The organism is Flavobacterium sp. AJR, from assembly GCF_002156885.1.
In the GTDB taxonomy this organism is placed as follows: Bacteria; Bacteroidota; Bacteroidia; order Flavobacteriales; family Flavobacteriaceae; genus Flavobacterium.
The window spans coordinates 57,672-112,535 of sequence record NZ_NCWQ01000055.1; the positions used below are offsets into that span (position 1 = coordinate 57,672).

39 protein-coding genes (1 of these 39 cut by a window edge) are annotated in these 54,864 nt (G+C 32.4%); 17 read left to right on the forward strand and 22 right to left on the reverse strand.

All coding sequences use genetic code 11. The annotated features are described in order from the left end of the window. Positions 1-111, forward strand: the 3' end of a protein-coding gene (locus B8T70_RS14955) for a hypothetical protein (protein ID WP_039115262.1). The gene continues 297 nt to the left of window position 1, outside the view; 111 of the gene's 408 nt are visible here — the last part of the coding sequence; the start codon falls outside the window, past its left edge; it ends in the stop codon at positions 109-111. A 496-nt stretch (positions 112-607) separates the two neighbouring features. Here B8T70_RS14955 and B8T70_RS14960 read toward each other — a convergent pair whose 3' ends face one another. The 14 genes from B8T70_RS14960 to B8T70_RS15025 form a co-directional block, all read right to left on the reverse strand. After that, positions 608-1,543 (reverse strand): DUF6252 family protein, encoded by a 936-nt coding sequence (locus B8T70_RS14960; RefSeq protein ID WP_039115264.1) that lies wholly within the window; start codon positions 1,541-1,543, stop codon positions 608-610. A gap of 203 nt (positions 1,544-1,746) precedes the next feature. Next, positions 1,747-2,868 (reverse strand): type II secretion system F family protein, encoded by a 1,122-nt coding sequence (locus B8T70_RS14965; RefSeq protein WP_086895357.1) that lies wholly within the window; start codon positions 2,866-2,868, stop codon positions 1,747-1,749. Then, a complete protein-coding gene (locus B8T70_RS14970) occupies positions 2,868-3,368 on the reverse strand; it encodes a hypothetical protein (RefSeq protein WP_039115267.1) in 501 nt (166 codons plus the stop codon). The genes B8T70_RS14965 and B8T70_RS14970 overlap by 1 nt, the downstream gene beginning before the upstream one ends. Further along, complete coding sequence (locus B8T70_RS14975; RefSeq protein ID WP_086895358.1) at positions 3,349-3,681, reverse strand: hypothetical protein; 333 nt, start codon at positions 3,679-3,681, stop codon at positions 3,349-3,351. Before B8T70_RS14975 ends, B8T70_RS14970 begins: the two co-directional genes overlap by 20 nt. Beyond that, positions 3,656-4,867, reverse strand: a complete 1,212-nt coding sequence (locus tag B8T70_RS14980) for a hypothetical protein (protein WP_086895359.1) — start codon at positions 4,865-4,867, stop codon at positions 3,656-3,658. The genes B8T70_RS14975 and B8T70_RS14980 overlap by 26 nt, the downstream gene beginning before the upstream one ends. A 4-nt stretch (positions 4,868-4,871) precedes the next feature. Then, positions 4,872-5,660 (reverse strand): toxin-antitoxin system YwqK family antitoxin, encoded by a 789-nt coding sequence (locus B8T70_RS14985; RefSeq protein ID WP_123912115.1) that lies wholly within the window; start codon positions 5,658-5,660, stop codon positions 4,872-4,874. A 39-nt stretch (positions 5,661-5,699) separates the two neighbouring features. Beyond that, a complete protein-coding gene (locus tag B8T70_RS14990) occupies positions 5,700-6,206 on the reverse strand; it encodes a hypothetical protein (protein WP_039115274.1) in 507 nt (168 codons plus the stop codon). Positions 6,207-6,209: 3 nt separating this feature from the next. Beyond that, complete coding sequence (locus tag B8T70_RS14995; RefSeq protein WP_039115275.1) at positions 6,210-7,163, reverse strand: hypothetical protein; 954 nt, start codon at positions 7,161-7,163, stop codon at positions 6,210-6,212. Further along, positions 7,147-7,671 (reverse strand): hypothetical protein, encoded by a 525-nt coding sequence (locus B8T70_RS15000; protein WP_086895361.1) that lies wholly within the window; start codon positions 7,669-7,671, stop codon positions 7,147-7,149. The genes B8T70_RS14995 and B8T70_RS15000 overlap by 17 nt, the downstream gene beginning before the upstream one ends. Further along, positions 7,664-8,851: a hypothetical protein gene (locus tag B8T70_RS15005; RefSeq protein WP_039115279.1), complete on the reverse strand. Its 1,188-nt coding sequence runs from the start codon at positions 8,849-8,851 to the stop codon at positions 7,664-7,666. Before B8T70_RS15005 ends, B8T70_RS15000 begins: the two co-directional genes overlap by 8 nt. After that, positions 8,851-10,758 carry a type II secretion system protein GspD gene (locus tag B8T70_RS15010; protein WP_039115280.1) on the reverse strand — a complete coding sequence of 636 codons (1,908 nt, stop codon included), beginning with the start codon at positions 10,756-10,758 and terminating at the stop codon, positions 8,851-8,853. The genes B8T70_RS15005 and B8T70_RS15010 overlap by 1 nt, the downstream gene beginning before the upstream one ends. Further along, the gene (locus tag B8T70_RS15015) at positions 10,759-12,168 is read right to left on the reverse strand and encodes a GspE/PulE family protein (protein ID WP_039115283.1); all 1,410 of its coding nucleotides are present in this window, start codon (positions 12,166-12,168) and stop codon (positions 10,759-10,761) included. Next, complete coding sequence (locus tag B8T70_RS23630; protein ID WP_123912116.1) at positions 12,165-12,641, reverse strand: hypothetical protein; 477 nt, start codon at positions 12,639-12,641, stop codon at positions 12,165-12,167. Before B8T70_RS23630 ends, B8T70_RS15015 begins: the two co-directional genes overlap by 4 nt. 6 nt (positions 12,642-12,647) lie before the next feature. After that, a complete protein-coding gene (locus tag B8T70_RS15025) occupies positions 12,648-13,082 on the reverse strand; it encodes a type IV pilin protein (RefSeq protein WP_039115286.1) in 435 nt (144 codons plus the stop codon). Between the two features lie 1,010 nt (positions 13,083-14,092). Here B8T70_RS15025 and B8T70_RS15030 point away from each other — a divergent pair. The 3 genes from B8T70_RS15030 (at position 14,093) to B8T70_RS15040 (ending at position 17,579) form a co-directional block, all read left to right on the forward strand. Further along, positions 14,093-14,710 (forward strand): murein L,D-transpeptidase catalytic domain-containing protein, encoded by a 618-nt coding sequence (locus tag B8T70_RS15030; protein WP_052259521.1) that lies wholly within the window; start codon positions 14,093-14,095, stop codon positions 14,708-14,710. Positions 14,711-15,720: 1,010 nt separating this feature from the next. Continuing rightward, positions 15,721-16,266 carry a hypothetical protein gene (locus B8T70_RS15035; RefSeq protein ID WP_123912117.1) on the forward strand — a complete coding sequence of 182 codons (546 nt, stop codon included), beginning with the start codon at positions 15,721-15,723 and terminating at the stop codon, positions 16,264-16,266. Positions 16,267-16,781: 515 nt separating this feature from the next. Further along, positions 16,782-17,579: a 1-acyl-sn-glycerol-3-phosphate acyltransferase gene (locus B8T70_RS15040; RefSeq protein ID WP_039113442.1), complete on the forward strand. Its 798-nt coding sequence runs from the start codon at positions 16,782-16,784 to the stop codon at positions 17,577-17,579. A gap of 253 nt (positions 17,580-17,832) precedes the next feature. On the opposite strand, the gene recA is transcribed toward B8T70_RS15040, so the two are convergent. The 6 genes from recA to B8T70_RS15070 all read right to left on the reverse strand — a co-directional run bounded on the left by recA (position 17,833) and on the right by B8T70_RS15070 (position 23,189). After that, entirely contained in the window at positions 17,833-18,840 is a 1,008-nt protein-coding gene (recA, locus tag B8T70_RS15045) for a recombinase RecA (RefSeq protein ID WP_039113820.1), read from the reverse strand. 161 nt (positions 18,841-19,001) lie between these two features. Then, positions 19,002-19,511, reverse strand: a complete 510-nt coding sequence (locus B8T70_RS15050) for an acyl-CoA thioesterase (protein WP_039118030.1) — start codon at positions 19,509-19,511, stop codon at positions 19,002-19,004. A 135-nt stretch (positions 19,512-19,646) separates the two neighbouring features. Then, positions 19,647-20,813, reverse strand: a complete 1,167-nt coding sequence (locus B8T70_RS15055) for a WG repeat-containing protein (protein WP_086895362.1) — start codon at positions 20,811-20,813, stop codon at positions 19,647-19,649. An 11-nt stretch (positions 20,814-20,824) separates the two neighbouring features. Beyond that, positions 20,825-21,487 carry a WG repeat-containing protein gene (locus B8T70_RS15060; RefSeq protein ID WP_052259437.1) on the reverse strand — a complete coding sequence of 221 codons (663 nt, stop codon included), beginning with the start codon at positions 21,485-21,487 and terminating at the stop codon, positions 20,825-20,827. Positions 21,488-21,652: 165 nt separating this feature from the next. Beyond that, positions 21,653-22,036 carry a DoxX family membrane protein gene (locus B8T70_RS15065; protein WP_039113447.1) on the reverse strand — a complete coding sequence of 128 codons (384 nt, stop codon included), beginning with the start codon at positions 22,034-22,036 and terminating at the stop codon, positions 21,653-21,655. A 4-nt stretch (positions 22,037-22,040) separates the two neighbouring features. After that, a complete protein-coding gene (locus B8T70_RS15070; RefSeq protein WP_039113448.1) occupies positions 22,041-23,189 on the reverse strand; it encodes a hypothetical protein in 1,149 nt (382 codons plus the stop codon). A gap of 512 nt (positions 23,190-23,701) precedes the next feature. Here B8T70_RS15070 and B8T70_RS15075 point away from each other — a divergent pair. Both B8T70_RS15075 and B8T70_RS15080 read left to right on the forward strand, forming a co-directional pair. Further along, entirely contained in the window at positions 23,702-24,151 is a 450-nt protein-coding gene (locus B8T70_RS15075; protein ID WP_035618624.1) for a hypothetical protein, read from the forward strand. Between the two features lie 174 nt (positions 24,152-24,325). Further along, positions 24,326-25,615 carry a hypothetical protein gene (locus B8T70_RS15080; RefSeq protein WP_039113823.1) on the forward strand — a complete coding sequence of 430 codons (1,290 nt, stop codon included), beginning with the start codon at positions 24,326-24,328 and terminating at the stop codon, positions 25,613-25,615. A gap of 174 nt (positions 25,616-25,789) precedes the next feature. Here the strand turns inward: B8T70_RS15080 and B8T70_RS23640 are convergent, their stop codons facing one another. Further along, the gene (locus tag B8T70_RS23640; RefSeq protein WP_123912118.1) at positions 25,790-26,134 is read right to left on the reverse strand and encodes a hypothetical protein; all 345 of its coding nucleotides are present in this window, start codon (positions 26,132-26,134) and stop codon (positions 25,790-25,792) included. On the opposite strand from B8T70_RS23640, the gene B8T70_RS15090 reads away from it, so the two are divergent. The 8 genes from B8T70_RS15090 to B8T70_RS15125 all read left to right on the forward strand — a co-directional run bounded on the left by B8T70_RS15090 (position 26,135) and on the right by B8T70_RS15125 (position 52,062). Continuing rightward, positions 26,135-27,595: a hypothetical protein gene (locus tag B8T70_RS15090; protein WP_039113450.1), complete on the forward strand. Its 1,461-nt coding sequence runs from the start codon at positions 26,135-26,137 to the stop codon at positions 27,593-27,595. A gap of 1 nt (position 27,596) precedes the next feature. Then, positions 27,597-31,652: a type IX secretion system membrane protein PorP/SprF gene (locus B8T70_RS15095; protein WP_086895363.1), complete on the forward strand. Its 4,056-nt coding sequence runs from the start codon at positions 27,597-27,599 to the stop codon at positions 31,650-31,652. 157 nt (positions 31,653-31,809) lie between these two features. Next, positions 31,810-46,224 carry a T9SS type B sorting domain-containing protein gene (locus B8T70_RS15100; protein ID WP_086895364.1) on the forward strand — a complete coding sequence of 4,805 codons (14,415 nt, stop codon included), beginning with the start codon at positions 31,810-31,812 and terminating at the stop codon, positions 46,222-46,224. 41 nt (positions 46,225-46,265) lie between these two features. Continuing rightward, complete coding sequence (locus B8T70_RS15105; RefSeq protein WP_039113825.1) at positions 46,266-47,240, forward strand: type IX secretion system membrane protein PorP/SprF; 975 nt, start codon at positions 46,266-46,268, stop codon at positions 47,238-47,240. A 167-nt stretch (positions 47,241-47,407) separates the two neighbouring features. Continuing rightward, positions 47,408-48,595: a phosphoglycerate kinase gene (gene pgk / locus B8T70_RS15110; RefSeq protein ID WP_086895365.1), complete on the forward strand. Its 1,188-nt coding sequence runs from the start codon at positions 47,408-47,410 to the stop codon at positions 48,593-48,595. 107 nt (positions 48,596-48,702) lie between these two features. Next, complete coding sequence (locus B8T70_RS15115; protein WP_039118446.1) at positions 48,703-50,544, forward strand: LysM peptidoglycan-binding domain-containing protein; 1,842 nt, start codon at positions 48,703-48,705, stop codon at positions 50,542-50,544. Positions 50,545-50,599: 55 nt separating this feature from the next. Further along, a complete protein-coding gene (locus B8T70_RS15120; protein WP_039113461.1) occupies positions 50,600-51,577 on the forward strand; it encodes a DUF4837 family protein in 978 nt (325 codons plus the stop codon). 38 nt (positions 51,578-51,615) lie between these two features. Beyond that, positions 51,616-52,062 (forward strand): GNAT family N-acetyltransferase, encoded by a 447-nt coding sequence (locus B8T70_RS15125; protein ID WP_086895366.1) that lies wholly within the window; start codon positions 51,616-51,618, stop codon positions 52,060-52,062. A gap of 269 nt (positions 52,063-52,331) precedes the next feature. Here the strand turns inward: B8T70_RS15125 and B8T70_RS15130 are convergent, their stop codons facing one another. Continuing rightward, on the reverse strand, positions 52,332-52,643 hold the full coding sequence (locus tag B8T70_RS15130; RefSeq protein ID WP_086895367.1) for a helix-turn-helix transcriptional regulator: 312 nt from the start codon (positions 52,641-52,643) through the stop codon (positions 52,332-52,334). A gap of 298 nt (positions 52,644-52,941) precedes the next feature. On the opposite strand from B8T70_RS15130, the gene B8T70_RS23900 reads away from it, so the two are divergent. Genes B8T70_RS23900 through B8T70_RS15140 form a run of 3 tightly spaced genes read left to right on the forward strand, consistent with a single transcriptional unit; the run spans position 52,942 to position 54,553 of the window. Further along, on the forward strand, positions 52,942-53,094 hold the full coding sequence (locus B8T70_RS23900; protein ID WP_165572098.1) for a hypothetical protein: 153 nt from the start codon (positions 52,942-52,944) through the stop codon (positions 53,092-53,094). 58 nt (positions 53,095-53,152) lie between these two features. Further along, entirely contained in the window at positions 53,153-53,623 is a 471-nt protein-coding gene (locus B8T70_RS15135; protein ID WP_086895368.1) for a hypothetical protein, read from the forward strand. 3 nt (positions 53,624-53,626) lie between these two features. Further along, a complete protein-coding gene (locus B8T70_RS15140; protein ID WP_086895369.1) occupies positions 53,627-54,553 on the forward strand; it encodes a S9 family peptidase in 927 nt (308 codons plus the stop codon). The last annotated feature ends 311 nt before the right edge of the window (positions 54,554-54,864 follow it).

Genomic DNA, 54,864 nt, shown 5'->3' on the forward strand with positions numbered 1-54,864 from the left:
AGACTAAATTTTTCAAAACAAATCACTGATACAACGGCTATTTTAAAAGCGGGATTTTCAAGAGAGGAAATAGAAACTGGTAATTTTACTATAGATGAACCTAAAAACTAAACCTTAAATAGCATCGATAATAAAAAAACCTAATACTAGATATGATTCTGGTATTAGGTTTTTTTATTATCGATTCTAATGTCGTTAAACGTTCTTGATTAATTTTTACATAAGGAAAATTTGTAAAAAACGTTTTGTGTTGTTTTTATAATTTTAATTAAATATCTTAATTTCTTTACTTGATTAGCTTTGGAGAGAATTTTAGATTTTTTTTTTTGAAAGTTTATTAACATTTGTTAATCTGCTTTTTAGTTCATTTTTGGGAAAATGAACTAAATTCAAGAAGAGGCTATTCCAAAAGAATAGCCTCTATTTTTATATAGATCTTTATTTTTTGATAATCTCGAAAAAGTAGAGTAGTAAGATTATAGCAATATTACCATGAGATTCTGCTATAGTCAATAAAAAAAGCTAACTGCAATTACGAAACGGGTTTCATTTATTGAATAAAAAAAATCCGCTTTTAGCGGATTTTAAATTATATTACAATAATTATTTAATACGTGACATTAAAGGTTCCTTCACTCGCTTCATGTGTTGTAGTTACAAAAAATGATTTAAAAGAAGCAGTAAATTTTCCGCTAATTTTCTTCTTGGCAGTATCATGACTTAAAATAGTAATGGTTCCATTCCCAAAAAAGCCTCCATTATTAGTGCTATCTTTTGTGTAATTAATATAATTATAATCAGACGTTTTGTAATTGCCGGCTTTAATAGTACTTGGGAAACTTATCGAAATGTTTTCCCCGACACCATTTTCCCCGTTAATAAATATTTTTCCTAAAGACGATTTTGCAATCACATTTGTTACATCAAAGGTGGCTCCATCTAATTTGGCAGTTAAAGTGTTATTGTTTGCAATTGGGGGTGCATTATCCTTAAAACTAATGTCATTAAAAGAACCTTTGGTAATGACTTTGGTTTCTGTTTTATTATTAGAAGTATATCTTAAACCTGTAAATTGAAAAGTTCCAGATATTTTTTTCGTTTTTTGATCAATAGCGGTGATAGTAATATTTGCTGTGTCCTTATAATCTGAAACACCAAACTCTTCTAATGCATCTTCTGGAGATTTCGCTATAAAACTGCTATACTCATTGGATGAAGGAATATAGGCGAATGCTAACATTGGAATTGAAGTGCTTGCATTTTTCCAAGTATAGGTTCCTACTTTATTTGATGGTATAGTCAATTGAACAAAATCTCCATTTGGAGACCTTAGTCCTGTAATAGAAACAAAATTATCATTTACAATTGCTTGTACAGCAGTAGAAACAAAAGTTTTTCCATCAATCTCAAATTGTAATTTTCCTGATTCGGCAGTTGGATCAGTCACATCGATTCCGTCATCAAACGATTTATCACTGCTACAGGAAGTAATTGATAATCCTAGCGCAATTGCTAATAAAAGACTAGTACTTAGTTTTTTCATTTTAATTATTTTTTTATTGTTTTATAACAACAAATGTACTTTTCAAATGGACCATTGCGGAGCAGAATATATTATATGAGTAGTAATAAAAGTTTTTATTTTACCGGGAGATTTGGAGCGATGTATCAAACTTTCAGTTTTAGTTTTTTATAATAAATCAGGATAAAAGAGTATTATATTTTCTGTGAATAAGAGAGAAAAAATTATTTATTTATAATTTTACTTAAATCGAACATTGGAGCATACATTGATACCATAATCACTCCGACAATAACACCAATAACTATAATAATCAGTGGTTCCAAAACAACACCTATCATTTTAGTCTGGTGGTTTATCTCTTCATTATATTGCTCGGTTAAGCGCTCAAACATTGTTTCCAACTGATTAACTTGCTCAGCCACTTCGACCATAGAAATCATTTTATTTTCGAAAACAGGGTGCTTCTTTAAAGTTTCATTCAAAGATCCGCCTCTTGTAATATCTTCCTTTATTTGTACAATAGCAATTTCTATGGGATAAAAGCCAATCATTTTTGCTGTCAAAGTCAATGAATTGATTAGTGTAGTCCTCGAGGTGATTAGCAAATTCATAGCTTGGCAAAAACGGGATAAGTAAATTTTGCGAATCAAGTTTCCAAAATAGGGAATCTTTAAAAGTATATGAGTAGTAAATGATCTATAGCTATTCTTATTTTTTAATAGCATATGAATTAGTACCATACTGACCAATACGCCAATTATAAATGAAAAAATAATTCCAGAATGATTGGATATTTTTATAATAATTTGAGTACTTTGAGGGAGTTCACTACCAAATTGCTTAAAAACAGAACTAAACATAGGAACTACTTTATTGAGCATAAAATAGAGAACCAGAAACGTAACCAACATAACGATAGTAGGGTAAGTCATTACTGATATTATTTGTCTTTTCATCTGGATCTTTCGGTTAAAATATTTTTGTAGTTCTACCAGGACTTCTTCTAGTTTTCTAGTTTCTTCACCTATCTGGATGCTATAATATTCGTAGGGTGAAAATTGATTACTTTCCCGCATTGATTCATAAATGCTTTTTCCTTCTATTACATTTTCTTTTATTTCAAGAATGATTTCTTTTTCGAATTTATTACTCGATTGGTTGCATACAATTTCCAATGCTTTTTTAAAATCTACACCAGATTTTAATAGCATACCTAATTCTCTATAAAAAATCTCCTTTTTTTTATCCGATAGTTTTTTTGAAAAACCAAAAGAAGGTGATTCTATCTTAAAATTTTCCTTCTTGTTTTTTGTGACTTTGTATGTACTTAAATCGAAACTCATTATTTTTTTATTGTTTGTAATAATTCATTTGAATATACCCTTTTGTAAAATCTTAAATCCAATGGTTTTTCATTGGATTTTATTTTTAATCTTAATTTCTGAAAAACAAATTCTCCCGAATTGCTTTGTACTGTATCCATGATTATGCTATTTAGCTTAATCTGGAACGTATCTATAAATGTTTTACTATTTCTTAAAATATAATCATCGGAAAATCGATAGCTAACTTTTTCTCCCGTATACCCTTTAAAATAAATTTCGCGCTCAATAATTATCATTTTCTCTTTTTCAAAAATATCTTTATTCAAGCTATACGTCAATCGGTTCAAATCATTGATTATTTCATTTTGATTTTTAAAATCTAACATCCGTCCTGTAATAATAGAGAAAATAACAAACAGTGCTCCTATAATGATGGCTGCTATTGCCATACCTACAATAGTTTCGATAATAGAAAAAGCAGGGACAGATCTTGGGCTATTACGGATTATTTTGTACATAGAAACTTTTTTCAAACTTAAGTTGCATACTATCTTTGTATTGTATCGAAATCTTTTTTAGATTGTCGTTTATGACTTCTTCTTCTATCAAGAGATTTTCGTTTGCTATCGAATCATTTTGGATTTGTTTCAAAAAGAAGATTTCATTTACTTTGTTTTGGTTACTGTAAAACATTGTTGAGGTTTTGGTTGTGAAAACTGAAGTAAAAATTAATACTGCAAAATATAAACAGATTGAAATAATCGTCAAAGCAATAACTGATTCTAATATAGAATTGGCGGGTAGCTTATAATACTTTTTTAATGATTCCATAAGTTGTTTTCGGGGTATTAAACAAGGGGATTGAAATAAAGTAATTAGGACGTTTAGTAGTATTTATCTCTACATCACTAATCATATTGTCATAAGTCGAAGAGTTTGTTTTAAAAAAAAAGCGATTGGTATAAACTGAACCATACACATTGCTTTTGAGCATTAATTTTCCGGTGCAGTACAAATCGCCAAATAACAATCCCTCTTGATCTATTTCTATACTGTTCTTATCATTCATCTCAAGAGAATTACCAAATAAAACAATTGCTCCAGCTATTAGGCACTCTTTCTTTATTTTTATCTTAGACTCATTCTCGCTATCATTATAAACACAGATTACTGATGGATAATTTAAGACTACTTTTTCTTCGAGTTCAATTCCTTTTGTTGCAAAAGCTTGCACTGTACCTGTAAAACCTGCTTCGAAAGTTATTTTGGGCGCAATTAAAATTACATCTTCTAATATGGCATTTTTTTTAACCCGAATAGAATCTTCTGATCGTAGAATAAAATTGCCTTTAAGAATAATATTTGCCAATGTTGCATTAACCTGTATTTCTTTTGTTGCATTAAAAAAAGAATTAAAATACAAGGAATCCAGAGGTTTATCAATATCATTTAATTTTGTTTTTTCGAATTTTGTCCCTTCAAATATTTTTTTAAAATCCGAATTTATAATTGGTAATTGCGGCTCAGAAATAGTATTTTTTCCTTCAGCAAGAAGTTGGTTCTTGCTATTGTTTATGTACGATGTTTCAATAAAGGTACTTGGCAGTTGACAGTTACCGACAAGTTTTATTTTGCCCGAATAGGTGAGCGATTTTGATAAATTGCTTAGATAAATTGCCGTTTTATCAGTACCACTTGCTCCAACAAAATAAACTGAAGCTACAGTATCTTTTGCTATATATGAATTAGCAAGAACTATTGAAAAAAGCCCATAAGGTTTTGTCTCATAACTGCCTTCGATACTTGAATTTTGTTCTTTTTCTACTTCTGTGGGAACCATTTTATTACCTAAAGCAAAATTTACAACAGATTGGTTTTGAATGTACAGTTCCTCTTGTAAATTATAATACAAATTGAGCTGATTGTATAAATTAGAAAAATACAACAATGCGCCACAAATTATAGAAACAATTAAGCAGATATAAAGGGCGTATAATAAACTATGGGCTTTAATCATCTGTTTATTGCTTTGGTTTCTTGGCAAATATTTTTTTGAAAAAAGTGAGTAATTTAGAATCCTCTTTTGGTTTATTTGAGTTAGCTTGATCTTCTTTTTGGGCAATTTTCTCTTTTTCTTTCTGTTCTTTTTTAGCGTTTTGTTTTTCCTTGGCTATAGCTTTATAAGTTGCTAACTTGCTAAGGTCATTACTATATGCTGCCTTTTTTAATTCTTTTTGAGATTCTTTATTTTGGTTGTATTCTTCTTTACGTTTAAAATTTTCTGATTTGGTTAGTTTTTCTTGTTTTACAACAACAATTCCTTTCTTATAAATCAGCGTATCTTTCTTTTCAAAATCAATCCATTTTTTTGATTTGAGATTGGAGCTGTAATTTCCGCTTTCTACCAAATTTCCAGTTTCGTTATAACGGAAATATTTTCCTGATAGCAAACCATTACTCCAGCTTTGTGTAGTTGCCAAAACACCATTAGAATACCAAGTTTTCCAAATACCAACCCGAAGACCGTTCTTGAACTTGCCTTGCTCTGCTAATTGATTATTATGAAACATTTTTATAAATCTATCGTTTAGCATATCACCGGCAATACCGCCTTGGGCTCCATGAATTTGTCCGCCCTTAAACCAATAATAGGTTTTATTTTTTTTGGGTTTTATTTTTTTATCAACAGTATAAAACTCATACCTAAAATCTTTATTCGAGATTCTTTTTAAGGTATATGGATCTGAAAAAGAAACCAATGCAAAGGCGATAAATAGGAGGAGAATAAGAAGGGATGGAGTTGTTTTCAATGTGACGTTTTTAAATATTTTATAGAATAAATTATAAGCCTATTTTAAGCGGATTATTTTGGTTTCTGAATTAAAAATAACTTGAATAGAATCTTTGTATTTCTTTTTAACCATCAAGCCATTCATAGGACTATTGAGTTTTAATCTACATAGCTTTGAATCTATTTTTAGCAGAACCAGTTCTTCATTTCTTCCCTTGGATTCAATATATCCGTAATAAGTAAGATCTGGCCAGGTAATATTTGGTTTAGGTTTTGGAACTATTGAGGCTCTATTTTTTTTTGTAGTCGGGAAACCTAAATTTTGCTTTTCATCAACAGTAGTACCACTCAGTAATTGTTTGTTAAGAAACGGGTCATGCTTTATTTTATCTAATTCAAAAGTGTCTTTGTTTACTTGATGAAAAACAAAATCGTTATTTGAGTTTTGCCTTTTAAGCACTGTTTCGTTAAAAAAAAAGGATCCATTAATGCTTTTATATATCACAGTTCCCCATAGTACTAAAACTATGAGAATAAGAATTATATTTATTTTCTTCTTTACCATATTTTAATTTAGAGAAAACTTGAAACTAGTGCTATTAATTCCAATATTTCCTGCGGTATCTATCGCTTTCACTCTCCAATAATATTGTGCGTTATTCGAAAAAGTTTCTTGAAATGTTGTTGATGAGCTATTTTTAGTTTCAATAATTGTTGTAAAATCGGCATCATTTGAAAATTCTATTACATAAGAAATAGGCGATTTTTCATTACCTGTGTCGGCAGCAATACTCCAAGAAAAATTAATCGTTGAGCTAGCCGTTAGGCTTGCGTTATCTTTAGGTTCAATATTTTTAGGTTGATTAGGAGGAGTCGTATCGATACTAAATTTTCGAGTCGAATATTGTTTCGTTTCAGTATCTAAATTTTGAGCTTTTACTCTCCATTGGTAATTTCCATCCACTAAATTAGGTACATCAATAGTTATAGATGTTTCTGTTAAATCATCTTTGCTATAGATTACCTGATTGGTTACTGTATTTAATAGTTTAATAGAATAACTTGTAGCATTGTCCAGCGATTCCCAACTTAAAGGAACATTAACAAAATTTATAAATTTATTATTCTCAGGACTTAGCAAAATCACTTGTTGATTGGTTAAATCATCAGGTATTATTGTTGAAAAAGGAGATGGGAAAGAATAGATTGACTCATACGCAAAATTTTCGGCTCTTACTCTCCAAATATAATTTCCAGATTTTAAAGGCAATGTGATATTTGTTCTGGTTGTTAATGAATCGAGCAATAATATTTGATTGGACTCGAATATTTGAATACGGTATGTATCTGCTCCTTTTATATTGTTCCATACAAAATTCACAACATTACTTTCTATTATAGTTTCACTTGCGGGAGAATTAATTTGGATTGTATCATCACTAATGTCTTTTTCAAGAATATCGTCGCATGAATACATTAGAATCACTAAGAGTAGTAGTATTGTTTTATTTATTGTTTTCATAATTTTGAAATGTCATTTTTAAATGTAGGACTTCAGTTTTGTTATTATTTTTTATGGTGTAAAATTTCATGCTAATTATTCTTGAAAGCGTATACTTTTTTTCAAAATCGTAAGCTAATTTCAGGAGTTGATTACTATTTCCTGTTACATCTAATTGATTGGTGATAACACGATAATCATCTTCTGGAAAATCATGAATAGGCTGTAAATCACTAATAGAGATTTCGGGCGAATTTTTTGCCGCAAAACTCACGATACCTTGTTGTACCATTTCTTTGGTGATTCCATCTTTGCCAATTATTTGATCCAAATAAGCAACATCTTTGGTCAAACCATCCGTGCTCATTGCTTTTTTATTGATATCGGCTGCTTTTTTTGATAGTGCCTTGTATTCTGTAATTACTTCAAATAAAGGATGAAATGATCTTTTGTAAGCTGTAATTGATATTATTAAAAAAAGAAATAGCAAGGCGTAAACTTTTTGTTTGTACGAATATTTTTCAAACATTTTTTAGCGTAATTTTTATTTCGAATATGGACTTATTTTTTTTGTCTTTTTTTAAACTTATAATTTCAAAACGTTGCAACCAATTCATTTTCTTCAACCCTTCTAGCCAATTATTAAATGTGACTTCCTCAAAAGTCTCCCCTTTAATTAAGATAGTCCTATTTTCAAATAATACTTTTTTATCTTCTTTGTACCCTTCTTTTATCGGAATGATATTTAATTCATTTAAGGAGATAGCAATGGGTATTGTTTTAATGATTTGATATGCATAAAAGGAAAGAAATTTAGAAGACAGCACTCCAGATTCTTTCAGAACTTTCAATTTTTTTTCTTTCTGTTTTTCTAAATCTAATATCAATTGATAGGACTGATCGGAATATACAGTTTGCAGGTTGAGTTCTGCATTTCTAGCTCCATAGTACCGAATCAAGGAATAACTCATTAATAGAGTGCTTAGAAATCCCACAAGTATTGTTATTCCAAAAAAATGAAATGCTTTTTTATAAATTAATCCTTCACTTTTTAAAGAAATGTCGATAGTTTTTGAAACTTCATCTGGCTTAACAAAATAATGTATGACAACTCCATATAACGGCAAAAAATCACTCAAAAGATTTTCGTTTCCAATTTTATATGATTTGCTTTTTAATATTTCATTTTGTTTAGTAAAACCTATTAGCCTTTCTTTTTGGAACTTTAAACATAAATCTGCCGAAATTAATTGTTCGTTTTCTACTACATTATATAACAGTGCGCCCAAAAAAGAACCTACATAAACATCCAAAACTTGAAATCCATTTTCTCGAAATTTGATAAGAGTTTCATCAACGATGTTTTTTCTGCAAAAACTTATAAAATTCGACTTTAGTCCCTTTAAATCAGTGTAGCATATTGCGTTAAAATCGATGTTTTTTTGCCAATTTATATCAGCTTCATTATCAAAATCAATTTCTTTATTTAAAACTCCTTTTCCATCAATGACGATTAAAAGAGGTTTCCTTTTATCTGTTTTTGTTGTTAATTCTTCAAAAGATTCAAATGTGTTTGTAGCAAGAATGGTAATCTTGTTTGCCTTTTTTTTAATGGAAAGCAAATTATAGATTTCACAATCGTCTTTTTTAATTACGCCAACAACATTTATATCGTTTAGCTTTATAAGTTTAGATAGTATCGCTAGCATTAATATATAACTGTAGGTTTAATAAAAATATGAAGTTTAGAGTCGTTTTTACCTTTCTTTCTGCTACTGAAAAACCATTTTAGGATTGGAACTCTTGACAATAAGGGAGTACCCGAACCAGAGTTTTCTTTTTTTAATTCATCTAAACCGCCTAATAAAATCATCTCACCGTTTTTGACCCTTACCAGTGATTCAAATTTTTGAGTGGCTTTTCCAGGAGGAGCATCTTCACCGGCTCTTGCCAGGAAAGAACTCTTTTCGACAGCAATGGTTAGCGTTACATTTTCATCAGTAGAGACATAAGGTTTTATGGCTACACTTAGATTTGCATCTGTTGATTTCCATGTTCCTGAGTTTAAAATGTCATTACCAATGCTATTGTTTATTAATCGATTGCTTTGTTCAAAGTAATAACTTGTTTCTCCAATAGACAGTTTTGCTTCATGTCCGCTTATGGTAGCTATTTTAGGGGTTGACTCTATTTTTAAAACAGAATTATTTTCTAATAGTTTTAGATTCAAATAAAAAGATTCGGTTACTTTTCCGATTTTAAATAGCCCAAAGCCATTAAAAGCGTTTATCAAACTGTTTACAGAAGATCCATTTAAAGTTACATCAGAACTGGGAAATAACACGCCACTTGTTTTGGTGGCGTTTATTTTGTCTAAACCTGCTTTTATTCCAGTTTGGATATCATATGATTTATTATACTGTACAATAATTACTTCAATTTGAACCATTGGCACTACTTTGTCAATTTGCTTGATATATACTTTTAATTCCTCTAGAATAGATCTTGAACCTGAAACAATTAACCCATTTAATTCAACAAATTCTTTTATTTCTAATTTCTCTGAGAATACTTTTGGGAGTGTATTGATTACCGACTCAATTGATCGATTTTCTAACTGAATCATCTCGGTAATCCTTAATCCTTCTGTGGCTTCTTCTCCAATTAAGTAAAAATGACCTTGCTTTTTATACGTATATTTTTTCCCTCTAAATATATGTTCCAGTAATTCATCAAATGTGATATTTGTGGCAGATAGTGTTGTTTTCTCATTTTCGGGTTTATTGTATAAAAAATAATTTATATGCAATTTTTCTGCAGCCTCAGTTAATAAATCTGATGCATCTGCGATATAGGCATTTATCTCTAGAAAGCCTTTTTTATTTATATTCACATCGTAGTAACCAGGAACGCCACTACTAACTCTCGCTTGTTTTGATTTTTGGCTACTATTTGTAATAGCATTCGCTGTAGGGGAAGTATTCTTTTCTAGATAATAAAATCCATTATCATCCTTAGTGACTAATAGATCATTTGATTTTGACATCATTTCTATGACCTGATCAAATGGGCGATTTAAAATATAAGAAGAAATTTTCAGGGTTTTTACATCTTGTGCTACTATTAAATTTTTGCCCGATTTATCGATAATTGCTTTTGCAATTGCAGGCAATGAGTCATTTTCTAGTTTTACAGATAAAAAATCATTCTGAGCATTATAAGTTACGTCTATAATCTTGGGTGTTTTTTTTTCGGGAATTACTACAGTTTTTCTTTTTTTGAAAACAATAATATTATTCATAAAAGTAACCTCCAAGTCATATTTCTGAGCAATATGAATAAAGACATCTTTTACCGTTACATCAAAGAAATTGTGAGCTATAGGTTGATTAAGTTCCACATCCACATCTACATTCAATTGATGCTCTTCGGCTATAGAAGAAATAAAATTATGCAATGTTAATCCAGAAACATCAATTTTAATAACTTGGTTTAATCCTTTTTTTTGCAAGGATAATTCATCAAATTTCCTATTTAATTCGCTTATGTCTTGTTGTGCTGCTATACTTGTTGTAAAAAATAACGCAGTTAGTATGTAAATAACCTGTTTGAGCATTTATATGTTTATTAAAATTGAATATATTTCTTCCAGAGAAGTTTCTCCCATTGCTAAAATCTTAAATGCTTTATCAGAAAGTGATTTGTAATTTTTATCCTTACTAAATAATTCTGTAATGGTATTATTTTTAATTGCCTCAATGATGTTATTATCAATGTTCAGAATCTCGTAAATAGCTTTTCTTCCTTTATAACCAGTATGGAAACAACTATTACAGCCCACTGGTTTGTAATAAGATAAAATGTCATAAGGGAATTTAAAATTCAATGGAAAATCTTTAGGGTTGCAACTGGCTTCTTTTTTGCAATTATCGCAAAGCTTCCTTACGAGTCGTTGTGCGACAGAAAGATTTAGGGTCTCGGCAATTAGATAGGAGGGAACCCCCATGTCGATTAGTCTGGAAATTGTTCCTATTGCCGAATTAGTATGGATAGTTGATAAAACCAAATGGCCTGTTAATGATGCTCGAATTGCCATAATAGCTGTTTCGGAATCACGGATTTCTCCTAGCATGATTACATCGGGGTCCTGACGTAAAAATGATTTTAATGCTGAAGAAAAGGTTAGTCCAATATCTTCTTTTAGTTGTACTTGATTGATTCCTCTTAATGTATATTCAATAGGGTCTTCGACTGTCACAATGTTTCTTCGAGTTTCATTAAGTAACTTTAATGTAGCATATAGCGTTGTTGTTTTTCCCGAACCTGTTGGTCCGCTTATAAGGATAATTCCATTAGGCTTTTTTACCGCTTCAAGATAATTTTCTAATTCTTCTTTTTGCAGGCCCAATACATTTAAATCAATATCTGAGGCATCTTGACCTAAGAGGCGCATTACTATTTTTTCGCCAAATAATGTAGGTAAAATAGAAATCCTGATATCAAACGAATCATTGGTAATCCTTCCATCTTGAGGAAGTCTTTTCTCTGTTATATTTAATTTGGCTTGAATTTTAATTTTATTAACGAGCTCCAGGTAGTTATCACTTTCTATTTTATAGCGTTCAATTAATTGCCCATCTATTCTAAAACGAATGCGAGAGGAATCTTCATAAACTTCAAAATGAATATCACTACATTTTAATGACTTTGCTTCAATTAATAAATTCTCAAGAAAGTCTCCCTTATCTAGATTTAGAGACTTATTAGAATTTAAAGCTCTTTCTTTTCGATAATAAATAGATAATGCCTTTTCAATTTCTATTGAATCTATGGGATGTAAAACAATACTTTTTCCTAAAAAAAGTTCTAATTCTTCTTTGATATCCACTCCATTATTGGAATTATCAACATATAATTCCAATGTATTTTCAAATATATATTTAGGTACTATACGGTATTGATTGGCAAGATCATTAGTTACAACATACAGAATTTCGGGAAGGATTGTGATATCTTGTATTATCATAACAAAGAGATTTTTTGAAAGAATAAAAAATATTCTTTTAAAAGGACAAGACATAATAACAATGCCGAAAAACCAGCTAAAGGAACTGTTTCTTCTTTAATATACTTCCTTAAGGCAAGTTGTAAAATAATAGCAAACAACATAGAAAGAACAAAGAACAAAATATAATTTTCAACTAGAAATAATGGGGTAATGGCGATATAAAACAATAAATCCCCCAATCCAAAATAGTGATGAAATGGATTTAGAATTTTTTTAGATTTTATAGCCATGTATACTACTAAGACACTAAGTGTAGTAAAAAAGAAACAGGAGTTCAAAAGGATTATTTTCCATAAAGCATGACTCCTTAGAGGACTTTTAAAAAATGATACAGAGAAAATCACTACAGGTAAAATAAGGTGTATTTTTCGGCACTTCCAATCTTGCGCAAAAACAGCACTTAGAGCAAACAACAAAACTATCAAAGCCATTTTAATTTATTCTTTCGTTATTTCGATTAGTATTTTTTTGCTGTTTATTTCCCAGGTATTAAAACTACCATCGCCATCCAAGTCAGAAGTAGCTGTGGCCCTAGCTAAAAAAGAATCGTTCGAAGCTTCCAATATCTCTATTTTATAAACAGCTTGGCCACCTTCATCAACTGTTTTTTCAGGTTCAAAACCAATTTCTTCTAAACTGCTGGAATATTTTGAATGTCTATAGAAGTAACTTTTCTCAAGCCCATAAACCTGATTTAGCATTGCTTGGGCCTCAATCGCTTTTGCTTGACCTATTACAGAGGTCTGGTTTGGCAACACCATAAGCAATAGTATGCCAATTATACATAACACAATTAAAATCTCAGTTAAAGAGTAAGCTTTAACAGTTGATTTTTTAATTACTTGATAGTACTTCTTACTCTTATTTGACATTTACATCTTATTTATTTGATAGCTAATTATATTAAAAACCATTTTTTTTTATTTTTAATAAGTCGTCTTGATTAAATCATTAACGATTGCAATTATAGGGTACATACACTCAAGAGTAGGTTAAAATAAATTGATAAATCACGATAATAAGGTATTTATTTGATTCTAATTATTTTATTTGAAGCAGCATGAAAGATGGTATATAGCCTCTGAAAGGAGAAGTATAAATTCGGAGGAGAGAAATGACGGGTCTTTTTTTGCTTTAATTATTTTAACACCAAAAGTTTTGAATCATTTAAGTTTTTTTAGGGAAGCTTTAGACTTTTTTGTATAGCATTCTAATTGAGGGGGATCTCCAATTATTTTTTGCAGGGATCTACTGGGGTAATTTTAAAAATCCTAATCATGGGAAGTTTCTCAGCGTTTTTCTCTGATGAATTGATATTGCGTCGGTGTTTTCATTACCACCAATTTTATTTGAGTTACAGATTAAGTCAATTTGAGTGCAGTGGTAGATACGACCTTTAGGATTCATCTCTTTTTGTTCCTTCAAAACGTTAAGTAAAATGTTTTTGCTGGTAGGGAAAATAGATATTAAAGTAGAGTATGAGTATTTGAAGTTAATATAGAAATATCTTTTGCTACATGAAATACATTGTCAACTGCCACACATGATGACAACAGAAATCCTAAATTAAAAAAGTATTACTTCTGAATTTTTTCATACTCTTAAAATTAGTTAGAGAGTATTGACTTTTATGACAAAGAAGGGAGTTGTTCTATCTATAAGTTAGTTAATCTGATGCAAAAAACAATAGGTTGTGTATGTAATGTATTGTTTGTCTTTTTATTATGTTATTGCAAAAGTCTTAATTTGTTATTTTATGGTTTTATTTTGTTTATTTAGACTGTTTACTATGACTAATTTTGCAAATGTAAATTTTAGTTTGCGATTGTCTAAATAGTATTCGTAAACCCAAATTTATTTTTTATGATAGAAAATATATTTTATGAAGGGATTTTATTTATTAGTTCATTTTTTGCTAAGTTTTGTTGTGAATGCAAATGTATTAACAAATGCAAATGAATACAGAAGAGATACCATACCTACAAATGCTGAAATGGTAAGGATTGAGAATCAGATAGAAGAGGTGAGGGAAATAATAAAGACTAATGTGCATTATAATGCAAAAATTGCCTTTTTTGTTGATATGCAAATAAAATCTGGTAAGTTTCGATTTTTTGTGTACGATTTAATTAAAGGTGAGGTTATAGATAAGGGGCTTGTCGCACATGGATCTGGATCTGAAACTAACATTAAAGGAAATTTAAAATTTAGTAACGAACCCAATTCACGATCTACCTCTTTGGGAAGGTATTCTATTGGTAAATCTTATAAGGGAATGTTCGGGAAAGCATATAAATTATCGGGTTTAGATGCTACGAATAATAATGCTGAGAAGAGAGCAATAGTTTTACATTCTTATTCTGCAGTTCCTTCTCAAGAGCAGGATTACTATATATCAAATAGTCAAGGTTGTCCAATGATTAATGAAGATTTCTTTAAGAGATTAGAAAAAATCATTGATTCTTCAAAATCAAAAATAATTTTAAATATCTATTATTGAAATATTTAGAATACGATTAAAGATACTTCTTATAGTTTAGTCGCATAAAGAGAATGATAGATAATTTGGTGAATACAGGATAGTAGCGAAAGTTTGTGGTTGGTGGTCTGTTGCATTCTTTTGGCAAGTGTTCCATCATCAAGCTGACTTTTCCCTCTCTTGATATTTTCCGTACATGTGTCCAATTCTTTGTGGCATGAATAGTGTTGCAATATTTGATGCTTAGCTCTATAGTTATGAGCTTGAATCCTAAAGTGTACCATTGCCTTGGTTTTTTTGCATTTTTTTAAATATTAAAATCGGGTGTACTTGTATCCACTTTTAGGTATGAACTCTACCTAAAAACAAATTCGTTTTTCAGGTATTTTTTTTACTAAAACGATTATGGTTTTGAATTAAATCTCTTTTCATATAAATGAAAAAACTGTGTCATTCTTGATTTATTTAAAAAAGTTTTTATATGTACGTGTCTTTTTGTGTTGTTATTATGATTTGTAGTAGTAGTCCTCTTAAGTGGTATCACAATAATTTTGCGTAATATTTATAATTTTTTTGAAAGGATAAACTTTTATATATGCTATTTTGGTTTGTATGTTTAACAAAACATGTGCGTTAGTTCATTACATTTTAATAATGATAAAAGTGTGCTTCTATCGGATTGTTTTAATTTATAAAGAATAAAACTGTTATAGATTAAAATTGCACTTTAATAAAAGACATGAAAGTCTAACAGAATAGTCAAGAAATTTTTTTCTGTTTCAAAAGGAGTTTCAAAACTTCACAATTATTTTCAGAAAACTTTTTGTTAAACAAAAGGAGAAATATGATTTATTTTAATGCAATAAATTATTTGGCGATAAAACTTAATGGCTTGTAAGAGAATCAATTTTACTTTGTATAAAAGCAATTGAATCCTCTGATATTGGAGCTTTAAAATTATATTCTAGCCAGAACTAAAGAAAAATTAATAAAAAACGGAATACTTTATTATAAAAAAAAATAACTAAATAATGAGAATCCTTGTCAGTATCTTTATAATGTTTTTTATTTCCTGTGAAAAAAAGAACAATGAACTTAGTTTTAAGGGACATGAATATATTTCAATGGCAGAAATCAAGAAGAAATCCCCGCCTTTAAGACTTCTTGATTCATTGAAAAAAAAATATATGGATACTGTCGATAGGGAGGATATACCTGTTAAAATTTTATCCGCAAAATTGCTTAAAAACGAATATTCAAATTTTAGAGATATCCATCTTGTTTTTAAAAACATATCTAAAAAGGATGTTCAAGCAGTTAAAATTCAGTGGTTTAGTGTTAATAGTCTTGAGGAGCCATCAAATTTGAGATATTTTTTTGTCCGTGGTGAAAGTTGCGGACTCAGTGTTAAACTATTAAAACGAAGTATGGTATCAAAAGTCACATTTGAAGAATTTTCAAGTGACGCTAATCGTGTTATAAAAGCAAGGGCATATGAGGTAATCTTTTCTGACGGAACGGTATGGTCACTTAAAAATCAGGAATATCTAGATGCTTATTTAATTAAAAGTTATTGAAAATATTTTTTAATATTATTCTGTATGGGTAAAGAGGTTCCGATATTTTTGTTTTAATCCTAGTAATATAAAGCTTGCGTTTTGTCATTTATTCTTTTAGGTTTTTATAATTTAAAAATTTGGTTCTGTCGCATCTGGGAATAACTTTTATCTTTAGAATTTTAAAGCGATCAAAAAATGAATACTAGAGGTCATTGTTATCCAAAATACATTTAATCTTTATAATCTGTGGCTAGAAACTTTGCGACAGGAACACGGATGAAACTGATTCGCTAAGGCGAAAACACGGATAAAAAACTGATTTTCAATCTATATTTTTAAAAAATCCTTTTTTTATCCGCGTCTTTACTTTTGTAAATCCGTTTTATCTGCGTTCTTTTCGTAACTTTTTTAAGCAAAAAATTTGTAAAATCCTTTGCGGACTTTGCGTAAAACTTTGCGCTCTTTGCGTTTAATTTCTTGGCATGTAAATTCTTTTTTGCAAAATTCATTTCTCTTTTATTACTTTTGAATCTATGAAAGGATTTAAAATTGTTTTTTGGGTTATTTGGCGTGTTTGGTTTTATGTTTTAATGGCCATCCCGATATTGGTAATGTTTCCGTTTTTAGTACTATCGATTCTTACCGAAAGTGGCTATCCCTATTTCTTTAAAATGGCAAGAATTTGGGCAAAATTTATCCTTTTCGGAATGGGGTTTTACTACAAAGTAGAGAAGGAGCAAGCTTTAGATCCTAATAAAAGCTACATGATTGTGGCTAATCATACCTCGATGACTGACATTATGCTAACGTTGGCTATTATTAAAAACCCTTTCGTTTTTGTTGGAAAAAAAGAACTTTCGAAGATTCCATTGTTTGGATTTTTCTACAAAAGAACTTGTATTCTAGTTGATAGAAAATCGTCTAAAAGTAAAATGGATGTTTTTAACCGAGCTCAAAAGCGTTTGAGTCAAGGTTTGAGCATTTGTATTTTTCCTGAAGGTGGAGTTCCAGATGATGAATCGATTGTTTTGGACGAGTTTAAAGATGGCGCTTTTCGTTTAGCAGTTGAGCACCATATTCCGATTGTTCCGATTACTTATGCGGATAATAAAAAGCGATTTTCGTATACATTTTTTAGCGGAAGCCCAGGAAAAATGAGAGTAAAAATTCACTCGTTTATAGAAACAGCAAATCTGAATCCAGAAGACAGAAAAGACCTTCGTGATCAGGTAAGACAGCTGATTTATAAGCAATTGTTAGTGTTTCGCAAAGACAAAATCTTTCAGGAAGATATTGTTTTGCAAAAACAAGAGTCAAGCGTTAATTCTTAAAAAGTAAATTTTGCCTTATCGATGAATGATTTTTTTCGAAATAAAATTCATTACAATTCTTAATTTTCTTTTTGTTATCCAGTGATTTTGGAATAACGTTTCCAGTTTCTTCTTCATCTTTTATGTTTTAAAAATTCATAACAATGAGCCTTTTTAAGGCTTAAAAACTACTATTCTTTGTATAGATGTGATTTATAGAAAAAGGTTGCGTAAAAAGCACAAAAAAACCCGAATTATATTCGGGTTTTATATTTTAGGCGCTTGCCAATTCTTTGATATGTGCTTTAATCTTAACTTCTAGCTCTTCTGCCAATTCAGGATTGTCTTTAATTAGCGATTTTACTGCGTCACGACCTTGTCCTAATTTTGTTTCACCGTAGCTAAACCATGAACCTGCTTTTTTAACGATTTCAAATTCAACAGCTAAATCTAAAATTTCTCCTGTTTTAGAAACTCCTTCTCCGTACATAATGTCGAATTCGGCAGTTTTAAAAGGTGGAGCAACTTTGTTTTTAACGATTTTTACTTTGGTCCTGTTACCAATTACGTTATCACCGTCTTTAATTTGAGATGAACGACGAATATCGATACGTACAGAAGCATAGAATTTTAATGCATTACCACCCGTTGTAGTTTCTGGATTTCCGAACATTACACCAATTTTCTCTCTCAATTGGTTAATGAAGAATACAGTACAATTTGTTTTGCTAATTGTTCCTGTAAGTTTACGAAGTGCCTGAGACATTAAACGTGCATGAAGACCCATTTTAGAATCTCCCATTTCTCCTTCAATCTCACTTTTTGGTGTTAAAGCAGCAACAGAGTCAATTACCACAATATCAATTGCTCCAGAACGAATTAAGTTCTCTGCAATCTCTAGTGCTTGTTCTCCATTGTCTGGTTGAGAAATAATTAGGTTCTCGATATCGATTCCTAATTTTTCAGCATAGTTTCTATCAAAAGCATGCTCAGCATCAATAAATGCAGCAATTCCACCCGCTTTTTGAGCTTCGGCAATAGCATGTAATGTTAATGTCGTTTTACCAGAAGATTCTGGTCCGTATATTTCGATAATTCTTCCTTTTGGGTAACCGTTTACTCCTAAGGCTAAATCTACTCCTAATGATCCTGATGAAATTGTTTCTACTTCAACAATGGCTTTATCGCCCATTTTCATCACGGTTCCTTTTCCGTAAGTCTTATCAAGTTTATCAAGCGTAAGTTGTAGCGCTTTTAATTTGGCTTCTTTCTCTGAACTCATCTTTTCTTTTTCTTTCATCTAAATTGTTATAACTCTTTTATATAAAATCAATAAAGGATTAACTTCTTGATTTGATTTGTATTGGCATGTAATCGACGTAAAAATACTTCTTTTTTTTGAAGTTGCAACGGGATTTATTTTCTCTTTAAGAGATTGTTTTTTTATAAAAATAACGCTCTAAGTTCTGTTGCTTCTTCTGGTTTTATTTTTCCAGCCAATAGTAAACTTAGTTGTTTACGACGTAATGCAGCTTCATAACGTTGTTTTTCAAGGTCAGTTTCAGGGTCAATTGGTGGTACTTCTACCGGTCTTCCTGTGTCATCTACTGCTACAAATGTGTAAATGGCTTCGTTAGCTTTTGTACGAAATCCCGATTCGCGATCTTCAACCCAAACGTCGATAAATATCTCCATAGAACTTTTAAAAGATCTGGACACTTTTGCTTCAATTGTTACAACAGCACCCAGGGGAATTGCTCTGTTAAAAGCCACGTGATTTACAGAAGCTGTAACTACAATTCGGCGTGAATGTCTTCGGGCAGCAATACTTGCAGCACGATCCATTCTGGCCAATAATTCGCCACCAAATAGATTGTTTAAGGGATTTGTTTCGCTTGGTAAAACTAAATCGGTTAATATTGTTAAAGATTCTGAAGGATGTTTAGGTTTCATTTAATTGTTATGTTGTTGATTTTTAATATTTTAATAATTAAAACATTAAAATGTATTATTTGGCTCAAATGTAATCAATAATTAGATTTCTTAGAATGTTAGTCTTCTTAGATTTTTGATAAATTATTTAAAGCTTTAATCTATTCGTTCTCCTTTGATGTTCAAATAAAATGTTTCGCCGTTAAGTTCTACTTCTGTTCTTTCTCCGCAATAGCATGTCATAGAATCGTATTTAAAAGGAATTATAGTTTGTCCTTTTTTATTGATTAATCCCCATTTATTATTAATACTTGCAGAAGTATATTCGCCATCAAAAGCAAAGATTGAATCATATTTTAAAGGAATAATTTCTTTACCTGTTACATCGATGTATCCTACTTTTTCTTTAAGAATAACTTGTGCAATATTCCCTTCCAGAGCGAATATTTTATCATATTTAGGAGGAACTACTTCTTTACCTTTTGCATTCATTAACCCCCATTTGTTGTTTGTAACTATTATTGCAAAACCATTCGTAAAATCAAAGGCATCATCGTATTTTAGAGATACAACTTCTTTTCCTGTTTGGTCAACAAATCCAGTTTTGTTGTTTAAAGTTACTAATGAAAAACCACCTTCAGACCCATAAACTTTATCATATTTTATAGGAGTTATTTCTTTTCCGTTTGTATCAATTAAACCTTGTTTTTCATTAATAACCACAATTGCTAAACCATTATGATAGGCAAAAATCTGATCGTATTTTGGTGCTACAATTTGTTTTCCAGCTTCATTTACGGTACCATATTTAGAACCTTGTTTTACAGCAAAAAAGCCTTCTTCGGGAGCTAAAACTTCGTCGTATGTTGGAACTAGTATTTCTTTGGCGTTTAAATCGATAAATCCATATTTATTATTAAGAACTGTAATGAAATAACCCGAGTCTGGAGCAAATATTCTATCATATTTAGGCGCTAAAATTTCTTTTCCTGTATTGTTTACAATACCCGATTTATTGTTTTTAACTACAATAAAAAGTCCTTCTTTTGGAGCAAATATATCATCATATTTAGGCGCTAGTATTTCTTTTCCTGTTCCATCAATAAAGCCCTGTTTTTTATTTTTAACGACGATAAAGAAACCTTCTTCTGGCGCAAACATCTTATCATATTTTGGAGCCAGGATATAGTTTCCTTCTTCATCTATTAATCCCCATTTATCTGTAACAGGATCTGAATAAGCTTCTTGTGCAATAGTTTTTCCTTGAGTTATTAATGCTAATAATAATAAGAATATGGTTTTGTTTAATTTTAGATGTTTCATAAAATGAGATTTCAATTTTTAGAAGTACGTTCTCCTTTTGAGTTAATATAAAATGTTTTTCCGTTTAGTTTTACTTCTGCGATACCCTTATTAAACGGCGTTACTCCGTCATATTTTAATGGGATAACTTCTTTGCCAGTTTGGTCGATAAATCCCCATTTTTTGTTAAGAAGTACTAACGTAAGACCGTCACTTAACCAACCAATATTATCATATTTTATGGGAGTTATTTCTTTTCCGGTTTTATCGATTAGTCCGTATTTGTTGTTAATGATTACATTGGCTTGACCTTTATTAAAAAAGCCTGTATCATCGTATTTTAGAGATGTTATTTCTTTGCCATTTTGGTCGATGAATCCCCATTTGTTATCAAGGGAAACTGATGAAAATCCTTCTTCAAAGGGGGTTACCATGGTGTATTTTAGGGGTGTTATTTCGTTTCCTTTTTCGTCTATAAATCCCCATTTATAATCTAGTACTATTGGTGCGAAACCTTCATCAAATGAATAAATAGCATCATATTTTGGTGAACAAATAACAATTCCTTTTTCGTTTTTTAGTCCGTACTTATCTTGTATAGAATCTATAAATACTTCTTGGCCAAATGATTTTCCTTGAAATGAGAATATCAAAAAAAGATAAAAAATGTGTTTGCTCAATTTTAAATGATTCATAAATTTTAAATTTCAGGTATTTGTTTCTCGACTAGAAATTCTGATAATCATCTAGTTAGTTAGAAACAAATAGTTGTTCACCAGATGTTATATCAAGTAACATTTGGCTTAAAAAAATGGTTAAAACAGGGAAGTTTGTTTTATAAATCTATTGAACTATTTTTCTTAGTTTAACCAATAAACGCCAATAACAGCAGGAATGAAATAAATTGCAATTGTTCTTGCACCATCATAATCCTTTGCCAATCGTTGTCCAAAAAGTAACATTATTAGTGTAATACAAGAAAAAATTGCGCCGTAGAATCCAAATTCTCTTCCGCTGTTTAAGAATAATTGTATTGAACCAACGATACATAAAATTCCTGAAATTAATTCTAAAACCAAAATATTAAATAAGGCAAGTGGTACTTGGTTCTTAAGTTGTGTTTGGGAAAAATGTCCCTTTAGCCAACTTACATTATCTTTCCAATAAAATATTTTGTCGTAAGCAGATTGAATAAATGTAACAGCTAAAAATACTAAAATTAGTATGGAGGCAATATTGTTCATCTTTTTATTTTTTATGAATTAAACGTGTTAGTTTTATGGATAAATCGGTTAAAATAATTTTTGCATTTCCGTTACGCTCAATATGATACATCGCATCAGAAAGCTCTTTGAATATATCGTTTATGTTGTTTCCATTTACAAATGGAGCAAAATTCTCTAGTTTAAACTTCTCTACTTTTGGTTCCATATATACCAAACTCGGTGCTTGATAATTAAGCAAAAGTGCCTGACGAAACATCTCTATACAAAATTCTAAAAATTTCTTCTGGCTTTCTCTTCCTAATCCTGCAATTTGCTCGCTCCAAACTATTAAATCCTGAATAGCTGCTGCATTTCCTTTGGCTTTAAATGCGGCACGAACCCAAGTAACAAACCATTGTTCAAATGGATATTCATCATCATCATTTCTTAGTAAATGCAAGGCTTTGTTGAAATTTCCTTGTGCTTGATGTGCTATTTTTAATGCGGCATTGGTTTCTATATTTTGTTTAGCAACTAATGCATCGGCAATTATTTTTTCGCTTAATCCATTAAAATGAAGTACTTGACAACGTGATCGTATAGTCTGAATAATTGATTCTTCGTTTTCTGATATTAAAATAAACATCGTTTTATCAGATGGTTCTTCTAATAATTTCAAAAGCTTGTTGGATGCAGCGATATTCATTTTATCTGCCATCCATATAATCATGATTTTATAACCACCTTCATAAGATTTTAATGAAAGTGATTTTAAAACTTCCTGAGCATCTTCTACCCGAATTTCTCCTTGTTTGTTTTGTACGCCAAGAATTTTATACCAATCAAATAATCCACCATAAGGAGTTTCCTGAATGAAATTACGCCAATCCTGAATAAAATCTAAACTCTTGGGTTTAGTTTTTACATCTTCGGTTGTTACGGTTGGATATATAAAATGTAAGTCGGGATGGGATATAGACTGAAACTTTAAGTTACAGGAAGCATTCCCATTTTCATTATCTGATCCAGAATTGCCACACAATATATATTGTGCGTATGCGATAGCCGCGGGTAAAGTTCCGGAGCCCTCTGGACCTATAAATAATTGTGCATGAGGGATCCTACCCGAAGAAGCACTTTTTATTAAGTGGTTTTTAATGTAATCTTGTCCTAAAATTTCAGAAAATAGCATGAAGCAAAGATAGTAGAAAATGATTTAGTCAAAAATTTTCAGAAATAAAGTTTGATGTCAATCTTGGCTCGATAGTGTTCTTAAATTTAAAATCTAAAAAGACAGGAATGATCCATTTAATAGTTTTAAACATTGTTTTGGTATTTTTAGTTAATTTCTTTTTAAGGAAAATAAAAAATTAACAAAAAATCCCAGATTGGGTGTTTTATCAAATATATATTAACATTTTCTTGTTAATATCATTTTGGCTTAATTGAAAAAGGTAAGGTTTTTTTTAGTAATTAAAATATTAACATGTTGATAATTAGTCTACTAAAATAGCCTTATCTCCTACAAAACTGTTTTTTTTAAACTGTCAAAAAAAATCGACAAAGAAGCGTATTTTGTCGTTTAATAGCCTTTTTTTGTCCTATTTTGGCTCTTTTTGTTTAAAAAAAAGGATAATAAAAATTGCAAGTTAACTTTATTTATATATTTTTGTTTTTATAATTGAATTTTTAAAATCAGAATTTATGAAAGGGAAAATTATTTTTTTAAGCATCTTTTTAATGTTGTCAACTGAGGTGGTATCATCTCAAGCTAAAAATGCTCCCCAAAGCATTATTAGTACAACTGCACTGATTAGGAAATACCATGATCAGAAAGAATTAAAAGGTATGCAAAAAGGTGAATTGTTAGAATTATACATCGAGCGTATCAAAGTATTGGTAAAAACTTTACCTTATATTGCTTTGGCTACTAAACCAGGAGTTACGATGGCTGATCTAGGTATCCCGATGGATAGTGAAAACAAGAAAATCCAAGATGCTCAAGTAGCGTCGACTAATTCATTCCTAGATGTAACAGTAGAATTTCAGAGAAAAATGATGCCTTACTCTGATAAAGATAATTTAGTTGCAGCAATTTTGTTTTATGAAAATACACTTAAAACGTTGCACCTTTTCAATGAAAATAACGAATAATTTGAATCTATTTATGTCTTAAATCTCATTAATTAGAACGTATAATGAGATACAGGATATTTATACAACTCGTTTTCGGCGTTTTCTTTGATTTATCAGGAAAACTCCGAAATGAGTTTTTTTAATTTCATTAACTCAAATATCACTTTAGTGTTAATATTAAAACCTACTACCATGAAAAAATCATTACAAATTATTTGGATTGCCCTTTTTGCTGTGTGCAGCGTAAATGCACAACAAGAGAAAGGTATAATGGGTTATAGCAACTGGTTAAACAACTGGACAGAATTTAAACCCAACAAAGTTGATTATGGTGAAGCTAATCAGATTTTGGCTGGAAAAATATCAGTAAATACAAAATTATTAAAGAAGAATATTTACGTTCTTCAAGGTAATGTTTATGTAACAAACAATGCCGTACTTACAATAGAGCCAGGAACATTAATCATTGGTGATTATGATTCTAAAGGAACTCTTGTTATTACTAAAGGTTCTTCGATTATAGCTGATGGTTTAGAAACGGACCCAATCGTTTTTACTTCAAACAAAGCTGTTAAGAAAGCTGGTGACTGGGGTGGAATTGTAATTTTAGGTGATGCTCCGATTAATAAATTTGGAAACATCTCATCTGTAAATTATGATCTTGATCCTTCATTAACTACTTATGGTGGTGATAATACTACTGCAAATTCAGGTATTTTAAGATATGTTAGAATCGAATTTGCTGGTAAAAAAGTTAAAGGTTCTGGAAATTTCAACTCACTAACTTTGGCTGGTGTTGGTAGCAAAACAATTTTAGAAAACGTTATGGCTAGCTTCTCTGGAGGTGACTCATTTGATATGATTGGTGGAGATTTAAACATTAACAAATTTGTTTCTTATAAGTCTATCAACAACGATTTTAAATTTACTCAAGGAACTCAATGTAAAATATATAACTCTCTTGCAGTTAGATCTTCTTATTTAACTAGTAATAAAGAAGGTTCTCGTTGTATGGAAGTTGCTTCTTACGATAAGAAAGAAGAGACTGATTTTACTAAGAAACAAACGTTGGTTACTGCAGCAAATATTACGATGCTGAATGATAGTGATAACATTAGTGCAGATATTCAATCTGGATTAGTAAAAGAAGCTATTTATGTAGGTAGTAATGCAGCTATCGAGCTTAAAAGAAGTGTTATCTCTGGATTTAACCCAGCGGTTGTATTAGATAGTAAAATTGAGATCAACGATGCTAATTTGAAAAAAATTAAAATTGAAGAAATGTATTTCAATTTATGTAAAGGAAATATTTTCTCAGAATTTAATTCTAACAATGAAGACTTAGAGAACTGGTACGGAAACAGTATCTTCTTTAACGTTTATTCTCAAAGTAATAATAACGAAACTTTTATAGATATCTCTAATCCAAAAAGACCGGACTACAGACTTAATATTGGTAAAATTACAGCTTCAAACAAATAGTTTACCTACTTGTTTGTTTGATTCTTAATTTTTTAAATACAATTTAGTCGTAGAGACATTTTATGTCTTTTAATTGGAAACATATATCTAAAAAAGAATGATCGCCCCACATAGTAAAAAAATACCATATCTGTTGTTATTTGGGCTCCTTATAACAACTAATCATACATTCGCTCAAGAGGCTACTACTGGAAAATCTGATTTTCCTGATACCTCGATTTGCGTTAATTCTATTGAAAAAACTGCTAAAGAGAATCTTTGCTCTTCACCAGTTTTAGAATTAAATACTACAACTGAGTTTATAGTAGAGTTGTCCGCCCCCATAGGTAGCTTTGCTATAAACTCAAGCGTAGTAAATAGTTTTAATGACATAGAAACCGACTGTTCGCAACCCAAGTTTACGCTACAAAACAACAATCCAGTTGAAGTGTTAGATGTAAACTGTAAGTACGATTTTTCTGAAACATTTATTGATAGCTTATTGTTTTTTGATAAAGATGTAATTAAAGAGCGTATCATATGATGAAAGAATTACCTACTATTCTTCGCAGAAGTTTTCTTTTTTTAATTGTTATCTTTTTTGCCAATACAAATTTATCAGCACAAATAATTATAGGGCAACCTACATTTAGTTTTAGCCCAGTTTGTGCTAGCCCTGGATTTAATGGCTATGATATAAATTTTAACTTTTCGCCTGTTACAGGATTGTTAGCAACCAATCAGTTTATAGTTGAGTTATCCGCCCCAGACGGAAGCTTTACTACAAACTCATCGGTAGTTTACACCTCTGCAGTTGGAGAAATTGTATCATCGCCAGGAAAAATAAGAATAGCATTTCCAACGAATACTGCCGGAGAACATTATAGACTTAGAGTAAAAGCCACGGCGCCAGTAACTACTGGTCAGCCTTCGGTTGAATTTCCTGCGTACTATAAAGTTCATAATGCTCAATATACATTAAACAATTTTATCCCAACAGCGACATATTGTGCTGGTGGGAATTTTGTTTTATCTATTGACAACCCAGGTGGACCATTAAATGATTCTCCTTTAAAACACACAAACTTAACTTACAATTGGTATAAAGACAATGGTCTTGTCTTACCCGAAACTTTAGTTGCAGAGGCAAGTGGCGGTAGTTATACTGTTACACAGCCAGGTATTTATTATGCCAGAACCAATTATGGGGCTTGTATATTAAGCGCAAATTCTTACTCGAATAAAGTTACTGTTACCGAATCTACAACTGATGCAAGTACTACAATTACATCAAGCCTTGGAAATCCATTTTGTCCAAACGGAGGAACCACTACTTTAAGTGTCTCTGGAGGAATAAACTTTGAATGGTTTAAAGAAGGAGTTAAAATCGAGGGAGCAAATAATAAAACTTACGAGACCAATGTTAGCGGATTATATTCTGTTAAGATTGATTTTGGAGGTTGTACTGGTAACGGATCTATCAACTTGCAAAGTGAAGGTTCTTTTACAGGAAGTATTAATGTTCCCAATAGCAACGTGATTAATGTAGAAACAGGAGAAACATTAGATGTTACTGTTACTAGCGATGCTGTAGATCCTTCTTACAAATGGTTTTTAAATGGTGTAGTCATCCCAGATGCTATTACCAATAATTATTCGGTTAAAGAATTGGGTAATTATAAAGTAACTGTTACACAAACTACAGGTTGTACAGGAACCAAAGAATTTGGTTTTCAGGTATCGGATTCAAATCTTAAAAATATTCCAAATATAGTAAGCCTAAGTAGCGCATTTAATACTTGGGACATTCCTGCTGATTATAAAAATGCAGATACAAATGTTATGATAGTTAGTTCACAAGGAGAGGTGATGTTTAATGGTGTGGATTACGATCCTTCAAAATGGGAAATAAAAAGTTTTAAAAATATAAATCCGGTTTATTATTACATAATCACAAAAGGTAGTGATGAAAAAAAAGGATCTATAACTGTAATTAAATAATATGAAGAAAATATTACTATTCGTTACTTTTCTTTACGGCTCAACACATGTACTCTATTCTCAAGACAATGTCAAAGGGGATGGAGTTGTTTCGTTTTCAATACCAATCAGAAATTCATTAAAATTTAATAGATATATTATTAACCCAGCGTTCAGTTTTGTTCGCGAACAAAATTCCTATGCGAGTTTTTATAACAAGCGTCAGTGGGTACAATTTGATAATGCACCACAAACTTATTTATTTAGTTATTCAGGAAGATTTAGAGAAAATGAAGGTATAGGTGTTGGTTTATTCCAACAAAATTATGGTCTTATGACTACTTTTGGAATCATAGGAAACTTTGCTCACAACGTAGTATTACAAGAAGACAGTAATCTTACTTTTGGTGCAAATGTTGGTTTTTACAAAAGCGGATTAGATCAGGGGAAAATCATCTCAAACGATATGAATCTTAATATCGATGACATTCCTTCAAATTCACTAATTACGATTAACCCAGGTGTTAACTACGGTAACGCATTTTTAGACGTTGGTTTATCTGTAAATAATTTATTGCTATATAATTTTGCCACTTCAGAGATGGTAAAAGACGATCCAGAGCAAGCTGTGGAAGTTCACCTTATGTACACAGGTTATATTGATGCTTATGGTTTTTTTGACAGAAGTAAATTTTCAGGTCTTTTAAAATCTGAATTCAAGAAAGACAAAACTGTCATTTCTGGATTGGCAATGATTGCTATTCCTAAAGGATTTTGGGCACAAGCAGGTTACAACACTTTATACGGAATGTCAGCAGGTTTTGGTGTAAATATCACACCAAAAATTGCTATTGAATATAACTACGAAAAAGGGACTGGTAATTTCTCCAATTTTGGAGCTTCTCATGAATTTGTTATTGCTTATAAATTTAAAAGCAAAAACTACTATTATGGAGATGACGAAGAAGAAGGAGCACTTATTGAACCTACTGTGGTCAAAAAAGTGGCACCAGCCAAAACAACTACAACTCCTGTCGTAAAAACAGATGGAGCTACAAAAGCTAAACTTGCCGCTGATGCAAAAGCCAAAGCTGATGCAGCTGCAATACAGGCAAGATTAGAAGCACAAGCAAAAATTAAAGCTGATGCTGAAGCAAAAATTAAATTGGCAGCTGATAATAAAGCTAAAGCCGATGCTGAAGCTCAAGCCAGAATAGAAGCAGCAAAATTAGAAGCAGCTAAGTCTAAAGCAGATGCTGAAGCACTTAAAACGAAAGCTCTTTCATCTGATGGAAAAACTAAAGTTGATGCCGATGCTAAAGCAAAACTAGCTGCAGATAACAAAGCTAAAGCCGATGCTGCTGCATTACAAGCAAAACTAGCTGCAGATAATAAAGCCAAAGCCGATGCTGCTGCATTACAAGCAAAACTAGCTGCAGATAATAAAGCCAAAGCTGATGCCGCTGCATTACAAGCAAAATTAGCTGCAGATAATAAAGCCAAAGCTGATGCTGCCGCTCTACAAGCAAAACTAGCTGCAGATAATAAAGCTAAAGCTGATGCTGCCGCACTACAAGCAAAACTAGCCGCAGATAATAAAGCCAAAGCTGATGCTGCTGCATTACAAGCAAAACTCGCTGCAGATAATAAAGCCAAAGCCGATGCTGCTGCATTACAAGCAAAACTTGCTGCGGATGCAAAAGCTAAAGCAGATGCCGATGCACTACAAGCAAAATTAGCTGCAGATGCAAAAGTAAAAGCTGATGCCGATGCATTACAAGCAAAACTAGCAGCAGATAATAAAGCCAAAGCCGATGCAGCTGCACTACAAGCGAAACTTGCTGCAGATGCAAAAGCTAAAGCAGACGCTGCTGCATTACAAGCAAAACTTGCTGCAGATGCAAAAGCCAAAGCAGACGCTGATGCATTACAAGCAAAATTAGAAGCAGATAATAAAGCTAAAGCCGATGCTGCTGCATTACAAGCGAAACTTGCTGCGGATGCAAAAGCCAAAGCAGACGCTGATGCATTACAAGCAAAATTAGAAGCAGATAATAAAGCCAAAGCAGACGCTGCTGCATTACAAGCAAAACTAGCAGCAGATGCAAAAGCCAAAGCAGACGCTGATGCACTTGCATTACAAGCGAAACTTGCTGCAGATGCAAAAGCCAAAGTCGATGCTGCTGCACTACAAGCAAAACTTGAAGCCGATGCTAAAGTTAAAGCAGATGCCGATGCACTACAAGCAAAACTAGCTGCAGATAATAAAGCTAAAGCCGATGCTGCTGCATTACAAGCAAAACTTGAAGCAGATGCTAAAGTTAAAGCAGATGCCGATGCACTTCAAGCAAAATTAGATGCTGATGCAAAAGCTAAAGCCGACGCCGCTGCATTACAAGCAAAACTAGCAGCTGATACTAAAGTAAAAGTTGATGCTACTGCACTACAATCAAAATTAGATGCTGATGCTAAAGCAAAAGCAGATGCCGACGCTAAGCTTGCAGCTGATGCAAAAGCTAAAGCCGATGCTGCTGAAGCACTTAAAATAAAATTAGCAGCCGATGCAAAAGCTAAAGCTGATGCCGATGCAATCCAGGCAAAACTTGATGCTGATGCTAAAATAAAAGCAGATGCTAAGGCGAAAACCGAAGCTGCCGAATTAAAAGCAATTATAGATGCCGATGCCAAAGCTAAAGCCGAGTCTGATGCATTACAAGCAAAAATAGCTGCAGAAGCAAAATTAAAAGCTAAAGCAGATGCAATTGCACTTCAGGCAAAATTAGCTGCTGATGCAAAAGCCAAAGCCGATGCAATAGCATTATTAGCAAAAGAAGCTGCCAGCGCAAAAGGGAAAGCTGATGCAGAAGCAAAAGCCAAACTAGCAGCTGATGCAAAAGCCAAAGCCGATGCTGCAGCATTACAAGCAAAAGAAGCTGCTGATGCCAAACTTAAAGCGAAAGCTGATGCAGATGCTCAATTAGCTGCTGATGCAAAAGCCAAAGCTGACGCAATAGCATTACAAGCAAAATTAGCTGCAGATGCTAAAACGAAAGCTGATGCTGATGCCAAAGCAAAATTAGATGCAGATGCTAAAGCCAAAGCTGATGCTGACGCACTTCAGGCAAGACAAGCTCAGGATGCTGAACTAAAAGCGAGACAAGATGCAGATGCTCTTGCAGCATCAAACGCAGCTGCGAATGCGGCTAAAGATGAGACTGCTAAATCAATTGATAATTTAACTAGTGTGTTTGATAGTTCATATAAAACACAAACAGATTTATTGAACCAATTGACAGCTACAGTTGCTAAAAAACAAAAAGACCTTGATGACCTTAGAGAAGAAAATGATTTAAGTGAAAAAGGAATATATAAAGAACCGAAACCATTTAAGAGCGTAGCGTCTGAAAATAGCGAGTTAGAGGCATTAAAATTACAAATAGCTCAAGTTAACAGCGAACAAAAAAATGCGTTAACCAGATTGACGAATTTGTATAATGAGCGACTTAAAAAAGTGCCGAATAAAAACGATGCACTTAACAAAAGTTACTTAGCCAAAATTGAAGCTTTAAAAGCAGAACAATTAAGAGCAGAAAAATCGAATGCAGATTTGATTGCTAGTTTAGAGAAAATTAAACTAGAAACTGAGATAGAGAAAAGACGTAGAATTAAGCGTGCGGCATTCGAGAATGATCAAGGTCGTTACCAACAAGATGTTGCTACTTTAAAGCGTATAAAAGAAACGACAAGACCAAGTAGTAAACCATTAAAGGCAAATGATTTTGATTATGGCGATGAACAATCGAACATGCAAATCATCAAGAATGTTAAAAATGCAGAAAGTGGTTATTATTTGATTATTGCTGTACATAGTAGCTCAGATAAAAGAGATGAATTTTTGACCAAAGCAGTTTCTGCAGGACAATCAGATATTAATTTCTTTTACAATGTAAGTGCTAGTAAATATTACATCTATTACGATAAGTATGATAACTTACAAGAGGCTAGTAAAGCATTAGAATCAAAAGGTAATAAACCATACAACGGAAAAATGTCTATTGTAAAAGTAGAAAACGAATAAAACGATTATTGTATAAAATTATAAGAAAAAGTATGCAAGGGAGCTTCTAGTTTTTTAGAAGAGCATGCTACTGAATAAATATTTAGAGTGCCATTTGTCTTGTTTTCCTGGACCCCCCATTTAGGAAAGCATTGCAAATGATTAAATAGAAAATACCATGAAAAAACCTACTATTGTAAAAATTGCTTTATTTGCTTTGATCTTCTTACAGAGCATTATTTCCTATTCTCAAAAATTAAAAGAGTTTGAAATTCGTTACAATAATAAAAATTTAAGAGGGGATATCCTCTTGATTGGAAATAGCGTCCTGAATAGGGATACTAGAGATCGGTGGGGTCGTGGCGACGGCCCAAATAAACCTTTTGACGACAGAGATCAGAATAGCAGTTTCGATATGAATTATGTCGATATTGATGGAGATCCAGGTACTTTTAATTCAAGCAGCGCAAAATTAACCTTGCCTAATCCAGCTTGTTCTAAAATTGTATATGTTGGACTGTACTGGAGCGCAGTTACCAGAGACAGAACTAATAACCCAAAACCAATAGATAAGGTAAAGTTTAAAATGCCTGGGGGAAGCTATGTTGATATAGACGGTACCGTTATTTATAGTGCAAACAATAATGTAATTGGTACTAGTTACCCTTATGCATGTTATGCAGATGTAACCGATTATTTTACCAAAGCAACACCTCTGCCAAACCCAGAGGGGTTTTATACAGTAGCCAATATTTCTACAGCACAAGGTACAAATAGACCTGCTGATGCTGATAGGGGTGGTACGGGGTTATCTGCGGGATGGTCTCTTTTCTTTGTATACGAAAATGCTACTTTACCTGAAAAAGCAATTACATCATTTGATGGATTTAGTGCTATTGATGAAAAGAATAATTTAAATATAGAAGTTTCTGGATTTACTACAATCAAAGTGGGTCAAGTAAAGGCAAAATTTGCGTTTTCGGCTATAGAAGGAGATTTAAATATTGGAGGTGATTATTTATCGATTAATGGATATAAATCTACACCTCAGGAGAGACCACAGGAAAAGTTTGGTCGTGTGATAAAAGATAATTTCTTTAACAGTTCGGTTACTTCAATGGGGACTATCTTAAAGGATAGAGATCTTAATAGTATTAATACATTAGGATTTGATGCAGGTGTGTTTGAAGTAAAAAATGAACCTACTGAAGAATTCCCAGGAGGTAAAGTAATTAAAAATGGTGATACATCGGCAGTTATAAGCTTGGGGAGTGATCAGGATCTCTATTTTTATTATTTTAATGCTTTTGCTGTCGAAATCATTGCACCAAGGATTGTACTTCTTAAAAAGGTTTTTGCAAAAGATGATAACGGTAAGTATTATGATGCGGGAGGTAAGGACATCGGTATCGATAAAGAATTAAAATATGAAATAAGTTTTCAAAACAAAGGGAATGATAACGCTGTAAACTTTACAATTACAGATATTCTGCCTAATAATATTATTTTTAACGATAAAACCGATTTTTTAGATATACCAGATGGAGTAAAGGTAAAATCTTATGATGCGGCTACCAGAACCATAGTATTTGAGGTTGCTCCGGATCTTGTTGTAAGTAATAGTGGTACCACTACTCTAACATTTAGAGTAAAGACAATTAAAGATTGCGATGCTTTAACAGCCGCTTGCTCAAATGTTATTGATAATACAGCTATTTCAAAATATAACGGAGTCATAAACCAAGCTACTTTTGGAGAGGGAAGTCTTGCTGCAGAAGAAGGCTGTAATGTTGGTAAACCTACGGCTACTAATTTCCTTATTGGTTTAGATAAATGTAAATTTGAGCAAACGTTATATTTGTGTGGTTCGGTTGTACTAAAAGCAGGAGCGGATTATATTAAGTATGAATGGAAAGATCCTAACGGAGTTATTTTTGGAGGAAACAACCAAGAAGTTACCGTTACTAAACCAGGTACATATACTGTAGTTACTACAGCAAAAGCACCATGTAAAGGAATAACTCAAACATTTATTGTTAAGGAATATACAGAAAATATCAATTCTAATCCTGTAAACCCTTATGCGGATAATATTGATCCAAAAACTAATTTGCCTTATCCTTGTATTAATGGTGGTGTGTTATTTCCAAAGATATTTTTATGTGGTAAAAACGCATTCAAAGATATTGATACTAAAATCACTGGTGCATCAAGCATTGTTTGGCAAGAAACAAAAGATTTACCAACAGCACCTTTAGATGACAGTTGTCCTGATGTAAATGCTAAAAATTGGACAGTAGTAGGAAACGGTCCAACTTATACTGCTAATAGAGCAGGTACTTTTAGACTTGTAGTTACTTATAATAATACATGTGAAAACATATATTATTTTAATGTGACCCAAAGTGTAGTAGACCCAACCTTTACAAAGCAAGATATTGTTTGTGATACGAAGGGAAGTATTACCATTACAAATCCAAAACCAAATGATGGATTCGGATACCAATATAGTTTGGATGGCGTAAAACCTTACCAAGATTCAAATGTTTTCGATGATGTTCCAGCAGGAAGATATATCGTTCATATAAAAACAAAAGCAGTAGATAATACATTTGAAAAATGTGAGTATACAGCGGATGTTACAATTATAGAGAAAACTTTTAAAACAAAAATAGATACTACAGATCCAAGTTGTGCTGGAAAAGGAGGAACTATCAAAGCGACTGTTACTGGAGTAGACGGATGGTATCAATTTATTGTTACTGAAGTTGCAACTGGTGATGTAAAAGGCGACTCAGGAAAAATTGTTGCTCCTAAGAATTTTAACCTTTTTGAAGGAATTGCACCAGGTATATATGATGTAGCAATTACTACAAAAGATGGTTGTGTAAAAACAGAAAGAGTTACTATAAATGATAATAAATTAGATGCTAAAGCTAGTATTACAACACCTCTTACTTGTAACGATGGTGTGATTACGGTAGTAGCAACAGGAGGAACGCCTGTCGCAGGATTCCCAGATTTTTATTACTATTATGTTAATGGTGATAAAACTCCTTTAACCGACCCATTAATTCCAATTACAAAAGCAGGAACGTATGATATAGTTGTTATAGATGCTGCGGGATGTAGTGTTACAATCCCTACTATTACAGTTCCAGACTTAGTAAGACCAACTGTTAAAATTGATCAGAAAAATATTAATTGTTACGGAAGTGCTGATGGTGAAATTTCATTTACTTTAACCCCTGCTACTTCAGACTATACAGTATCGTATAGCATTAATGGACTTGCTGGACCATTTAGTACAATTTCTCCAATAAAAAATTTAGCAGCAGGCGATTACGATGTTGTAGTAAAATATACTTATGACAAAGTAGATTGTTTTGATGAATCTGTAAAAATTACAATAACAGCACCAGCAACAAAAGTTACCGCTTCTGCAGGAGTTGCTGAGTTATCTGGTTGTGGACCAACAGGATCTGAAAAACAAGGTAAAGTTAGAATTACAAATGCTCAAGGAGGAATCCCTCCATATAAATATAGTTTTGATGGTATTAATTGGCAAGATTCAAATGAAGCTTACATTAATCCAAGAGTTACACCATATACTTTTTATATTAAAGACAGTTCACCAGCGCCAGGTTGTCCTTTTGCAATGACTGGAATTATTTTAGAAGAAAAACCTGCAGATCCTACAATTGAGGTATCAACACCAACATTTAATTGTGACGGAAATGCATCAACAACAGTTACGATTACAAATACTGGAGGTGCTAATTATGAGTATGAATATTTACTTAATGGAGATGTTAATAAAAATACTCCACCAAATGTTTTTGTAAATGTACCACCATCAGTTCCTGGTACACCACACAAAATTGAAGTAAGATATAAATTGATTTCGGCACCAACATTTAGTAATTTATTAAATGAAGATTTTGGTTCTGGACCAGATGAAACTTCGCCTGGAATTAACCCTGCTTTTTGTTGGGAGAGACAAGTTGAAGCAACAAAATGTAATGGAAATATGTTCTTTGGAAACGGAGAATACACGGTTACCAATTCTTTACGAAATAATCCTTATGACGGATGGCATAACCCTATTGACCATACAACTGGTACAGCTGCTACTGGAGGCAGGTATTTAGCAGTTGATGCTGGGACAGCTATCCCAAATAACGCGGTTCTTTATAGAAAAACTATTAAAGATATTGTGCCAGATCAGCCAATACAGGTTAGGTTTTTTGCTACTAATTTATTAAAAGTTGGTAATTTTCAGCCAGACGCTTCCCTTACTGTAGAATTGCAAAACAGTGCAGGGAAACCACTATCTTCACAATCTACAGGTGGAATACCAAAAACAGACGGTTGGGTAGAATATAACAGAACAATAAATCCAGGTAGTAATACTACATTAGATTTTGTATTACGACTTGAAGTTTCTCAAGTTGATGGGATTGACTTTGCGGTTGATGATATAGAAGTATATCAATTACCAAAATCATGTTTATCTACCAAAAAATTTGATGTTATTGTAGATCCGAATAAAAAGTTTACTGCAGATGTTAAAGATATTGTCGCAACACAATGTAAAGGAAATAAAGATGGAAGGTTAACAATTATTGCATCTAATTTTGATACTACCAATGGATTTGAATATTTAATAGATGGAGTTCTACCTTGGAAAGTTTCTAAATTAGAAGAGACTATTGTTGATGGTTTAGGAGAGGGAGAACATACGGTTAAGGTTCGTTATGACGCTACTTCTGTAGGGTGTGATTTTACGCTTAAGCCTACAGTTGGATCACCAGATAAGTTTGAAGTAGAAGCAAAAGCTACTGCTGCTAAGTGTTCTATAGGCGCTACAGTTACTGCATCAGGAAAAGGTGGTACAAAAGACTATACATTTACACTTACAGATTCGGCAACACCGCCTAATGTAGTTACTTTCCCATCTACTGGGATATTAACAGACGTTAAACCAGGAACGTATACGGTTTCAGGTAAAGATAAAAATGGTTGTTTAGATGATATAGACATACCTTTGGTTATTGATAAACCAGTTGCTCCAAAAGCTGAAATTGCTGATAATACAGGTTTATGTTTTAACGGAAAAATAGCAACAATAACGGTTAATATTACCGATGGTGTAGCTCCTTATTTCTATCAGGTTAAATATAATACAGGGCTATTAGGTTCAAAAATTCCTATTCCAGCTCCTGCTACTTCATTTACATATGAGGCAAAAGCAACAGGAGATTACACATTTGTAATAACAGATTCTTATGGTTGTGAGGCTACAGTAATTAGCCAAACAATTAATGCTAATCTTACTGCAGATGCCAAAACAGCTACTTCATTAACTTGTATCGATCCAAAAGAAGCTAAGATTGAAGTAACAATTAATGGAGGTACAACCCCATTTAGTTATATAGTTAAAGATAGTACAGGTAAAGAGGTATATGCTAGCGTAGGGACTATTGCGGGTCCAAAATTCACATATACTACGACTATTGCGGGTAAATATACTTTTGAAATTACCGATAAAAATAAATGTATAACAACTGCAGAGGGTAATGTAGCTTCAATTACAAACCCTACTGTTAAGGCAGAGCAAACAAACATTAGTTGTCATGGATTGTCTGATGGTTCAGTTGTATTAACTGGACATGACGGAACAGGTGATTACCAGTTTAGCGATAAACCTACAACAGGATTTACAAGCGTATCTACTTTTAATAATTTAACTTTAGGAAAGCATAAATTTTATGTAAAAGATACTAATGGTTGTACAGGAGAGGTAGAAGTTGATATTACACAACCAGATGTAATAACACCATCAGTATCTATATCTACACCATATACTTGTGAAACTAAAGCTATCATTACAGCTTCGGCAACAGGAGGAAACGGTACTACTTATACTTACGTATTGAAGATAACCAAAGGTGGAGTTACTACTGTAGTAGCAACAAATAACACAGGTATATTTAAAGATTTAACTACAGGCGGAGCTTATTCAGTTACAATTACTGATAGCAAAGGATGTAACGTTACTGAGGATGCAGGAATTATTCTGGATTTAGTTCCGATTACTGCAATGAACATTACAAATTCAGCTCTTAAATGCCCATCTAATGAAGTAGATGTTACTATCGAAAGTGTAACAGGAGGAAAAGGACCATATGAATATTCAATAACAGCACCAACTGGATTAACAAGAGCTTGGCAGCCAGAAAACATATTCAAAAATTTAGCCCCTGGTACTTATACATTTACTGTTAGAGATGCTAATAAATGTACTTTTGATGTAATTTATAATATTGCAAAATTACCGGTACTTGACATAACAAGTAGTGTAACTAGTAATGTACAATGTTTAGGAGAATCTAATGGTTCAATAAAGTTTACTATTACAGGATTCGGGAATAACACGCCATATTCTTATACTGTAGATGGTGGAACTTCTCAAACGGGTTTCATTACTCCATCAACAGGAACTTCTTTCGAAATTATTATCAGTGGATTAAGTGAAGGAGAACACGAAATAATTGTTAAAAATGGAACAACTAATTGTGAGGTTAAAAGAAAAGATAAAGTATTAGCACCAAATACAGCTTTCAAATTAGATTCTGTAACGCCTTCACCAGTTACATGTGATAGTAAAGGAAGTGTTGTAATTGCTGTTTCAGGAGGTTGGGGAGGTTATACTTATACAGTAACGCCACCTACAGGTCCTGCAATTGAACAAACAAATGGTACTTTCAATGATTTAGTCGACGGTGATTATTTATTTTCGGTTAAAGATTCAAACGGATGTACTTTAAAAGGTACTTTTAAAATTGGAGGTATTGTTGCTATAGATGCAAAAATCGATCCTGCTACAGTTTTATGCTATAGTGCAGCTGGAGCAACAATAAAAGTAATTCCAAATACAACTCCTGCGACATTACCGTTATCTAATTATGTGTATAGTCTTAATGGAGCTACACCTCAAAATAATGGAACTTTCTCAGGGTTAAAACCGGGTAAATATAAAATTAGAGTTACAGATACATCAACTGGATGTCATAAAGACCTGGACGAACAAATAGTTGTAACTGAATTAACTGCTAGTATAAACTTAAAAAGTGGTCCTAAATGTAGTTTACCTGATATCCAAATAGATGGTACGGTTAATGGAGGAACGCCAGCTTATAAATATACAGTAACAATTAACGGAGACGCAACTATCGACGCTACAGTATATGATATTGCAGGTAACACATTTTCTTATACTAATAGTGTAGCTACAGCAGCTAAAACAGCAACAACGTATTTATTTACATTTACAGATGCTGCAGGTTGTACAACTACTTCAACAGAAATAGTACAGCCAAAAACAGATCCTGAATTTACAGCTAAAGCAAATTCAACTATTTCATGTAATGGGGGAGATTCAGGTTCAATAACTGTAACAATGAAACCTAATTATGGAGTGGGTCCTTATGTAATTGACGTTTATAATACAACGACCAAGACATCATACGGAACAAAAACTACTGGACTTCCAGCAGGTATCTATACAGTAAAAGTAACAGATGCTAACGGATGTTCTTTTACAGTACTAAATGTTGAAATTAAGCAACCAGACCCTATTGTTATAGATTTTAAGAAAGAAGATTTAAAATGTGAGGGTGGTGGAGTCTCAAGAGGTAAAATTATAATCAATGGTGTTACTGGTGGTACTAAAAATTATGATTATTATGTGACTGGAACTAATAATTATAATCAACATAAACCTAATGTGCCTGGTACATCAGCCGTTTTTGAAATAGTTGATTTTGGATTGTATCAAATTAAGGTGATAGACAAGAATACATGTCAAGAAATTATTTCTGATGTTATGATTGCTGCACCAGTAGATTATTTAAATATCGATATCGAAACAACAGCAACATGTGCTGGAGGTAAAGCAGTTGTTAGTGTAGGTTCTGCATTTGCAAGTAATGGTCCATTCCATTTTGCCATTTATACTGGCCCAGGACAAGTTTGGACAGCCCCAACAAAAGCACCATGGAAAGATGAAACTGTTGCAGGATCACCAGTTGGAGATCCTGACGTTGTAGAAGGTAGTAAAAAAGCAATTTTTGATAATTTAATACCAGGAGTTACTTATTCTTTTATAGTTTATGATGAAACTACTCGTTGTTATTATTATCAAACAGCAGATGAGCCTATTCCATCAAATTCTAGTTTAAGTTTAAAAAATGTAGTTGCTAACAATGTTACTTGTTTAGGATCAAAAGATGGTAGTGTGACTTTTAGTATTACTAATGGTTATACAACTGCAGTGGATGTTTCTTATCAGGTTTATGAATCTATTTCTAACTTGCCTATTGCAGGAGTTACAGATATTGCAACTATTGCAGCAGGAGGGACTATTACTGTAAATAATTTAGGAACAGGAATTTTACCTGTAGGGTCATATTATATATTAGTTAGAGAAACTTCTGGTGCAAATACAGGATGTGGTGTTCCTTCTACTAATTTTAATATTAAAGAATCAGAAATAATATTATCTATCACTGCCTCATCAACGAATAATGGTAATTGTAATCCAAATGAAGGTATAGTTGAAGCGTTTGCACAAGGAGGAACTACTTTATCAGAAGTACTTCCTAAACCAGCAGTTCCGCCTTTACCAGCGGTTCCAGGAAGTCCTGCAGTTCCTTATTTATATAAAATAATTCCTGTTGGCGATCCAGCTCCAACAGCAGCAGATTTTGATATTACTGCAGATACAGAAAGTACTTTTAAAGTGGACGCAGGTGATTATTTAGTTTACGTAAGAGATGCTTATGGATGTATTAAGTTTGCTGCGGTTACAGTAGCTTTAGATCCTGCACCAGTTATTACTGCAGTTGTTAGTAACCAGTGTACAGCAACAGAAGGAAAGTTCTCAATTCTTGTTGATTTAACAACAACAGGTACTGGACAACATAAATATAGTCTTGACGGTGGTATTTTTAAACCAATCCCAGCAACACCATCATTCACCATTGCTAATTTATCTTCAGGAGTACATACTGTTGAAATAAAAGATGCTAATGATTGTGGTAATATCGTTAAGGATATTAAAATTTTAGCGCCTTTAGAAATCAATGCCAGTTTTACTAAGTTCCCTAACTGTAAAGATGCAGATGGTACAATTACTGTAAATGCGAGCGGAGGTTCCGGAGTTGGTAATTATGAATTTACTTTAGTAAATGTTACAACTAGTACTACTTATCCAGCTCAGTCTACGGGTATATTTACCCTTAAAGCAGCTGGAAAATATAAAGTAACAGTTAAAGATTTAACAACGCTTTGTGAAAAGTCTACTGATGTTGACCTTTTAATACCGGCAGATATTGATTTTAAATTAGATAGTACAGCTCCATATTGTATTACGGGGCAAGGAAATGATGCTAATGGTACTGTAACAGTAACATTGCTTAATAATGACAATCCACCTTACACGTTTGCACTTACGCAAACTGTACCAGCTGGTGCAACAAAAATTCAGTCGACACCTGTGTTCACAGGCTTAACGGCCGGTACTTATAGTGTAACAGTTAAATCTGAAAAAGGTTGTGAGGACTTAAAAACTATCGAAGTTAAAAAACCTACATCTGTTACTGCAATATTGTCGCAAGATGATTTTAAATGTACACTGAATACGTTAAAAGATAAAATAGTTACGATTACTCCGTCTGGAGGAAAAGGAACTAATTTACTTACGGATTATAAGTATAGTAATAATGGAACAATTTGGGTTGACGACAATAAATTTAATGTAGTTGATAATGGAAAAATCCAAATACTTACTTATTATGTAAAAGATGGTAATAATTGTATATTTAGTGATCAGATAACAATAGATCCATTCCCTAGTTTAATCGCACCAGATGTGACTTTAGGAACATTGATGGATTGTGAAAATAAGAAACAAGAAATTAAAGTAGTTATAAACGGAGGAACAAATACTCTAAATCCATTTACTTACCAAGTATATGAAAATGGTGTTCTTATAACAGGAATACTACCTGTTACAGGTAATACATTTACCTATGAAGCAAAAACAGCAGGTAGTTATTATGAATTCGAAATATTCGATAATAATACAGGTTGTAGTATAATGTCAAAAGCACAACCAGTTGCAGTATTTAATAATCTTAAAGTAACTGCTTTTGCATCAACACAAGTAAGTTGTAATGGAGGTGATTCAGGAGAAATAACTATTGATGTTACTGGATATACTGGAAAATATACTTATGTAGTTAACGGTGGTACTTCTGTAGTAACAGGAGATGGAGATACAACATTAGGATCAACTATTGTTAAAGGATTAAAAGCAGGAACAAATTACACAGTTGTAGTTAAAGAAACGGGATTCCCTAAATGTTCTGAAACTTCAGATGTGGTTATAATTACAGAGCCTTTATTACCATTGAGTTTAGGACCAATTACAAATGTGCCTCAAAATTGTAAAACTAAAGGTGCACAGGTAACAGTTCCTATTGCATCGGTTATTGGTGGTACACCGGGTTATAAGTATGCATTTGTTAAATCAGGAGATTTATTAAAAGATGATATGTATTCAGATAGTAATACTGCTACACTTGATCCAACCGTGAGTACCAAATGGAATGTTTATGTTAAGGATAAAAATGGATGTGAAACTAGTACAACTGTAGATATTACTGTAGATCCACTTCCATCTGCTATTGTAGCTACACCAGATAGTCAATGTTATGTAGCTGGTGCAGATTATACAATAACAGTTACTGCTAATGGTGTAGGACCATTGAAATATAGTTTAACTAATGTTGATGAAACATTTACGACAAACAATCAATTAACAGTAAAAGGACCAGGTACATACGATGTATATGTAAAAGATGCTAATGGATGTATTACCAAAGCAACTGCTGCATTTACAATTTTGAAACCGTTAGAGTTATCGGCAGAAATTTCAACATACCCAACTTGTAACGGTGGCGACGGTGTTGTTACTCTACAAGGTTTAGGAGGAACAATTCCTGCTAATTATCAATATGCTACTGGAACTGCTACAACACCAAATACATTTAGCGTAACGGCTGTATTCCCTAATTTAACTCCAGGAACTAAGTATTATTTCTGGGTAAAAGATATGGTGACAAATTGTATGGCATCAATTGATTATACAATACCTACAGCAGCAGTTGTTACTATTGTAGATGCTGATTTAACAGCAACTCCTGTTACTTGTTATGATGGAACAGATGGTACTATAACAGTTACTCTAGATGCAAGTAATAATAACCCTGACTATAAGTTTACTTTAGATGGTGTTGATTATAAAGGTAATATTGTTGCTAGAGCAGAACAAAAAGAACCTACATTCAGTAATTTACCAGCAGGTAAATATACAGTATCGGTTATGTCGGGTAGAAATTGTCCAGGTTCAGCAAAAACTGAAATTATACAACCAAGCATAATTGTTATTGCTACTCCAGTTGTTACAGAATTTGAATGTAATGCAGGAACAAATGCACCTAAGTTTGCTACGATAGAAGTAAGCGCTTCAGGAGGTACTCAACCGCTTACTAAATATGTATTTATTAAAAAAGGAGCTACACCAGCAGATGACAGAATTGTTCAGTCAGGAAAAGAGACTATATATACTTCGTCTGAAGTAGCAGGAGGCACTTATATCATAGAAGTTTATGACAACAATAATTGCCCTATAAGCACTACAGCAGTAATTAAGCCTTATGTAGGTATTAAAGATGCTGTTATAAAAGTTGATGCCTACATCACATGTTTAACTAATGAAGATATCAGTGTTAATGTAACTGCTGAAGGAGTATTGCCATTACCAGCTTTAGAATATTCTATAAAGTATCCAGATGGTACAATTAAAACGAATCTAATTGGAGTAAATACTTTTACTGATTTACCAGTAGGACAATATACAATTACAGTTAAAAATCCTGATACAGGATGTAGTCTTGATAGAATTCATACTGTTAATAATTCGAATACTTTCGAGTTAAAAGCAACAAACATTAAGGATCTTACATGTTTTGATTCAGATAATGGAAGCATAGATTTCACTTTAGTAGATTCTAAAGTAATACCATCTAATCTTCCTAAAGGATTCAAATATGTAATTACTGGCCCAACACCAAGCAATGGCACTAGTGCAAATCTAGGACCACTTACAATTGGTAATTTAAAAGCAGGTTCTTATAAAATATCAGCTACACTAATAGATTCACCTTTCTGTACTGTAGATGCTGAGTTTGACATAAAAGGACCATTAGCACCATTAGAACTTGATGTACAGCATTCAGAAATTACGTGTGCTGCAGGTAATAAAGATGGAAAAATCGTAGCTTCTGCTAAAGGTGGATGGCCAGGAGGATATGAGTTCCAATTGGAATTAAATGGAGCTCCATTAGTTGGTTGGTCTACTCAATCAACGTTCCCTAACTTAGGAGTTGGAAATTACATTGTTAAAGTAAGAGATACTAAGATGTGTGAAGTTCCAAAGCCTTTAGAATTAAAAACACCAGCACCAATTGTAGTAACAGCTAATGTAGCTAAAGCAATGTTAACTTGTTTTGGTGATAATTCAGGAGAAATTACAGTAACTACTACAGGAGGTTCAGGTAAATATTTATATACATTGGTTGCAACATATCCTGATGGAGTTGTAACTAAAAACGGTCCACAACCGAATAATGTATTTACAGGATTAAAAGCAGCTAGTTATGTAGTGATAGTTACAGATAGTTGGACATGTACAGGTACATCTGTGGCAGTAGAAATTAATGAGCCACCAATAGTAAAAGGATCTTTAGCAATTAAAACTAACGAAACTTGTCTTATAGTTCCAGAGTTAACACTTACTGCAACAGGAGGTACAGGACCATATAAGTATAGTACAAATGGAACTGATTATAGTGCGCCGTTTAATTCATCAGTTACAATTGTATTGCCATTTACGACTACAGAAACTACGTATAAATATTTTGTACAAGATGTATTTGGTTGTACTACCGAAACTGTTAATAGTATTACACCTCCGAAAGTTCCAGAACTTGTATTTACTAATGTTACAGGTTATGATATTCATTGTAAAGGATCTAGTACAGGTAGTATATATGTAACAGCAGTAGGTGGATTAGGTAACTATGTTTACACATTGCTAAATGCTGCAACAGGGCAAGCAGTTGCACCAGCACCAGTACAGAGTAAACCAGGTCAATTTGAGAACCTTGCACAAGGAACTTATATTGTAAAAGTGGATAGTGGTGATTGTAACAAGAATTCATTACCAGTTACAATTATAGAGCCAAACACGAGTGTAACAGCTAATGCCGTTCCTACACATTTAACATGTAATGCGTCTAAAAACGGTATGATTACAGTTATAGCTTCTGGAGGAACAGGAAAACTTAGATATGCAATTTCGCCAGACTTTAGACAGTTCTTCGAATCTAATGTTTTTGACAATTTAAACGCAGGATTCTATGATGTATTAGTACAGGACGAAAACGGATGTGAGTTACCGATTAAAGGTATCGAAATAAAAGAACCAGGAATCTTAAGCCCATCTCTTACGCCAAATAGTATATTGCCAGAGTTATGTTTTGGAGAGAAAAATGGATCATTTAGTATCGATATTGTTGGAGGAACTGCTCCTTACAGAGTAAGTTTAGATGACAGAAAAGGTACTTATGCACCAGTAACTGGTACAAACCATCTCTTTACAGGTTTAGTAGGAGGAATACATACTGTTTATGTTTTGGATGCTAACAATTGTACGGCAGAACTAGAAATTCCAATGCCAGAATCAGTTAAACTAGAGCCAACTGCTAAGGTTAATACGGATTGTGTGAATAATGTAGCTGCAAATTTTGTGACTATAACAATTCATGAAAGTGCAAACCCAGCCGATGTAGATTATGCATTAGATGGTAGCACAACATATCAGGATAGTAACATATTTGTTAATGTTGCTCCGGGAACACATACTGTAACAGCAAGACATTCTAATGGTTGTGAGCAAACTACATTACCATTTACTATAGAAGATGTTCAACCATTAACATTAACATTAACCGATGGTGGATTAAATGAAATTGTTGCAACAGCTACAGGCGGTGGTGGAGAATATCAATACACATTAGATGGAGAACCTTATGGATCAGTTAATAAATTCATTATTTACAAAACAGGAACTTACACAGTTGTTGTAACAGATAAAAATGGATGTACAGCTACAGCTACAAGATATGTTCCTTACATCGATGTTTGTATCCCGAACCACTTTACTCCAAATGGAGATGGCATAAACGATACTTGGGCTCCAGGATGTACAGTAAATTATAAAGATTTAACATTCGACATCTTTGACAGATACGGACGTATAATTTGCAAATACAGATTGGGTCAAAAATGGGATGGAAAATACAATGGTGCCGAATTACCATCTGGTGATTACTGGTATGTATTGAAACTCAATGACAATAAAGATGACAGAGAGTTTGTTGGACATTTCACCCTTTACAGATAACTAATAACAAAGTAATTATGTTATCTAAAATTAAAAATACAATGAAAAAAATTATCATATCATTTCTACTTATGGCTGTAACATCAGGTTACAGCCAGGAGTTAAATTTGCCAGTTTTCACACAATACCTTGCTGATAACCCATTTGTAGTATCTTCAACTTTTGCCGGAATTGGTGATAACTTAAGAATACGTGCCAATGGTTTAACACAATGGGTAGGAGTTAAAGACGCACCAGATAACCAATCGCTTTATGCGGATTTTAGAATCTTAGATCGTTCAGGAGTGGGAATATCGCTTTATAACGATAGTAACGGATATACAAGACAAACAGGAGCCAAAGTATCTTTTGCGCACCACTTAATTCTGGATTACTATTCTAAGCAATACTTATCTTTTGGTATTTCGTATAATATCAATAATTTTAAAATTGATATCAACGAATTTAATCCAACATACGAAATCCCAGCACCAGATCCAAGTGTTACCGATAATAGATTCGTTTCTAACAACAACTTCGATGTAGGTGTTTTATATCGTAATAAGTCGTTCTATCTAAGTTTTAATGCGAGTAACATACTTAACAAAGAAATCGACAAATTCGACGGTATAGAGCCTAATTTACTTCGAAACTATCAAGTTTATACAGGATATGTTTTTAAAGGAGCAGAGAACAACCGTATCGAGTTCGAACCATCAGTTTATTACCAATTGTTCGCAAGTGATCAGCGTTCAAGTACCGATTTTAACTTTAAGTTCAGACAATACAATCGTTATGAAGATTATTACTGGATAGGAGTTTCTTATCGTTTCCTAAATGATCAGTTCTTCCAGCCATTAATGGTAGGGCCTATGGCAGGTTTCAAGAAATCAGGTTTTTACTTTGGTTATTCATACCAGGCATCACTTAATCGTATAGGAGCTTACAATTCAGGAACACACGTTGTAACTATAGGATTTGATTTCCTTCAGGCAATTAGTAACTGTCCATGTACACAAAATCCAGTTCACGATTAATAATTAATTAGCCAATTTTTGATTTTTTGTGTTTAATTTAAAATAATTATCAAATTACATCGTTTTCGTTTATGTAAACCCCTGTTTTTTATTTTTATCGAATTTATTACTAAGCTAAAAGTTCTATATTTGTTATTCTTTCAAAAAAAACTAAAAAACTTACCTTAATGAAAACGTTAAAAGATTTTAATTTTAAGAATAAAAAAGCAATCATTCGTGTTGATTTCAATGTGCCATTAGATGAAAATTTTAATGTAACAGATGCAACTCGTATCGAAGCTGCAAAACCTACAATTGATGCAATTTTAGCCCAAGGCGGAAGCGTGATTTTAATGTCACACCTTGGAAGACCAAAAGGAGTTGAAGAAAAATACTCTTTAAAACATATTTTAAAAACAGCTTCAAATATTTTAGGAGTTCCTGTACAGTTTGCTTCAAACTGTGTTGGAGAAGTTGCTAAAGATGCTGCTGCAAATTTAAAACCAGGAGAAGTTTTATTATTAGAAAATTTACGTTTCCATGCCGAAGAAGAAGCTGGAGATGTAGCTTTCGCAAAAGAATTAGCTTCATTAGGAGATATCTATGTAAACGATGCTTTCGGTACAGCACATAGAGCACATGCTTCGACAACAATAATTGCCCAATTTTTCCCTAACGAAAAATGCTTCGGTACATTATTAGCAAAAGAAATAGAAAGCTTAAATAAAGTACTTAAAAATAGTGAAAAACCAGTTACAGCTGTTCTTGGTGGATCTAAAGTTTCTTCGAAAATTACGGTTATCGAAAACATTTTAGATAAAGTTGACCATATGATTATTGGAGGAGGAATGACTTTTACCTTCATTAAAGCACAAGGTGGTAAAGTAGGGAATTCTATTTGTGAAGATGACAAATTAGAACTAGCACTTGAAATTTTGAGATTAGCTAAAGAAAAAGGAGTTCAAATACATATTCCAGTTGATGTTATTGCTGCAGATGATTTCTCAAACACAGCAAACACACAAATAGTAGATGTATATGCAATTCCTGATGGATGGCAAGGTCTTGATGCAGGTCCTAAATCATTGGAAAACTTTGAGAAAGTAATCATGGAATCAAAAACTATCTTATGGAATGGTCCATTAGGAGTTTTCGAAATGGAATCTTTCGCCAAAGGAACAATCGCTTTAGGAGATTATATCGCTGCTTCTACAGCAAACGGTGCTTTCTCATTAGTAGGAGGAGGAGATTCAGTAGCTGCTGTAAAACAGTTCGGTTTTGAAGATAAAATGAGTTATGTATCTACCGGAGGTGGAGCAATGTTAGAAATGTTAGAAGGTAAAGTTTTACCTGGAATCGCAGCTATTTTGGACTAACTATCTCATTTTTAACACTTTTTAAAGAATCTTTCATTTTATAGTCCTTAAGTTTGCAAAAATTACGGCATAGAAATTGTAAGAAATATGTCAATTAAATAGATGTTATGATTGTAAAAAATACCACATTATCAGTACTCCTGTTGTCTACAATGGGTTTGTTTGCACAAGAAGTTGCGCAAACAAACCCAGTTGTAAAGCAGGACATTAAGATTTCGTATTTAGATTCAGTTAAAAATTCATTTGTAAAAGACGATTACGCAGTTCGGGTAGACAGTCTTTGGATGAAAGAATTAGTGAGTTTAGACATATACGAAGATTTATCTAAAGATATCCAAACAATTAATACCGATGCAAAGGTAGATTATGAATTGCCAACCGAGTTGTTAAAGCAACGTCTTGAGGCAATGAATGAGAAATCACCCTTTAATATTCAGTATAATCAAGGGTTGGAAAATATCATAAAGTCATTCTTAAAGAATCGTAAAAAATCATTTTCGCGATTAATGGCCTTATCAGAATATTATTTTCCAATGTTCGAAGAAGCATTTGCTAAGCAAAACGTTCCTTTAGAAATAAAATATTTAGCCGTTGTAGAATCAGCTTTAAACCCAAAAGCAGTTTCTAAAATGGGAGCCACAGGACTTTGGCAGTTTATGTACCACACCGGTAAACAATATAATCTAAAAATAGATTCGTTTATTGATGAGCGTAGTGATCCATTAAAAGCATCTACTGCAGCTGCAGATTATATGTCAAAAATGTACAAAATTTTTGGCGATTGGGAGCTAGTTTTAGCTTCTTATAACTCAGGTCCAGGAAACGTATCAAAAGCGATTCGTCGTTCAGGAGGAAAACAAACCTATTGGGATATTCGTAGTTACCTTCCTAAAGAAACACAAGGATATGTTCCAGCATTTTTAGCTACAATGTATCTTTACGAATATCATAAAGAACATGGTATTGTTCCAGATAGAGCAGTAGTACAACACTTTCAAACAGATACTGTAAGAATTAAAGAAAAGATGAGTTTCAGGCAAATATCTAATTTATTAGATGTTCCCGAAGCACAACTACAGCTTTTAAATCCATCTTATAAACTGAATGTAGTTCCGTTTTATCAAGATGAAGAGCATTTCTTGAGATTGCCAAAAGATAAAGTGGCTATATTTACTTCAAACGAAGACAAAATTTACGCTTATCTTAATCATGAATCAAGTTCAAAAATAAATAGACTGCAAACATTAATTGCAGCTACAAAATTAGCTTCGCCTAAAACAAACCAAACTGTTGTTTCAAAAACACAAATTTATAAGGTTCGTTCAGGAGATAATTTAGGTTCAATTGCAAGTAAATATGATGTTTCAATTAATCAATTGAAGAAATGGAACAACCTAAAGAGCAATTCAATTGCACTTGGGAAAAGTCTAAAGATTATTTCGGAAAGCAAAATTATCAAGAAAGATATCAATGAAGTAAAATTGGTTCCTGCGGTTGATAAAAAACATACAGAAGAAGCAATTGCTAGTGTTGATGATAAAAAAACAACCGAATCTCAGCCGTCACTTTACGTGGTACAAGCAGGAGATAATTTAAGCACAATCGCTAAGAAATTCAATGTTTCTTTATCAGATTTAAAAGAATGGAACGGTTTGACTCCAGAGAATATGGATATGATTGCTTCAATGAAAAAATTAGTAATTCATTCTAATATTCAAGAACCATCTGAAACTCCAGAAATTATTGTTGCATCAAACAACATTAATACTTTCAAGAAAAAAACAGATGTTGTAAAAAACGTTGGAGTTGATTACTATGTAAAAAAAGGAGATTCGTTATATAGCATTGCAAAAAAATATCCAGGAGTAACTATTTCTGATATTAAAAAATGGAATGATATCGAAAACGGAGCTATTAAACCAGGAATGAAGCTCAAAATAAACGGATAATCAAAAATTGTATATAAATTTGGGTTTTATTTCATAACTTAACTAAAAATTAAAGATGAATAAAACCCATTTTTTATTGCTAATACTTCCGTTTTTGTTTTTCTCATGTCTAAAAAAGAATGAGAAAATACATCAGCACAACGATAGCAGTAAAATAAACACAATCTCGATTATTATAGATGATCAGTTGTGGTACGGAGAAGTGGGGGATAGCATCAGGAATAAATTTGCTTCACCAGTTGTAGGTCTTGTTCAGGAAGAGCCATTATTTACCATAAATCAATATCCAGCCAAACTACTAGAAGGTTTCATGACCGATGGGCGAAATATTATTGTAGTTAAAAAATCGAATACAAGTAAGTTCGAAATCACTAAAAATGTTTATACATCACCACAAAATGTATTTCGTATATCAGGAAAATCAGTTTCGGATATTATAGAAGCATTTGAAATACACACACCGCAAATAATTCGAATAATTAGGGAAACCGAAATAGCCGAATGCCAAAAAAATAACAGTAAATCACTGTTAGATGGTGCCATTCTCAACAATAAGTTTCATATAAAGTTAGATGTTCCCACAGGATATGAATATGCATTGCATAAGCGTAACTTTCTTTGGCTTAAAAAAGAAATGGTAAGTGGTAGTACGAGTTTACTTATTTACCAGGTTCCAATAACAAGTATTACCAAGAACTCCGATATTGTTGGCAATATCGTAAAAATGCGGGATTCAGTAGGAAGGTATATAAAAGGCCGAGAACCCAATACTCAAATGATTACCGAGGAAGCCTACGCGCCTTATTTCTCTAAAATTACCCTAGACGGAAAAACTGCTTATGAGACAAAAGGTACTTGGGATTTAAGAAATGATTTCATGACAGGACCTTTTATTAATTATGCAATTATTGATAAAGCCTATAACCGAATACTTGTACTCGAGGGATTTTGTTATTCTCCATCCAATGAAGAACGAGATTCGATGTTGGAACTAGAAGCCATTATAAAATCGGTTAGAATCAATAAGCGATAATACTCTTTTAAAATAAAATCAGATTATACTATTACAACATGAAACCAACTTGGAAAATTAAGCCTTTTGAGGCATTAACTGTTCACGAACTATACGATACCCTCAAATTACGAAGTGAAGTCTTTGTATTAGAGCAAAACTGTGTTTATTTAGATATAGATGGGAAAGACAAACTTGCTTTACACCTAATAGGCGAATATGAAGGTAAAATTGTGGCTCATGCACGTCTTTTTGATGCTGGAATTAGTTTTGATAACGCCTCGATAGGAAGAGTTGTAGTAAGCCCGGATTATCGCGATAAAAAATGGGGACATGATTTAATGACAGAAGCAATTGCAGGAATTAAAACCCATTTTAATAAAACCGATATTACTATTGGAGCACAGTTATATCTGAAAAAATTCTACGAAAATCATGGTTTTGTACAAACGAGCGAAATGTATCTTGAAGACGATATTCCGCATATCGAGATGATTAAAAGTTAATTACAAGTGTTTTTTATGCACAAAATATAAGTTGAAATTATTTTAACACATAGAGATATAGATTTTGAAACTTTCAAAAAAGGCGTTTCACTTGTTTAAAATACATCCCAAAGGTTCGGGACTGGCTATGTGAAAGAAATATATTTCTTTTTGTACTCTTTTGTACACATAAAATCTATGTTTCTATGTGTTAAATGAAACTTTTGTGCCCAAGCAAAGTCAATAGATAAAGTAATTACACCCAACAAATTAAGTGTAATAGCTAAGAACTAGTTTGTAAGAGCTTTCAATTTTTCTTTAAGCATTATATTTTCTGTTCTTAGCAACTCAAGTTGTTTAAAAATAGAATCGGGGATGTTAAACGGATCGATTATACTGCTATTATCGCCATTAGGCTCATAAATAGTTTCTTTTTCTACACCCAAAACTTTAGCTATTTTTAGCCATTCAACCTCCGAAATGTTTTTGCGTCCATTTTCTCTTCGGCTGTAATTAGATTGTGTCATACCAATTAAATCTGCTAGTTTTTCCTGAGAGAATCCCTTGTTTAATCTTACTTGTAGCAGTTTCTTTTTGGTCATTATTCTTTTTAGTTTGCTGCAAAAATGAGGAAATATTTTTTTCAGAACAATACCCACTTTTAATGATATTTTGAAAGTTTTAGTTAATTATACAAGCTTTTTATACGTGTGAGTCCTTTAAGTTTTACATAATTCGCATAAAAATGCATAAGGATTATTTTCATTAGCGTCTATTTTTGAAAAACTAACTTGTTATCATTTCCAAATCTCGGATAGCCCAGTCGACAGGCAAAAGAGATAAGAAATGCTTAATGCAGATTAGTACAAAATTTAAATCTAACCGTAAAATTTAAAAACGATGAAAAAAATTAACGAAGACAAAAAGAAAAAAACAATCAATGATTTATTAGATAAAAAGTTTGAGCGTTTAGAGAAAATTGTTGGAGGAGGTAATTCTTCAGGATCTTGTACAGCTAGTAGAGATTGTAGAGGTGTTGTAACAGCAGTTTAATAACACAAAAGGGGGTTAATGTTTTGCATTGCCTCCTTTTTTTTGAATTTTTCAAGTAATGCAAAAAAGTATGGAAGAAAGTTTGAGTAATGTACTCAATTATAAGAATGAAGATGTTGTAGATAGATTTTTAAAGTTTTATAAAATAGAAGAATCAGAAGCAGTTAGCATTTTTCAGGAAACAAAAAAATGGCTTTGGTTATGCTCCAATGTAAATTTTAATTTTATTAGTGATGATTCTATAATTATAATTGATGAAATGTGGCATAATTTTATTCTTTTTACAAAAGATTATAATGATTTTTGTCAAACTTATTTCGGACAATATATTCATCATCAACCAAAAACCAGAAAAGAAAACGAAGAGTGGAATAAGGATATTGAGAAAAGTCTAAAGGATTATAAAATAGCTTTAAAGAAACAATATGAGCTTATCTATGATAATTTAGGCGAAGAAACATTAAACAAATGGTATGTAGAATTTGCAGATAAATATACTGGTACATACATGAAGTCAATTACTAAATAAAATATGAAGAAAGTTATTCTTTTGTTATTGCTGGTTTTATTCAATTTCAGTTTTGCACAAACATCAAAATCTAGTTTCACATTAGAGAACCGAAAAATTACGGATTACCCTTTTAATCCTGTTATTTCGGAAAAGATAAATGAAAAGATAGTTTTAAAAAAAGAATACCAATTTCTTGATTCTTTAAATTTCCGCAGTATTCATTACAAGTCTTTTGACAACCTAAAACTTAGAGGTTTTTTAATAGAACCTAAAAAGAAAGGGGTGTATCCCGTTTTAATATACAATCGCGGTGGTAACGGTAATTTTGGTGCTGTCAATTCTGTTTTTTTAACGGAGTTTCTTAGCAAAATTGCCAATGAAGGTTATATTGTTATTGGTTCACAACTCCGTGGAACGTCTGTAAGTGAAGGTGTAGACGAATTTGGTGGTAAAGATGTAAATGATGTTTTAAGCCTTTTTGATATCATAGATCAATTACCGAATGCCGACAAAAACAGGATTGGTGTTTTTGGCTGGAGTCGTGGCGTTATGACTAATTTCCTGATGCTAAAAAAGACTAATCGTATAAAAACCAATATAGCAATTGCAGGACAGGCTGATTTAATCCAAACGAAACGCCCAGAGATGTTTGGGGTTTATAGAGAAAGAATTCCTGGTTACGCCAAAGATTCTGTTGCTGCCTTAAAAACTCGTTCTAGTTTACTTGCAATAGATTCTATCCAGAATAAAAAAGTTTCCCATTTTATTATTCAGGGTAATAAAGATGTAAAAGTTGATATTAGTAATGCCTTTGCTTTTTATTCCAAATTAAACTCAAAAGAATATACTACACGCTTATTAGTTTATGAAAATGAAGGACATGATTTAGAAATTGTGAACGATAATTTGTTAAATCAGATAGCCGATTGGTTAAAGAGATATTTATAGAATTTATTTTTAAAATATTGTAGTTGTCATTTAAGGAAACGAGCGTATAATTACAGTTGCGCTGTACGAAGTCTCCCGACTTCGTAGCCCTACTTTGGATTTACTATTTAATATTAGCTTGATTATAAAAATATGTTGTTTATTGGAGCGGGTGTGAAGTCGGGAGACTTCTCACAGCAATCGTGATAATAGTAAAACTTAAGGGAGTATAATTAACATTAACTCATAGACTTAAACTTGTACTTTTATAAAAAAATGCCAAAAGAAAAATATTCCTTTTGGCATTTTTTTATAAAACCGATCTTTATTTA

Bases quoted from the DNA above. Each gene is read 5' to 3' on its own strand.
- B8T70_RS14960 (WP_039115264.1), bottom strand. From the start codon at position 1,543: ATGAAAAAACTAAGTACTAGTCTTTTATTAGCAATTGCGCTAGGATTA.
- B8T70_RS14965 (WP_086895357.1), bottom strand. From the start codon at position 2,868: ATGAGTTTCGATTTAAGTACATACAAAGTCACAAAAAACAAGAAGGAA.
- B8T70_RS14970 (WP_039115267.1), bottom strand. From the start codon at position 3,368: ATGTACAAAATAATCCGTAATAGCCCAAGATCTGTCCCTGCTTTTTCT.
- B8T70_RS14975 (WP_086895358.1), bottom strand. From the start codon at position 3,681: ATGGAATCATTAAAAAAGTATTATAAGCTACCCGCCAATTCTATATTA.
- B8T70_RS14980 (WP_086895359.1), bottom strand. From the start codon at position 4,867: ATGATTAAAGCCCATAGTTTATTATACGCCCTTTATATCTGCTTAATT.
- B8T70_RS14990 (WP_039115274.1), bottom strand. From the start codon at position 6,206: ATGGTAAAGAAGAAAATAAATATAATTCTTATTCTCATAGTTTTAGTA.
- B8T70_RS14995 (WP_039115275.1), bottom strand. From the start codon at position 7,163: ATGAAAACAATAAATAAAACAATACTACTACTCTTAGTGATTCTAATG.
- B8T70_RS15000 (WP_086895361.1), bottom strand. From the start codon at position 7,671: ATGTTTGAAAAATATTCGTACAAACAAAAAGTTTACGCCTTGCTATTT.
- B8T70_RS15005 (WP_039115279.1), bottom strand. From the start codon at position 8,851: ATGCTAGCGATACTATCTAAACTTATAAAGCTAAACGATATAAATGTT.
- B8T70_RS15010 (WP_039115280.1), bottom strand. From the start codon at position 10,758: ATGCTCAAACAGGTTATTTACATACTAACTGCGTTATTTTTTACAACA.
- B8T70_RS15015 (WP_039115283.1), bottom strand. From the start codon at position 12,168: ATGATAATACAAGATATCACAATCCTTCCCGAAATTCTGTATGTTGTA.
- B8T70_RS23630 (WP_123912116.1), bottom strand. From the start codon at position 12,641: ATGGCTTTGATAGTTTTGTTGTTTGCTCTAAGTGCTGTTTTTGCGCAA.
- B8T70_RS15025 (WP_039115286.1), bottom strand. From the start codon at position 13,082: ATGTCAAATAAGAGTAAGAAGTACTATCAAGTAATTAAAAAATCAACT.
- B8T70_RS15030 (WP_052259521.1), top strand. From the start codon at position 14,093: ATGAAGGGATTTTATTTATTAGTTCATTTTTTGCTAAGTTTTGTTGTG.
- B8T70_RS15035 (WP_123912117.1), top strand. From the start codon at position 15,721: ATGAGAATCCTTGTCAGTATCTTTATAATGTTTTTTATTTCCTGTGAA.
- B8T70_RS15040 (WP_039113442.1), top strand. From the start codon at position 16,782: ATGAAAGGATTTAAAATTGTTTTTTGGGTTATTTGGCGTGTTTGGTTT.
- recA (WP_039113820.1), bottom strand. From the start codon at position 18,840: ATGAGTTCAGAGAAAGAAGCCAAATTAAAAGCGCTACAACTTACGCTT.
- B8T70_RS15050 (WP_039118030.1), bottom strand. From the start codon at position 19,511: ATGAAACCTAAACATCCTTCAGAATCTTTAACAATATTAACCGATTTA.
- B8T70_RS15055 (WP_086895362.1), bottom strand. From the start codon at position 20,813: ATGAAACATCTAAAATTAAACAAAACCATATTCTTATTATTATTAGCA.
- B8T70_RS15060 (WP_052259437.1), bottom strand. From the start codon at position 21,487: ATGAATCATTTAAAATTGAGCAAACACATTTTTTATCTTTTTTTGATA.
- B8T70_RS15065 (WP_039113447.1), bottom strand. From the start codon at position 22,036: ATGAACAATATTGCCTCCATACTAATTTTAGTATTTTTAGCTGTTACA.
- B8T70_RS15070 (WP_039113448.1), bottom strand. From the start codon at position 23,189: ATGCTATTTTCTGAAATTTTAGGACAAGATTACATTAAAAACCACTTA.
- B8T70_RS15075 (WP_035618624.1), top strand. From the start codon at position 23,702: ATGAAAGGGAAAATTATTTTTTTAAGCATCTTTTTAATGTTGTCAACT.
- B8T70_RS15080 (WP_039113823.1), top strand. From the start codon at position 24,326: ATGAAAAAATCATTACAAATTATTTGGATTGCCCTTTTTGCTGTGTGC.
- B8T70_RS23640 (WP_123912118.1), bottom strand. From the start codon at position 26,134: ATGATACGCTCTTTAATTACATCTTTATCAAAAAACAATAAGCTATCA.
- B8T70_RS15090 (WP_039113450.1), top strand. From the start codon at position 26,135: ATGATGAAAGAATTACCTACTATTCTTCGCAGAAGTTTTCTTTTTTTA.
- B8T70_RS15095 (WP_086895363.1), top strand. From the start codon at position 27,597: ATGAAGAAAATATTACTATTCGTTACTTTTCTTTACGGCTCAACACAT.
- B8T70_RS15100 (WP_086895364.1), top strand. From the start codon at position 31,810: ATGAAAAAACCTACTATTGTAAAAATTGCTTTATTTGCTTTGATCTTC.
- B8T70_RS15105 (WP_039113825.1), top strand. From the start codon at position 46,266: ATGAAAAAAATTATCATATCATTTCTACTTATGGCTGTAACATCAGGT.
- pgk (WP_086895365.1), top strand. From the start codon at position 47,408: ATGAAAACGTTAAAAGATTTTAATTTTAAGAATAAAAAAGCAATCATT.
- B8T70_RS15115 (WP_039118446.1), top strand. From the start codon at position 48,703: ATGATTGTAAAAAATACCACATTATCAGTACTCCTGTTGTCTACAATG.
- B8T70_RS15120 (WP_039113461.1), top strand. From the start codon at position 50,600: ATGAATAAAACCCATTTTTTATTGCTAATACTTCCGTTTTTGTTTTTC.
- B8T70_RS15125 (WP_086895366.1), top strand. From the start codon at position 51,616: ATGAAACCAACTTGGAAAATTAAGCCTTTTGAGGCATTAACTGTTCAC.
- B8T70_RS15130 (WP_086895367.1), bottom strand. From the start codon at position 52,643: ATGACCAAAAAGAAACTGCTACAAGTAAGATTAAACAAGGGATTCTCT.
- B8T70_RS23900 (WP_165572098.1), top strand. From the start codon at position 52,942: ATGAAAAAAATTAACGAAGACAAAAAGAAAAAAACAATCAATGATTTA.
- B8T70_RS15135 (WP_086895368.1), top strand. From the start codon at position 53,153: ATGCAAAAAAGTATGGAAGAAAGTTTGAGTAATGTACTCAATTATAAG.
- B8T70_RS15140 (WP_086895369.1), top strand. From the start codon at position 53,627: ATGAAGAAAGTTATTCTTTTGTTATTGCTGGTTTTATTCAATTTCAGT.